Here is a 56536-nt window from a genome sequence, read left to right as displayed (position 1 = left end):
GAAATCGCCCAGTTTTTCAATTGGCGCAGCAAAAATATTATCGCGAATGGCCATCTGAACCTGCCTTGAGGGTAACAACAGCATGTACTTAATGCCCTGACATGCCATTTAAAAATCATCTTATGCGCGGAATTCCGTCCCGCACCGAGAGGGCGCGTATTGTAGAGAATTTTACCTGAGTTGTCTCTATACGAGGTGTTTTCGTCTTATCACTTCTTATTTTCTCTAGGTAATGGATCTTGTCTTGTATTCACAGGACACGCTGTTTCCTCTCATTTTTCAATTGTTTGATCCAAATTTGATACACGCTTCTATACTTTAATTCATGCATGTAAGGCCATTTTTTGTCGATTTCGCGTTAGCGAATTTTAAGTTGGCGGACGTTTATTGGAGAGGGATCTAATGGGGAAGTTGAGGGAGGCAGCATATGCCTTTTTTGTTCGAACTGGCATTGCCAGAGCGCTTTCATATTTCCATCGCGATAAGTTGATCATCCTCTGTTTTCATTCGATGTCGATGAAGGATGAACATCAATTCTGGCCCGGTGTTTTCATCTCAAAAGAGAAGCTCATTGAGTTGCTGGACTATCTTCAACACTCTCACTTCAATGTCATCAGTCTCGACGATGCAGAGCGTCATTTGAATGGTGATGCACAATTCACATACCCCGTTGTTATTACCGTAGATGATGGTTGGCGTTCCAGTATTACCGAACTTTTGCCCACATTTCAGGCGTATCAATTTCCTTCGACCGTCTATGTAACGACCTATTACTGTGACCATCAGATCCCTGTGGTTAATGTCTTGCTTCAATATTGGCTATGGCACAAACCGACAGAAACGTTTGAGGTGGCATTTCAAGGTCAACACTACGGGTTCACAGGTAATGTGTCTGACATGGTTAAAGCGGTAGAAGCCGCAATGGTGTCTTTTGACGATGACCAAAAAACAGCGTTTTTGTCGGCGACCGCGAGTGCGTTAGGTGTGAGTGATGATGCGATACAAACAAAGCGTTTCCACAATGCCAATTACAAAGAGTTGAATGCAGCGATGGCTTCACCGCTCACCAACATTCAACTGCACACACATACCCACAAACTACCGACAGATAGCGACGCTATTCATCACGAAATACAAACCAATCGAGAAGTATTAACCGCGCAGATTGCTTCGCCAAAAGCGCTGACGCATTTTTGCTATCCGAGTGGGATTTGGTCACCAGAGCATCTACCGGATTTGAATGCACTTGGTATCAGAACGGCGACAACCTTGGATGAAGGGTTGAACGCAAGAACAGAACACCCGTTGAAGTTGAAGCGTAATTTGGTGATGGACAGTCGTTCGTTGAACCAGTTTATCGTGACCCTTTCAGGTGTGGCGGACACCTTGCGTTGGGTGATGGGAAAAACACGCTCTTAAACGAGGGGCAAGCATTGGTGATTGGGGACAGACATGACTGAAACGACGAACATAAAAATCGCTTACCCCTTGGATGTGGCATTGCTGCAACGTCGTCAAAAGAAGCTCCGTAGAACGTTGAAAGCTTCGCTGACTGCGCCGCCTTTGCGTGTTGCGATCTTGGGCGGGTCCACGACCAGCGAAGTGGCTAACTACATTGAGCTATTTTTGCTGGATAGCGGGGTGAACGTAGAAATCTATCAGTCTGATTACAACCAATTCTATCAAGAAGCCTTATTTGATAACGACGCGCTTGACGCTTTTAATCCTCAAGTTATTTATCTCCATACCAGCAGCGTGAACCTAACAAGATGGCCTGTGCCGACAGACCTTGACGCCGACGTTAGCGTGAAAATCGCGGATACTTTTGATGACTTTCATTCCGTTTGGCAGGCGTTACACGTTAAGTATCAAGCCACCATTATTCAGAACAATTTCGAACTACCCTTTTCCCGTCCGCTCGGAAACATTGATGCGTCTGCCGTGACGGGGAAAACACGTTTCACGAATGCATTGAATGCAAGCTTTGCCGAATACGCCGAGCAAGATGGCCATTTTATTCTGCATGACCTCAACTATCTTTCTTCATGGTTTGGCTTAGAACGTTGGTTTAATAAAACGCAGTGGTTTGCCTATAAATATGCAATGAGCAGCGATGCGTTTCCTGAATTGGGGCACAGTGTGGCTAATCAAATTCTCGCGGTGGTGGGATTGAGCAAGAAAGCCATCGTCTGTGATTTAGATAATACGCTGTGGGGCGGTGTGATTGGTGATGATGGCTTAAAAGGCATTCAAATCGGCCATGAAAGTGCAGAGGCCGAAGCCTACACCGAATTACAACAGTACTTGAAGGCGCTACATCAGCGCGGTGTACTTTTGACGGTATGCAGCAAAAATGACATTGAGAACGCGAAACAAGGGTTCTCGCATCCCGATTCAATACTCACGCTCTCTGACTTCAGCGAATTCAAAGCTAATTGGGAAAACAAAGACCAAAATATTGAGCAGATTGCGGAGTCACTTAATATCGGTTTGGATTCCCTTGTTTTCCTTGATGATAACGCCAGTGAGCGGGCGCTCGTGGCGAGTAATCTTTCATCGGTTGCTGTGCCCAACATTGGGCAAGATGTCACGCAATACATCACGGCTTTGGACAAGGCGGGTTGGTTTGAACTGGTATCCCTTAATCCAGAAGATGTTACGCGAGCGGCCATGTATGCGCATAATCAAGAGCGTCAGCAGTTGCAGCGTGAGTTTGAAAACTATGACGACTACCTGCGCTCGTTAGACATGCACGCAATGATCGCGCCCTTTGATGAGGTGGCATTGCCTCGCATCACTCAACTCACGAATAAAACCAACCAGTTTAACCTCACGACTCAACGGTATAGCGCGCAGGAAATGACGTCTGTCATGCACTCTCCGCGACACCTCTCATTGTATGGCCGATTGCGTGACAAGTTTGGCGATAACGGCATTGTTTCTGTGATTGTCGGCGCTGAACAAGAAAGCACGCTCACGATTGATTTATGGCTGATGAGCTGTCGTGTGTTCAAACGCAAGATGGAACAGGCAATGTTTGCTGAACTCGTTCGTCATGCGAAAGCGCGCAATCTGCAAAGATTGGTCGGGAGGTATGTACCGACCAAAAAAAATGGCTTAGTGAGTGATCACTATGCATCGCTGGGTTTCCAGCGCTTGTCGGAGAGTGAAGAGGGCAGCAGTCAATGGGAATATGTCATCGACGAGCATCAGGCAGAGCCTGATCTCCCGCTGGTGATAATGCGTGAATGATTGCGTACCAACGAATGCTAAATAAAGAGCAAATACTCAACCTTGAAATAGGTTCACTGCGCGGCACGATAAAGGAGCTTGTATGGATATATTAAATGCGATTTCTCAGATTATTTTTGATGTGCTGGATGAAGATGATTTAGTGGTGACACGAGATACGACGGCAGACGATGCGGAAGATTGGGATTCGCTGGCACAAATACAAATCATCGATGCCATTGAGAAAGAGCTGGCGATTAAATTTAGCTTGTCGGAAATCGAACAGCTGAATCAGGCGGGTAATGTGGGTGATACGGTCGATTTAATCACTCGAAAACTTCAAGCAGCATGATCGGGATAAGATGAATGAAGCAATACCGTATTGATGACATTGACGTGGGGTTAAAACACCAATTCTCTGCAGATATTACCGAAGAGAAGCTGAATGCCTTCACTCTGGTGAGCGGTGATGTCAATCCGCTTCATACCAATGCGGAGCATGCCAAACGACGAGGGCACCCTGATGTTGTGGTGTACGGCATGATGACGGCATCGTTATATTCCACATTAGTCGGGGTATATCTACCGGGTGAAAATGCACTGTTGCAGGATATACAAACCCGTTTCAGTCGCCCCGTTTTTGTTGGCGATGTGCTGACGGTTGAAGGGGAGGTGGTCGACGTTCACCCCCTTCTTAAACGTATCGAAATCAAAGCAGTTATCCGAAATCAACACGGACAAGTGGTATCGAAAGCGCGGATCCATTCAGGGATTGATGAAAGTGAGTCATCGGCATGAGTAAAACCAGTTTAATCGTGGGAGCGAGCTCGGACATTGGCAAAGCGGTAATGTCGATGCTCGATAGCGAAGGCAATCGTATTATCGCGCATGGGTGTAACAATCTTGCTGCACTTGAAAGTATGCAATCAAACATGCAAAGCGAGCTTCATGCACTGCGGGCTGATTTAAGTGACCCTGACAGTTGCGAGGCGTTTATTTCGGACGCAACGGCACTGTGTGCAGATCCCGATCATCTTATTTTTGCGCAAGCCCCGAGACTGAAACTGACGCGTTTTAAAAAGCTATCGCGCCATCAAGTCATGGAACAGCTCGAAGTGCAAATGATGAGCAGCATAATGATTGCGAAAGCTTTCTTACCGGCAATGGTAAAACGTGGTGATGGACGAATCGTTTTTATTCTAAGTAGCGTCACGTTAGGCATGCCGCCGGCGGCGATGGCCGATTACAACATTGCCAAATACGCACAGTTGGGCTTGATGCGTTCACTGGCAGCGGAGTTTGGTGGCAAAGGCATTCGTGTGAATGCAGTATCACCCTCGATGGTCGATACACCATTTTTGCAGGATATCCCCGATAATATGGTGATTCAGAACGCGGCATCTCACCCGATGAAGCGCAATGCAACATCAGTGGAAGTCGCGTCATCTGTGATCTTCTTGCTCTCTGAAGGTGCGGAATACATTAATGGTGTCAACCTTTCGGTCACTGGCGGAGAGTGTGTATGACGTTGCAAACGAAGCTGGATGACCTGCGCGAGATGATTGAAAGCAGGCTCGATAAGCAAGTCGATACGTTATCGACGGTTCGCGAACAATATCTGTCTTTTGTACAAGATGAAATGCCCGGCCGCGCATATTCACATTTCCCTGATGAAATGAATCGTTGGCTTGAGCAGCTATCGAACACACATAGCAAAGACGTAGAGGCAGATATTCATCAACTCGCGCTAGTGGCTTTAATGCAGCGGAGTCTGCGCTCATTGGATTCAAGCCGTCATGCCGACCAAGGTGGTGATAACGTCACGCTGCCGACGATGGTGATTGATTCTATCAAAGAGTGGTTTGAGTATTTGGCAGATGACATTGCGACGGGCTGCTATGAGCCGAATGTTAAGAGCGATTTGTTTAGGAAAGACCTTGCTATCAGCGCGTTGAATATGTGGCCAAGTCGCTCTATTTGTCATTATGAACCCAGACCATTACCGCGTCGATTTCTTACTGCGAATGGCATCGCACAATTTGTTAGTGCAGCGGATATGTTGCTGAGAAAACTGAACAACAGACAAAACATGTACGAACTGCATATGGAAGATCGAAGAACCAATCCTGACTTCCTTGAACCAGGATGGCGAGCGTTTTATCTGGAAATTGCACAGCGCCTTGAATCAGAACCACACGTTTCGGGCATATTTGCACAAAGCTGGTTCTGGGACCCTACCGTGATACAAGCATCGTCGAAAATGGCCTATTTACGTACGCTCCCAGAGTCTGGTGGCGCGTCGTTTTATCTGCTCGAATCGTGTGATGATGTGGGGCATGTTGCTTTGCAGAACAAAAAGCGTCGACGGTTGTTTGATGAAGGGAAGTACACACCTAAAAGCTATCTGATGATTTGGCCGCGTGATGACATCGTTCGTTGGGCCCAAGCACAATAACCTATCAAAACTAGACTCAGCGATTGTAATGAGTCCATCTGTTCAAAGTACGGCAGATGGCTTGATGACATTACTGAGTAATCCGGTTGAACACTCGTTTGTGGGTCCTGATTTTCGACAAAAAACACAATGAGCCATAAGTTCTTTGCTGAATCAAAGGCGCTGTTTTGTAGCGAGCGCTAAGCGAGTGACTTCTATTTACGTGGATATTCAATGGAATGACTACGAGAGTGGTTGATGTGATCGCATTAAAAAGTGAGGACAAGCTGCCAATCTATTTCTTATTTGTGCTATAAAAGTAAGGATCTTTTAAGGGTATTCACAATGTTAGAGCAAGCAGTATCAAATTTAATCAGTGATGACGCGACGTTGAGCCGTAAACAATTGGCAATGCGTGATCGCGAGAGTGAGTTGTTGCTAATAGCATGTAGCATTGTGGAAAGGGAAGGATTTGCACAACTCAACATGGATAAGCTTGCTGCCGCCAGCTCGTATTCCAAAGGTACAATTTACAATCACTTCAACAGTAAGGAAGATTTGTTTGCTGCGCTTGCAATCCAAGCGCTGAGTAAAAAAATTCCCCTGTTCAAAAGCGCACTCGACTTTGAAGGTTCCAGCCGTGAAAAGTTGATTGCCATGCATGCGGGTATGCACCTTTTCTCAAAACTCTCGCCCATTCTCGCGATGTGTGCACTGGTTAGCCGTACGCCTGCGGTCACTGAAAAAAGTGCCCCTGAACGCCTGGAAAAACTGAGCACGTTGGAAGACCTCGTGGTGTCATTTGGTGATAAGTTCATCGAGCTAGGTCAGAGCTCTGGAGACATCACTCTCGCACCCGGCATCACGAGCGATAGCATTGTGTTTGCAAATTGGGCGATGGCATTTGGTACCAGTTCATTGGTAAACAATGCGACGCAAAGTAGCTGTGTATCTCGCCAACATGACACCAATATCGTGCTCCAGAACCTCAACTTCCTCCTAGATGGGATGCGCTGGATGCCTTTGTCTTGCGATTTCGACTACCAAAAAACATGGGATCGTGCCGAAAAAGACCTGTTTGGCGAAGAAGTCGCCCTCATAGAAAATCAATCTTAATTGCGACAAGTGACTTGTTTTTGACGATTCGTCAAAATGAGCTTTAATTTGTTACTTTATTGTACTATATTGACGTTTCGTCATTAATTGACGAAGCGTCAATTTGTATCTGGCAATGATTTGAATTTCTAACTATGTGAACGCGTAATTTCAATTTGCTTGAATGGGGTGAGTGAGATAACCCTATGTTCAGGAAGTATTAAGCCATATTAATTGGCTTTTTAAAGCAGGGAATTTGACGAATCGTCACAAATGGAGTGTGTGGTGAAAACAGAATTATATCGAATGCCTACGGCACGACCTTGGTTATTTGTAATCCTCAGTGTTTTGTTTGCCGTTGTTGCGGCGATGGGTAGTCAAAACTTGTATTTCCGAGGTGATTACCAAATTTTCTTTGATAAAGGGAACCCGCAGCTACAGTCGTTCAAAGAGCTTGAAGCAACCTTCAATAAAACGGACACGCTTGCCATTGTGGTAGCACCTCATAACAAGAACGTGTTTACCAAAGATAACCTGTCATTAATTCAGCAACTCACAGATGAAGCATGGCTTACACCATATGCGAGTCGAGTGGATTCCGTCACGAATTATCAACATACCTCCGCGGAAGAAGATGACCTGCTTGTTGAAGATCTCGCGCCAGATTATTACGAACTTGATGATGCGCGGATCGACTACATTCGGGAAGTCGCCCTCAATGAACCTCGTTTAGTTAACGCTATTGTGGGTCAAACCGCGCAAGCCGCCATTGTGAATATCACTTTTCAATTGCCGGATGGTGACCAAACGGCGCAAGTGCAGGAAGTGGCGAATTTCACGAAAGATGTTCTGGCCAAAGCGCACGAAACCTATCCTGACGTAGATTTCCATCTGGCGGGCATTATCGCCATGAATAAAGCTTTTGCTGACGCTGCGCAAGCAGACAGCCAAACGCTGGTGCCAATGATGTTTCTTGTTGTACTAGTGTTCCTCGGCATTATGTTGCGGTCTTGGAAGTTTGTTATGGCGACGCTGATCGTGATTGTGCTAACGATTGCCGCCACGATGGGGATGCTGGGTTGGGTAGGCCACTACCTGAATAACGGTACAGTGACAGTCCCGACGCTGGTTATGACACTCGCCGTGGCGGATTGTGTCCACCTGATCACGTCCTATGTGCATGCTCTTCGTGAAGGTAAAGACAAAACTGAGGCCATTAATTATGCGCTTAAGCTTAATTTCCTCGCGCTATTGATCACGTCAGTCACGACGTCGATTGGCTTCTTAATGATGAATGCGTCGGACTCTCCGGTATTGAGAGACATGGGGAATCTCGCTGCATTGGGCGTGATGATCGCGTTTGTCTTGTCTGTCACGCTATTACCTGCACTGCTTCAATTGATGCCGTTCAAGGTGAAGCCTGCCCGGAAAAACAGTAACAAAGTGATGGGATGGGTAGCCGATACCGTGATTGCGAATCATAAGAAGATTCTGCCAGTCAGTGTCATTGTCGTGGCATTGAGCGCGGTGTTGTTGATGCAAAACCATGCCAATGACAATGCCGTTGAATACTTCGATTCTAGCAACGACTTCCGCCAAGCGGCTGATTATATGGAAGAAGCTGTCAGCGGAACGACGGCATTCAGTATTTCCATTAAATCGGGTGCGCCACAAGGGATCACTCAGCCTGAATTTTTGACGACGGTTGAAGACTTCACTGAATGGCTACGCACGCAACCAGAAACAGACCATGTCGCGTCAATCTCTGACACGTTCAAACGTTTGAACATGAACATGCACGGTGATGATAAAACGTTTTACACCTTACCTCAGAACCCTGAACTCGCGGCGCAATACTTGCTGTTGTACGAAATGTCATTGCCGTATGGATTAGATTTGAATAATGAAGTCAACATTGATAAGTCTGCGGTCAAGTTGGTACTGACCACTGACAACCTCGGCAGTGTTGATTTGATTGCGCTAGAAAAACGCATGGATGCATGGTTCAAGGCTAATGCCCCTCAGTACGAGATGGCATCGTCTGGCCCGAATCTGATGTTCGCTCATATTGGCGAAACCAATATTGCCAGCATGTTGAAAACCTTACCGATTGCGTTGGTGTTGATTTCTGGGTTGTTGGTATTCGCATTACGTTCATGGCGTCTTGGTGTGATTAGCCTAGTGCCAAATTTGGTGCCAGCCATTTTGGGCTTTGGCTTGTGGGCTGTTGTGTCAGGTGAAATCAACCTGGGGCTTTCAGTTGTTATCACCCTGACCTTGGGTGTGGTGGTGGATGACACCGTACATTTCCTGACGAAATATCGCCATGCGCGTGTGCAGGGACGCAATATTGAAGACGGCATCCGCTACGCATTTGACTCAGTGGGTCGTGCGTTATGGATCACCACCGTTGTACTTGTTGCGGGTTTCAGCGTGTTGGCAACATCCGGTTTCCGGCTAAACAGTGACATGGGGCTACTCAGTGCCATTGTCATATTCATTGCTCTCATCGTGGACTTTGTTCTATTACCTGCCGTGCTCTTGGTAGCAGACAAGAAAGCCTATGCCAATGAATCTAAAGATTTTAGTAAAGAAGCAACGCAGTAACGAATTCAAGGAGAGAAAAATGAAAACAATAAAAACATTATCAAAAGCCGTTGTGATTGCGTTTAGCATGATGGCGATAGCAGTGCCTGTGGTTGCCGATGAAGTGAAAGGATTAGAAATCGCCCACGAGCGTAAAGTGCGAGATCAAGGCTGGGGTGACAGCGTTGCTGAAATGACCATGCTGCTTGAAAACGCGAATGGTGATACCAGTGACCGTAAACTGCGCATTAAAACACTCGAAGTCGAGAGTGATGGCGATAAAGGGTTAACCATTTTTGATGAACCTCGTGATGTGCGTGGTACTGTTTTTCTTAACTACTCGCACATTACTGGCCCTGACGATCAGTGGCTTTACCTTCCTGCGTTAAAGCGCGTGAAACGTATAGCCTCACGCAACAAATCAGGCCCGTTCATGGGCAGTGAATTTGCGTACGAAGATTTAAGCTCGTTCGAATTGGAGAAGTACACGTTTAACTTGGTGGGTGAAGAAGCGCTTGATGGACAAAATACGTTTGTGATTGTGCAAACGCCAACCGATAAGTATTCAGGTTATACCAGCCAAAAAGTGTGGGTTGATCAAGAGCATTATCGACCACTGAAAACTGAGTTCTACGATCGCCGCAAGTCATTGCTGAAAACACTGACGTTCAGTGACTATAAACAGTACCTTAACCAATACTGGCGCGCTCACACCATGATGATGGTGAACCACCAGACGGGTAAATCGACCAAATTGACCACGACAGATCTCGCGTTCAACACGGGTTTGGATGAAGGTGATTTTTCTAAATCTAGCTTGAAGCGCGCGCGCTAGGAGTGAGAATGAAACCATGGACTTCATTGGCGGCGCTGCTTGCGTTGCCTCTTTTCCTCTCACCCGCTTACGCCTTTGAATTCGAAGGTGAGCTGACCTTTCAACAGCGTCAGTTTGGACAGACAGGAGCACAAGGTCAGGACAAAAGCCAAACGTCTATCGCCATTGAGCCAGAGCTTTATTGGGAAAGCGAAGAAGGGAACACAAGTTTCACCTTCTCGCCATTTTTCCGCTGGGACTCAATGGATGATGAGCGCACACATGGCGATGTTCGCGAAGCTCTGTTGATGCACTACAACGATAACTACGAACTGCGCTTTGGCTTGGGTATCGTCTTTTGGGGCGTGACTGAGTCACAACATCTTGTGGATGTTATTAACCAAACCGATGCGGTTGAAGCCGTCGATGGCGAAGTGAAACTCGGTCAACCCATGGTGAGCCTGGGACTAGAACTCGAATCTGGCTTGCTTGATTTATACTTACTTCCCTATTTTCGCGAACGTAGCTATGCAAGCTACGATGGTCGTTTAGCGGTGCCTGGTGCTGGCGATGCAGATGCACAGTACGAATCTCGTCATGAAGAGTTTTACCCTGATGTTGCTGCGCGTTATGGCACCATGATTGACGAATGGGACGTAGGTTTGAGTGTGTTTCATGGGACTAACCGAGACCCATATTTCTTCAACACCTTATCGCCATACTATGCGCTCATGACGCAAGTCGGCCTCGATGTTCAAGCGATCTATGGTGACTGGCTTTGGAAAGCTGAGGCCATTCGTCGTTACAGCTTAGAATCAAACACGGCGTTTACGGGTGGTTTTGAATATACCTATGTGGGTGTAAACGAAGGCATCACCGATCTGGGCTTTCTGATGGAATATCTTTATGACAGTCGCGATGAAGATGCCCCCGTTGCTGGCCAAAATGACCTGTTTGCAGGACTGCGCTGGGTGCTCAATGATCACGATGGCACTGAGTTCTTGGTCGGGGGTACGGTCGATTTAGACGATACAGATTCGATGACGGTGCGCTTAGAGTCGAGCGGTCGTTTCTCGAATGATTGGAGCTGGACGGTGACAGGTTGGATGTTCAACTCGGACAACGTCACCGATCCTATTTACTTCTTAAAACGCGATGACTTTGTCGAAGCGGAAGTCAGTTGGTATTTTTAGGTGTTTGGAAAGAAAGGCCCTAGGAAGAGAAGGTCCTAGGGCTGAGGAAAAGCCCTCGCAGAGGTGACGTCACTGGCTATTGCTTTCCACGAACTGCCACTACCCAGAACCCGTTCTAAAGCAAACTCATTTGACTAGAAATATCTTCCGGAAATAAAGGTGCCAGAGGCGGTAGCGCGATTTGCTGAGTGAGTAAATCATAAAAATGCGCGGCTAATTCTGGCGCTTTATCGTTGTTGGCGGTGTGTATCATCAAATATGGCGTCTTGCCTTCCTCAATCCATTGCGGGATCTTTTTCTGCCAATTCGCAAAAAACACATCGTTTCGCTCAAGTGTCGGGTCGCCTATGAATCGCACCATCGGTGTATTGCTTGTTGATATGGCATGCACAGGAACACAGGGCTTTTTCTGCTGCGCATCGAGTAGGGCATCAGTGTCTGCCGGTACGGCAAAAACGGGGCGACTGTCCATGATGATACGATTCGCACCGTGCTCTATCAGCAAGCTGTTCAACGCGCGTTCTTCATCACCCTTGGCAAAAAAAGCAGGATGGCGTACTTCAACACCGACGTTATAAGACGTTGGCATTGCGGTTAAAAAGCGTTTGAGATCCGGCAATGATTGCGGACCAAACGCCGCCGGCAATTGAATTTTCCAAAGCCCAATGCGTTCGTGTAGTGGCTGCATCAGTGTGATGAATTCGGACACCATGGCATCCGAGTGTCGCAACATCATTTGATGAGTGATGGGCTGAGGGAATTTAAAGGTAAACCGGAATGCATCGCTGGTGGCGGCTTTCCAATTCGCGACCGTGGCATGGGAAGGGCTTGCATAGAAAGTCGTGTTACCTTCCACCGTATTAAAAACTTGCGCGTAGCGTGCCAAGCGTTCGCCGCTTTTGGTGCCAGCAGGGTAAAACTTACGTTGCCATGTATTGTGTGACCATTGGGTCATGCCCAGCCGAAGTGGCGGCGTGGTGAGGTCGGAAAGCAGAGCAAGTTTGGAAATCGATGATGGCAACGGATAATCCCTCATGTCGTCGAACGCCTATTGTGGGTGTGTCGTGCTATCAGCGTCAATCCTTGCTGCTTTTTTGCGCGATTGCGACGATTTCTTTCGATCGATGGGTTACGAATTCCCGCTCCGCAAAATTTTCCTTTATAATGCTGCGTCATTTTGAGGTATTTTGGCTTTGGCTTAGTTTCTAACTTCGATTTTAACTTCAGTTTTCTATCGTTGATTTCTAACTTAGGCGGGAGCTTGCAGAATTGTCTGCACAACCATATTTGTAGCTTTGCGCTTTTTAGTGCAATAGGACAGTCAGTAATAGATCGGGAAATTCATATGCGCACCCAATATTGTGGTCACCTGAACAAAGCCCTTGTAGGGCAAACTGTAGAACTTTGCGGCTGGGTAAATCGCCGTCGTGATTTAGGCGGTCTTATCTTCATTGATATGCGTGACCGTGAAGGCGTGGTTCAGGTGGTGGTTGATCCGGATATGAAAGAAGTATTCGAGATTGCTAACAAACTGCGTAACGAATTCTGTATCAAGTTCACTGGTGAAGTGCGTGCTCGTCCAGAAAGCCAAGTGAACAAAGGCATGGCAACCGGTGAAGTAGAAGTGCTCGCGACAGGCTTGGAAATCATCAACCGTGCTGAGCCACTGCCACTGGATTTCAATCAAAACAACTCTGAAGAGCAGCGTTTGAAGTTCCGTTACCTGGATCTGCGTCGCCCTGAAATGAGTGATCGCATTAAACTTCGCGCTAAAGCATCAAGCTTTGTACGTCGTTTCTTGGATGACAACGGCTTCTTGGACATTGAAACCCCAGTATTGACCAAAGCGACCCCAGAAGGCGCGCGTGACTACTTGGTACCAAGCCGCGTTCACAAAGGCAGCTTCTATGCATTGCCACAGTCACCACAACTGTTCAAACAGTTATTGATGATGTCTGGCTTCGATCGATACTACCAAATCGTTAAGTGCTTCCGTGATGAAGACTTGCGTGCAGACCGTCAGCCAGAATTCACCCAAATCGATATCGAAACTTCGTTCATGAGCGCTGATCAAGTTCGTGCAATGACCGAGAATATGGTTCGCGGCATGTGGCAAGAACTGCTGAACGTGGAACTGGGTGAGTTCCCAATCATGACGTTTGAAGAAGCGGCACGTCGCTTCGGTTCAGACAAACCTGACTTGCGTAACCCGCTAGAAATGGTTGATGTTGCTGACCTACTAAAAGATGTGGATTTCAAAGTATTCTCTGGCCCAGCAAACGATCCTAAAGGCCGCGTTGCGGTTATTCGTGTGCCGGGTGGCGCTGCGCTTTCTCGTAAACAAATCGACGACTACACCAAGTTCGTGGGTATTTACGGCGCGAAAGGTCTGGCATGGATGAAGGTTAACGACCGTGCTGCTGGCCTAGAAGGCGTTCAGTCTCCAGTGGCTAAGTTCCTAAACGAAGGAGTGGTTAACGGTATTCTTGAGCGCACTGGCGCAGAATCTGGCGACATCATCTTGTTCGGTGCTGATAGCAAGAAAGTGGTTACCGAAGCAATGGGCGCACTGCGTCTGAAGCTGGGTACTGACATGGGTCTGACTGACACCAACAAGTGGGCACCACTGTGGGTGGTTGATTTCCCAATGTTTGAAGAAGATGACGAGGGTAACCTGCACGCGATGCACCACCCGTTCACGTCTCCTTTGAACATGACGGCGGAAGAGCTGAAAGCAAACCCAGCATCTGCTATCTCAAACGCATACGACATGGTTCTTAACGGCTACGAAGTGGGCGGTGGTTCTGTGCGTATTCATAACTCAGACATGCAAACCGTCGTGTTTGATATTCTGGGTATTGAATCAGGCGAGCAGAAAGAAAAATTTGGCTTCCTGCTTGAAGCGCTGAAGTATGGCACACCACCACATGCAGGTTTGGCATTCGGTCTTGACCGCTTAGTGATGCTGCTTTGTGGTACTGATAACATCCGTGATGTTATCGCGTTCCCGAAAACCACGGCTGCCGCGTGTTTGCTGACTGACGCTCCAAGCCTTGCAAACCCTGCATCGTTGGCTGAACTGGCGATTGCCGTTACAGCTGCAGCGAAGAAAAATGAAGAAAACGACGCATAAGTCGACCACCTCTTCTAACAACAAGGCCAGATTTTCTGGCCTTGTTTGTTTTTGTGCTTTGTATATTTAGCTTTCGTTGAAGTTAATCAAACAGATAAGCGCTTGCTCTCAAACAAACCTTGTCTGTTTTGCTATAAATCCAAGATGATAAGTAACATCAGTGGTGATTCAGCCGCTGACAAAGGAGTGAGACATGGCAGGTCATAGTAAATTCGCCAACATCAAACACCGCAAAGCTGCGCAAGACTCGAAACGTGGCAAGATTTTCACCAAACTTATTCGTGAAATTACCGTTGCTGCGAAAGAAGGCGGCGCAGAGCCTGAAAACAACCCACGCCTCCGCGCGGCGATTGATAAAGCGCTATCGAACAACATGACTCGCGATACTGTAAATCGTGCTGTGACGCGTGGTGCAGGCGGTGAAGGTGACGAAGGCATGGAAATCGTCATCTATGAAGGTTATGGCCCCGCAGGTACGGCCGTGATGGTTGAGTGTATGACAGATAACCGTAATCGCACGGTATCGGGAGTACGCCACGCGTTTTCAAAATCAGGCGGTAATTTGGGTACTGATGGCAGCGTCAATTACTTGTTCGATAAAAAAGGCGTGATTTCCTATGCGTCGGGTTTAGATGAAGATGAAGTCATGGAAGCGGCGCTGGAAGGCGGTGCTGACGATATTGAAACCCACGAAGATGGCTCGATTGACGTATTCACGACACCTGTCGATTTTGGCTCGGTTAAAGATGCTTTGGATGGCGCGGGCTTTGAGGCACAAAACGCAGAAGTGACACTGGTTCCTTCGACGAAGGCGGAACTAGATGAAACGACGGCTCCCAAACTGCTTCGTCTTATCGATGCGCTAGAAGATTTGGACGATGTTCAAGAGGTTTACCACAACGGTGAAATTTCTGACGAAGTCGCAGCAACATTGGAATAAGTATACGTGGCTATTATTCTCGGGATTGACCCGGGCTCGCGGATCACAGGCTACGGCGTGATCCGCCAACAAGGACGCAACCTTGAATATCTTGGTAGTGGTTGTATCCGAACAGAATCTGAAGACTTGGCCGGACGTTTAGGCCAGATTTACGCGGGTGTAAGCGAAGTGATCACTCAGTTTCAGCCTGATACCTTTGCTATCGAGCAAGTATTTATGGCGCGAAATGCAGATTCCGCTTTAAAACTCGGTCAAGCACGAGGCAGTGCGATTGTCGCGGCAGTAAACGGTGGATTACCTGTCAGTGAATATGCAGCACGCTTGATTAAGCAATCTGTGGTTGGCAATGGCGGCGCTGACAAGAAGCAAGTGCAACACATGGTGGTTCACATGCTGAAATTGTCCTCAACGCCTCAAGCTGATGCCGCCGATGCCTTGGCGGTTGCCATTTGTCATGCTCACACCAACCACACGCTGGTGGCAATGGCAGGCAAAGCCAAAAGCGCAAGGCGAGGGCGTTATCGCTAAGTTCTAGTTCTAGTTCAAGAAAAGAGAAGGCGGCCATTTGGCTGTCTTCTTTGCCTCATATGTCCTGTCTTGATGAACCCTGCTTTACTCAGGTATAAAAACCAATCCTTTGCTATTAAATTGATTTCTCAGGCACTAGAGTATTGCGTGTTTGATGAGAATCCTCTTTCAATGACTGGCACATTGCTGTTTCTTTTCTATCGTTAGGTTAACCGTTTCAACGTTTTATCAGGTTTACGATATGAAAATATTCAAGTGGGTGCTGTGCATTTTCATCGCATTTGTCTTTGTGCAATCGCTGTTCTTTAAGTTTACGGGCTCGCCGGAAACGACCTTTATCTTTGGCACATTGGGCGAATGGTCCGGATTGGCTTGGTTTGGAAAATACGGTGCGTACATGGTAGGTATTGCGGAACTTATCGCATCTATTTTACTTTTCACTCGCCTGCATGCATTAGGCGCGTTGATGGCTGTAGGTACCATGACGGGCGCGATTTTCTTTCACCTGTTCACGCCAATTGGTGTTGCTCAACCCGCGTTTAATGCTGCGGGAGACGTGGTCGGCAACGACGGCGGGACCTTGTTTGTCATGGCGTGCTTGGTTTGGGTTTCTGCCGCCTTTTTGCTTTATCAAACAAGAAAAGGTGACCGCGAACAAGTCGACTAACACTTTGCTTGGTCTGGGCGCTTCTATTCGCGCCTAGACCCATGATCTGATAACGTTGGACTAGGCATTACTGAGTAAGGATCACCTGTGTCGTCCAACATTGTCTCTCCCGCACGTACCCGCGATGTTCTCCAATGGATTGGAACGTTTCTTGTTCCTTATCGTCGTCAGGTTATCGCCGCTATTTTCTTTCTTTTTGTTGGCTCTCTAAGTTGGCTTGCTTTAGGCCAGGGCGTCAAACTGGTCGTTGATGACGGATTCTTATCCGGTAACGCCACACAACTGAATAACGCCGTGTTGATCATTTTGGGTATCACCTTGGTCAGTGGCGTTGCGGTATTTGGCCGTTTTTACCTGATGAGCTGGCTGGGTGAGCGTGTCAGCGCCGATATCCGAATCAGGGTTTACAACCAGCTGCTTAATCTGTCCCCCTCTTTTTATGCTAAATCACGTACTGGTGAAGTCATAAGCCGCTTTACGGCGGACACCACCTTGCTGCAGACCGTTGTTGGTTCAAGCCTGTCCATGGCGCTACGTTCTGTGGTGTCAGTGATCGGTGGTTTGGTGATGATGGTCATCACCAGTTTCACGTTGACGGGCATGGTTTTGCTGGCTGTACCTGTGGTGCTCGTGCCAATTGGCGTGTTGGGCCGCAAGGTACGTCGTTTAGCGCGTGTTAGCCAAGATAGGGTTGCCGACCTTGGCTCGCATGTTGATGAGACTTTGCATGAAATTCGCACGGTTCAGTCATACAACCATGAAGACGCAGACTCAGAGCATTTTGCCTTTCGTGTCGAATCAGTGATGGGGGCAGCGAAAGAGCGTATTCGTTATCGCGCCATGCTCATGTCTTCTGTTGTGTTACTCAGTACTGTTGCGATTATTTTGGTGACGTGGGTTGGGGCACTAAATGTGCTCGATGGCTCGCTGTCAGCAGGTGATCTGTCTGCCTTTATGTTCTACGCGCTTTTAGTCGCAGGCGGCGTTGCGACGGTGAGCGAAGTGATTGGCGACATTCAACGTGCTGCGGGTGCGACTGAGCGTTTGATTGAGTTGTCTGTAATGAAAGCTGATATTGACGACCCTGTGAATCCAGCAGATTTCCCCGCCCATGCGACGGGCAATATCACGATTGATGGTGTTGATTTCGCGTATCCCGGCGATAACAACTTGCCTGTTTTTTCGTCCCTTTCTTTCGATGTTAAAGCGGGAGAACGTGTGGCGCTTGTTGGCCCGAGTGGCGCAGGTAAAAGCTCGGTATTTGCGTTATTGCAGCGTTTCTTCGATGTGCAATCTGGTGAGATAGCGCTGGATGGTGCGCCAATTAACACCTTGTCGCTAGATGCATTGAGAAAGCAATTTGCGCTGGTGCCACAGGAATCCGTTATTTTTGCAACGTCGGTGTTAGAGAACGTGCGATACGGAGCGCCAGAGGCGACCGAGCAAGTGGTGATTGATGCCTGTAAAGCGGCTCGTGCGCATGAGTTCATCACAGAGTTGCCTGAAGGCTATGCGACAGATCTGGGTGAACGTGGCGTCAGGTTATCCGGCGGACAAAAGCAGCGAATTTCTATTGCGCGCGCCATTCTCGCGGACAGACCTATTTTGCTATTGGATGAGGCAACCAGCGCACTGGATGCAGTGAGTGAGCACAAAGTGAAAGCAGCGTTGGATACTTTGATGAAAGGCAAAACGTCGCTAGTGATTGCGCACCGCTTGGCGACGGTGGTGAATGCCGATCGTATTTTGGTGCTAGACAAAGGCGAGTTGGTCGCCAGTGGTTCGCATCAAGAGCTTATGGAGAGCTCGCCGTTATACCGAGAGTTTGCCGCATTGCAGTTAGTTTCTACTCAGGATGACATCTCAGCTCGTATTGTAGGCGTATGATAAAGATCAGGCGGCGATCCCGCCTGATCGCTTTCCCATTTCCACGGCCAAAATCCCTTTAAGACTGGATATCTATCCAGTTGTTCATTATCCTTATCGCAATTGTCATTATTTGAGTCGAGATAGCATTGTGATTGGCCGATTGCGCGGAACCTTGCTTGAAAAGCAACCTCCTGAAGTTCTTCTTGAAATCAATGGTGTGGGCTACGAAGTTAGCATGCCAATGAGTTGTTTCTATGAGTTGCCCGATGTCGGCGAAGAAGCGATTATTTATACCCATTTTGTTGTGCGTGAAGATGCGCAATTGCTTTACGGCTTTAATACCACGGTTGAGCGTGCCTTGTTCCGTGAAGTGATCAAAGCTAACGGCGTTGGTCCGAAACTTGGCTTGGCCATTTTGTCCGGCATGACGGCGACGCAATTTGTGGATAGCGTGGAGCGCGAAGATGTGTCGACCTTGGTGAAAATTCCGGGTGTGGGTAAGAAAACCGCAGAACGTTTGGTTATTGAGATGCGTGACCGCCTCAAGAACTGGCATGCGTTCGACTTATTAACGCCGCATGCTGATGCTGCTTCGCGTCGTACAAATAGCACAGATTCTGGCATGGCTGGTTCGAACAACCCTAAAGAGGAAGCCATGAGCGCGCTGATTGCCTTGGGTTACAAAGCAGCTCAAGCAGAGAAAGTGGTTAAACAGGTTGCGCAAGATGGCATGAAAAGCGAGGCGATTATTCGTGATGCGCTGCGCTCAATGGTCTAATGGAGCTTTGTTGAATGATTGAAGCAGACCGCTTAACTGGCGTTGTCCCTCCGATGCGAGAAGACGACGTTATTGACCGAGCTATTCGCCCAAAAATGCTGGCGGACTACAAAGGTCAGGATCATGTTCGTAGCCAAATGGAGATCTTTATTCATGCAGCAAGAAAGCGTGAAGAAGCCCTCGATCATCTGTTGATTTTTGGTCCACCGGGACTCGGAAAAACCACATTAGCCAACATCGTGGCGAATGAAATGGATGTGAGTATTCGCACCACATCAGGCCCTGTGTTAGAAAAAGCCGGGGATTTGGCAGCACTGCTGACCAATCTTGAGCCTCATGACGTGTTGTTTATTGATGAAATTCACCGTCTAAGCCCCGTGGTGGAAGAAATACTGTACCCCGCGATGGAAGACTACCAATTGGATATCATGATTGGTGAGGGCCCCGCTGCTCGCTCCATCAAAATTGATTTACCGCCTTTCACCTTGGTAGGTGCGACGACACGAGCAGGCTCGCTCACGTCGCCTTTACGTGATCGCTTTGGTATTACCCAGCGTCTTGAGTATTACAATGTTGCCGATCTCAAAGGTATTGTGCTGCGCAGTGCAAATTGTCTGAATCTTGTGATTGATGAAGAGGGCGCGTTAGAAATTGCTAAACGTGCACGAGGAACACCGCGTATTGCTAACCGCTTGCTAAGGCGTGTTCGTGATTATGCGGAAGTAAAAGCTGACGGGGAAATCAATGCTGATGTGGCGTCGAAGGCGCTCGATATGTTGGATGTCGATAACCAAGGTTTTGATTACATGGACCGCAAGTTACTCAAAGCCATTATTGAGAAGTTTGATGGTGGCCCAGTTGGTCTTGATAACCTTGCCGCTGCGATTGGTGAAGTGAAAGACACCATTGAAGACGTGCTTGAACCTTATTTGATTCAGCAGGGGTATCTTCAACGCACTCCGCGTGGACGGATTGCTAGCCAACGTGCCTATCTGCACTTTGGTTTTGATATGCCTGAATAAGCTAAAAAACAGTGAAATATCACTCTGAGGCCAGCATTGATGCTGGCCTTTTCCATTTCTGAATAACTGATGCATACTCATACTGGCGCGTAAATATCGTGCTAGAAGTGATTGGTAATAGCGCGAAATGAAGACCGAAAATGATCAAGATCTAACTATTGGTAAATTTTGAGGTCAATAATTGATTACTTTGACAGCAGTCAAAGTGTTAGAGGCCCAAATACTTTGAAGCTGCCTCCCATAATGATTAGTATTAGCCATCACTATATTAGGAATTGCTTAACAATATCCTAACCAGTGTGGAACATACATGCAACAAAAAATAGGCGAGTCGTTCACGCGGCTCCCGTAAGTAAGCTCGGTTAAGTACGCCCAGCAAGGCGTGCATGTGTTTTAGCATTTACTTATCGATACGAAAGTATCGCGCGTCAGTCAGCCTGACGAGGAAGGAGTTACCATGTTAACTGATATTGTGGATCTGTCGCGGTTCCAGTTTGCCCTTACCGCGATGTATCACTTTTTATTCGTACCACTGACTTTGGGTATGGCGTTTTTGCTTGCCATCATGGAGTCGTTGTATGTCATGACTAACAAGCAAATCTACAAGGACATGACCAAGTTCTGGGGTAAGCTTTTTGGTATTAACTTCGCGTTGGGTGTCGCCACTGGCCTGACCATGGAGTTCCAATTTGGTACCAACTGGGCGTACTACTCTCATTATGTTGGGGATATCTTCGGGGCTCCGTTAGCGATCGAAGCACTGATGGCGTTCTTCCTAGAATCCACTCTTGTCGGCATGTTCTTCTTCGGCTGGGATCGCCTCACAAAGCGCCAACACCTTGCAGTTACTTGGTTAATGGCTATTGGTTCTAACTTCTCTGCGCTTTGGATTCTGGTTGCAAATGGCTGGATGCAAAACCCAGTGGGTGCTGAATTCAATTTTGAAAGCATGCGTATGGAAATGGTCAGCTTTGCGGAAGTCGTACTTAACCCTGTTGCTCAGGTTAAGTTCGTTCACACCGTCGCGGCTGGCTACACCACGGGTGCAATGTTTGTTCTTGGTATCAGTGCGTACTATCTGCTTAAAGGCCGTGACATTGCGTTTGCACGTCGTTCGTTTGCTATCGCAGCGTCGTTTGGTATCGCCGGTATTCTGTCTACTATCGTTCTGGGCGATGAATCTGGCTATGAGCTAGGTGATGTTCAGAAAGTGAAACTTGCGGCGATTGAAGCCGAATGGCACACAGAGCCGGCACCTGCTGCGTTCACCGTGTTTGGTTTCCCGAACCAAGAGACGATGGAAACGGATTACGCCATCAAGATCCCATACGTCATGGGTATCATTGCGACGCGATCTTTAGACAAGCAAGTGACAGGTCTTCATGACATCGTTGATGAGCATGAAGCACGTATTCGTAACGGTATGATTGCATACGGCTTGTTGGAAAAATTGCGTGCGGGTGAAAAAACACCTGAGAACATTGCAGCGTTCGACGACGTGAAGAAAGACCTTGGTTTTGGCCTTCTGTTGAAAGAACACACTGACAATGTTGTGGATGCGACTGAAGCGCAAATCAAACTGGCAGCGAAAGAGTCGATTCCTCAGGTTGCTCCTTTGTTCTGGAGTTTCCGTATCATGGTGGCATGTGGCTTTATCATGTTGTTCGTGTTCGGTATGGCATTCATTCAAACCTGTCGTCAGAAGATTGACCAGAAACCTTGGGTATTGAAAGCGGCACTCTTCTCTATTCCTTTGCCGTGGATTGCGTCAGAAGCCGGTTGGTTCGTTGCTGAATATGGCCGTCAGCCATGGGCAGTGGGTGAAATCCTTCCTGTTCATATGGCGGCATCAAATCTACCAGCGTCAGAAATCATTACCTCGTTGGTTGCGATTGTGCTGCTTTACACGGCATTCCTGATCGCTGAAGTTTACTTGATGGTTAAGTTTGCTCGACTGGGACCAAGTAGCCTGAAAACGGGTCGATATCACTTTGAACAGCAAAAGTCGCCGGAAACGGATCTTGCGCGTCAACTTGAAGCATAAGGAGAGATTGAGCGATGTTTGAATACGAAATTTTACGTTTAATCTGGTGGTTGTTGATCGGTGTTCTTCTGATCGGCTTCGCGGTGACTGATGGCTTCGACATGGGTGTGGGTGCCTTGTTGCCTGTTATTGGTAAAACGGATACTCAACGTCGAGTGATGATTAACTCGATTGCGCCACACTGGGATGGCAACCAAGTTTGGTTGGTTACCGCGGGTGGTGCGTTGTTTGCAGCATGGCCTCTGGTTTATGCCGTGTCGTTCTCTGGCTTTTATCTTGCCATGATGCTGACATTGGCGGCACTGTGGTTCCGTCCTATTGGTTTCGATTACCGCTCTAAAATCGAAGACCCACGCTGGCGTAATACGTGGGACTGGGGCATTTTCATTGGTAGCTTCGTTCCGCCGATTATCTTCGGTGTTGCATTCGGTAACCTGCTTCAAGGTGTGCCGTTTGAACTGAGCGAGTTCTTGATCCCAACCTACAGAGGCGGTTTCTTCGGTCTGTTGAACCCGTTCGCAATTCTGTGTGGCTTAGTTAGCTTGTTCATGATCGTCACCCAAGGTGCGACATACTTGCAGATGAAAACCACCGATGTGTTGCACACTCGTTCACGAAACGTGGCGCAAATCTCAGCGGTGCTTACCGCAGCGTGTTTTGCTCTGGCTGGCGTGTGGGCGCAAAGCATTGATGGCTTCGTCATCACCAGTGAAATCGTCACGAATGCGACGTCTAATCCTCTTAACAAAGAGGTGGTGACAATGGCCGGTGCGTTGTTCAATAACTTTGATGCTTACCCAGGACTTTGGGCTGCGCCTGCGCTGGGTGTGTTCATGCCGTTGTTGGTTGCATTGTGTTCTCGTCTTGAGCGCGGTGGTTATGCCTTCTTGTTCTCAAGTCTGGCGATTGCAGGCGTGATCCTGACGGCTGGCTTTGCGATGTTCCCATTCGTGATGCCATCAAGCCTCGTGCCTTCGCACAGCTTGACCATGTGGGATGCAACCTCGAGTGAACTGACGCTGAATATCATGACAGGCGTTGCCTTTGTGATGGTGCCAATCATTCTTGCTTACACCATTTGGTGTTATTACAAAATGTTTGGTCGTCTGGATGAAAAGTTCATCGAAGACAACAAAACCTCACTGTATTAAGAGAAGGAGTCAACCATGTGGTATTTCGCTTGGATTCTAGGTGTATTGCTGGCGTGCTCGTTCGGTATTATCAATGCGCTTTGGTTAGAACAAACTGAAGCCATGGACCACGACAGTGAAGACTAAATTCACGACTATGTTAGACGGTATTTATGACCGTCTTCATAAGCGTGTCTTGATGTTGTTTTCGTTGGTGCTTGCGCTAACGTGTGCGGGACTGGTGATCTGGGACCCGCAATCCTTTGCTGACAAAATTGGTGGTTTTCACGCTGCCAACGCACCGGCTCTGATTTGGGCAACGTGTACTGGATTCATTCATGGTATGGGATTCAAACCACGTTTTTGGCTATGGCAGATCTTTTTCTTCCCAGCTTTGGCGTGGTTAGTGATGGTCGTGATGCTGACAAGTGCCTTTTTCTAATTGAAAACAACTCAATCCCCAAACAGCCCGGTTGCAATAGCGCCGGGCTGTTTTGTATCCAATCAATCTAAAATACCGTGATGAGCCGCGGTGAAAGCGACATATTGTGGTTGCTTGGGTATATTTACGCCATTCGTGACCTGCTTCGTTGCATCGTGCTTTCAATACCTTGAGCAAGTCAGTTATAGTATTTCGCTAAACCTAATTATGGATTTCAGGTAATTATCAGGATGAGCAATCACACTCCATTCTGCTGGCCAATTCGGGTGTATTACGAGGACACTGATACGGGTGGACTGGTTTATCATGCGAATTATATCAAATACTTCGAGCGTGCCAGAACCGAACTATTGCGCAGTATTGGTGTCAACCAACTGACGCTGTTTGAAGAACGCACGGCATTTGTTGTTCGCCACCTAGATATGGACTTTTTCAAAGGCGCAACACTTGATGAAGCGCTTACCGTTCAAACAACGGTGTCAGAGCTACGTCGAGTCAGCATGACATTCTGTCAGGATTTAGTTAATTCAAATGGCGACGTGTTGTGTCGGGCCACCGTTAAGGTAGCCTGTATCGACCCTGAGAAAATGAAACCAAAATCCATCCCTATATCGATTCAATCGGAGATTTTAAGTGAGCGCTGAACTGTCAATTCTTGATCTGTTCTTACAGGCCAGCCTGCTGGTAAAAGCAGTGATGTTGGTTCTGCTAGGCATGTCTATTATGTCTTGGGCAATGATCATCAAACGTTCTCAAGTGCTTTCCCAAGCCGAAACCAAAGCCGAGCGCTTTGAAGACCGCTTTTGGTCGGGCATGGATTTATCACAACTCTTTCAAGAGGTTCAAGCACGTAAGGATTCGTTGACCGGTAGTGAGCAAGTTTTCTACTCAGGTTTTAAAGAGTTTGCGCGTTTGCACCGCAGTAATGGCAAAGTGCCTGATGCGGTCATGGAAGGGACGTCTCGTGCGATGCGTGTTTCTTTGTCAAAAGAAGTGGAATCGCTAGAAACCAATCTACCCTTTTTGGCCACAGTGGGCTCAATAAGCCCTTACATCGGTTTGTTTGGTACGGTTTGGGGCATCATGCATGCATTTATCGCGCTGGGTGCAGTGAAACAAGCGACCTTGGCGATGGTTGCCCCTGGCATTGCAGAAGCATTGGTAGCAACAGCGATGGGCTTGTTTGCGGCCATTCCTGCGGTAATGGCATATAACCGATTGACAACGAAAGTCGGCAAGCTTGAGAACAACTACGTGAATTTCATGGAAGAGTTTTCTAGCATTTTGCACCGCCAAGCGTTTGCGGCACCCAAGGAGTAAGCCATGGCTTATCAACCTAAGCGTAGGAAGCTGACCGCTGAAATCAACGTGGTGCCTTACATCGATGTTATGTTGGTGTTGCTCATTATCTTTATGGTGACAGCGCCATTCGTGACACAGGGCGTGGACGTTGAATTGCCGCAGACTTCAACGGCTAAAACCGCCGCTGATCTTGCAGAAGATGCTGACAGCGGTGCTTTCATCATTGTAGAAGTCGATCAGAACGGTGGTCTTGGCTTGAGTGTGAACAATGGCGATATGGAACACGGCCTTTCACTACAAGATTTGTTGGTGCGCGTAAAAGCTGAACTGGAAATCAATCCTAAATCTCCTGTGCTTGTAGGAGGGGACGGACGCGTACCTTATTCAGAAATCATTCTAACACTGGATGCGTTGAATCAGGCGGGAGTCTCATCTGTGGGGCTTATGACCGAACCGCTTGATTCGTAAAATGAGAAACTGAATGAAGAATAACGAAAATAAAGGATATGCGGGCTCGACGGTCATATCCGTGCTGCTACACGCAGCGCTTTTAGGTGGTTTGTTATGGGGCGCTGATCTGACTACGGTGTCTCACCAATCGCCAGGACAAAACATTGAAGCTGTGGTGATCGACCCGAGTGTTGTGAGTGAACAAGCCCGTAAGATCCGCCAACAACGAGATGAAGCAAAACGTCAGGAAGATGACCGTTTACGCCGCCTTGAGCAGCAAACGGATTTGCTTGAAAAACAACGCGAGCAGGAAGAGAAAAGCCTTCGCGAACTCAGAGCTGAAAAACTGATCGCTGAGAAAGCAACGCGTGAAGCAGAAACTGAGCGTAAACGCATTGTAGAGGCGCGCAAAAAAGAAGCGGAAGAGCAGCGTCAGGCGGCAGAAGCGACACGTATAGCGAAAGAAAAATCCGCGGCAGCTGAAGCAGAGCGTAAGCGTCAGGTTACTGAGCAACGTAAAGCGGAAGAAGCAGCCAAAAAAGCAGAAGCTGATCGTCAGCGCGCAGTGCAAGAGCGTCAGCAAGCTGAAGCGGAACGTGAACGCAAGCTCGCAGAGAAAAAACAGGCGGAAGAAGAGGCTCGTAAGGCCGAAGAAGCCCGAAAACAGAAACTAGCGGAACAGAAAAAAGCCGAAGAAGCCGCGCGTAAAGCAGAAGCTGCGCGTGTCGAAGCCGAACGAAAAGCCGCCGAAGCTAAGCGCAAACAAGCAGAGCAGGAGGCTGCGCTTAACGAGCTTTTTAGCGGTCTCGAGTCTGAATCAGAAAGTCGTGGTTCGGCTCGAGGGCAGTTTCTCAGCGATGAAGTCGCTAGGTATGGTGCAATCTATACCCAAATGATTAAACAGAATCTGTTGGTCGATGACAGTTTGCTAGGGCAGGAATGCGTGGTGAAAATGCGTATTTCTGGTACAGGCTTGTTGCTAGATGTGACCGAAGCGGGTGGAAATCGCTCTCTTTGTCGTGCAACTAAAACCGCAGTGTTGAAAGTATCATCCTTCCCAATGCCGGAAGATAAAGATGTCGCGGCTCAGGTTCAGAGTATTGAGCTGACCGTGAAACCAGAGTAAGAGGGATTCTTCATGTTGAAACGCGTATTCTTTGGTGCGATTACGCTACTGCTTGCGGCTATTCAACCCGCGCAAGCCGAGCTTAAACTTGTTATCACTGAAGGGGTAAATTCAGCACGTCCTATCGCCATTGTCCCATTCAAATGGGAAGGCGAAGGAAAGCTGCCAACTAACGTGTCGTCTGTTATTGCATCGGATTTGCAGCGCAGCGGAAAATTCAGCCCCGTTCCGATCGATAAGATGCCTCAAACCCCTTACAGTGAAGCAAGCGTGGATTTTAACGATTGGACTGCAATGGGGGTGGATGCGCTTGTGACGGGTAAAATTAGCCCAACACCAGATGGTAAGTATCTGATCGAATATCAGCTTATTGATGTGGTTCGTGGTCAATTGACTGGCGGTCAGAGCAAGGGGCTTTCGACCAGTGGCGAATTGGTTCTCACCAAAGATCACCTTCTTCTCAATAATCGCAAGACCGTTGCAGGCAGTCAGCTTCGCCAATATGCACACCGTATTTCGGATCTGGTTTACGAAAAACTGACGGGTGAGAAAGGCGCGTTTCTTTCTCAAATAGCTTATGTCGTCATTGATGATAGCTCTGAGTTTCCCTATCAGTTACGTTTGTCTGACTATGATGGATACAACGAAAAGCGGGTTCTGAGTTCAAAGCAACCACTGATGTCGCCTGCATGGTCACCTGATGGCAAGCAGCTGGCGTATGTGAGTTTTGAAAATGGTCAGGCGCAGATTTTCTTGATGAACATCTACACCGGTGAGATTGAGATGATTTCATCATTCCCACGCCACAATGGGTCGCCTCGCTTCTCTCCTGATGGCAGCAAACTCGCGTTGGTTCTGTCAAAAACCGGAAGTCTGCAACTTTATGTGATGGACCTGAAAACCCGTAAATTGGAACAAATTACCAAAGGGCGAGCGAACAACACCGAACCATTCTGGGATCCAGATGGGAAGTCTTTGATCTTTACGTCAGACCGGGGTGGTAAACCACAGATTTATCGAGTAAATTTAGCCGATGGTTCTACTAATCGAGTGACTTGGCAAGGCAGCCAAAATCTCGGTGGTCAACTTACTCCGGATGGTAGATACCTCGTCATGGTTCACCGATCGGACTCTGGCTACAACATTGCAAAACAAGATTTGCAAACGGGAGCGGTAGAGATTCTGACGAAAACAATGTTGGATGAATCACCGAGCCTTGCACCAAACGGCAGCATGGTAATTTACAGCTCAGTTTATGGGCGTAATAACGTACTTTCACTGGTTTCCATTGATGGACGATTTAAAGCACGTTTACCTGCTACTAACGGTAGGGTGAGAGCCCCAGCATGGTCCCCGTACCAATAATATTTGCGCTTATTTGATATAAAGGATAACAAGATGCAACTTAACAAAGTACTTAAGGGTTTGGCTGTTGCGCTGCCTATGTTCACACTGGCAGCATGTAGTTCTAGCGATAGCTCTACTGATAGCACTGGTTCTGAAACCAACAAGGGCTCAGAAACGACTATCGTAACACCAGTAGATGGCGGTCAAGGTAGCCTGACTGAACAAGAGATCCGTAACAACGAACTGCGTCAGTCGCAAACTGTTTACTTCGGTTTTGATGACTATTCAGTACTTCCACAGTTTGAAGACATGCTTGATGCACACGCAGAATTCCTGCGCGCAAACGCAGAAATCAAAGTGGTTGTTGAAGGTCACGCAGATGAGCGCGGTACACCTGAGTACAACATCGCACTGGGCGAGCGTCGTGCAAATGCAGTGGCTAAGTACCTGCAAGCACTAGGTGTTCCAGCATCACAAATTTCACTCGTAAGCTACGGTGAAGAAAAACCTTTGGTTCTTGGCCAAGGTGAAGAAGCTTACGCGAAGAACCGTCGTGCGGTTCTGGTTTACTAATTAAAGGTAAATCTTATGAACAGTAACACTTTGCGTGCTCTTTCGCTGGCGTTACTGGTGAGTGCAGCAGCCCCTGTGGCCGCTGCACCTGCTCCGGTGACCGAGTTAGGAAGTGGTAGCTCTGTAGAGCGCTTGGAGCGAATGCTGGCTGCTCGCAATCAGATGCAATTAGATATGCAGCGTCAGTTAGACCAAATGGCCGGCGAACTCGATCAGTTGCGTGGCACAGTAGAAAGAAACAGTTACGAATTAAATCAGATGTTGGAGCGCCAGCGCGATCTCTACCGAGAGATTGATACGCTGAGAAGTGCGAAACCAGCCGCTGTGGTGTCAACCAAACCTGAAGAGTCTGGGTCAAAAGAATCTTACTCTTCTAATCAGTCTGAGAATGCACAATACGATGCGGCGGTTAATCTCATTCTGAAAGAGAAAAACTACGCAGGCGCCACCGAAGCGTTTAATGCGTTTTTGACTAAGTACCCAGAATCGATTTATAAGCCCAATGCACATTACTGGTTAGGGCAACTCTATTTTTCTAAGAATGATCTTGCGGCAGCAAAACAACATTTCACTGCTGTCAGTCAGGCTAAAAAGTCGAGTAAGCGTGCTGACGCCATGTTAAAGCTTGGCATGATTGCTGAAAAAGCAGGCGATACAGCGACAGCGAAAAGTTTGTTCAACTCTGTTGTCAGTGAATATCCTGGCACCACAACGGCAAAGCAAGCCCAGAAGCAGTTGAACTAAATCGTCTTTGTTTATGTATTTGAAGAGCCGACTTATTAAGTCGGCTTTTTTGTATAAATAGCCTATAGCACGTTCAATATTGGCGTCATAAAGCGTGAAAACTCGGCGTTAAGCTGGGTATAATGTCCTAATTGCAAGCAAATCTGAGTAAGTCGATGAGCCAGATTATTAATACCGCCGAGACGGTATATCCTTTCCCTCCGAAACCGGAAGTCCTGTCTGCGTTGCAAAAGACAGACTACATCACGAGCATCAAACAACTGCTGAAAGAAAAAGATGCCGTTATGATTGCCCACTATTATACCGATCCTGAAATTCAAGCTTTGGCTGAAGAAACAGGTGGATTTGTTGGTGATTCGCTGGAAATGGCGAAGTTCGGCAACAAGCATCCAGCTAAAACATTGTTGGTGGCTGGTGTGCGCTTCATGGGTGAGAGCGCGAAAATTCTGACCCCAGAAAAAAATGTGATCATGCCAACACTGAAAGCAGAGTGTTCACTGGATCTCGGTTGTCCTGAAGACCGCTTCAGTGCGTTCTGTGACGCGCACCCTGACCACACTGTTGTGGTATATGCAAATACATCAGCGGCAGTAAAAGCGCGTGCTGACTGGGTGGTAACATCGTCTATTGCGCTGGAAATTGTTGAGCACTTAGATGAACAGGGCAAAAAAATCATCTGGGGGCCTGATCGTCATTTAGGTTCCTACATCGCCGACAAAACTGGCGCTGACATGTTGTTATGGCAGGGCGAGTGCGTTGTTCATGATGAGTTTTCAGCGAAAGCTTTACGTGATATGAAGGCGATTTATCCTGATGCGGCGATCCTTGTGCATCCGGAATCTCCGGCAAGCGTTGTCCAATTGGCCGATGCTGTGGGTTCAACAAGCCAACTGATCAAAGCGGCGAAAGAGCTTCCGCAACAGCAAATGATCGTGGCAACGGATAAGGGCATCTTCTTTAAGATGCAGCAAGTTGTGCCTGACAAAGAGTTGATTGAAGCGCCGACTGCAGGTGCCGGTGCAACATGTCGAAGCTGTGCACACTGTCCTTGGATGGCGATGAATGGCCTCAAAGCCATTGAAACCGCATTGCGCGATGGCGGCGACGAACATGAGATCTTTGTTGATGAAGCCATTCGTGTGAAATCACTGATCCCGCTAAACCGTATGCTTGATTTTGCTGCTGAGTTGCAACTACAAGTCAAAGGTAACGCGTAACACAACGTGAGATTTTAAGTACAAAGGCGAGCGAACTGTTCGCCTTTTTTGATCCGAATTTTCCAATTTGTACGTTTCTATTAAGGCGGGGTCATGAGCCAAACAATGTTAACTATTGGTCTTCCGATTGCGCTCGCTTGGATGATGTTTTGCGTTGGTCTGACATTGTCCCTTGCCGATTTTAAGCGCGTCTTGCAATTTCCCGGCAAGATATCAGCAGGCTTAGCAGCCCAACTGATTGGGTTACCGCTTATCGCTTATGGCTTGATCCAACTACTGAATTTGCCACCCGTTGTCGCTGTTGGACTTTGGATTTTAGCACTGGCTCCCGGTGGCGCGTCATCAAACGCAATTAGCCATTTGGCGGGTGGAGATTCGGCGCTGTCGATAACGATGACGGCGATCAGCAGTCTGATTATCCCTTTTAGTTTGCCTTTGTTACTGCCAATCGTCTTGCCTGACGTTGCAGCAACGCTTCCTGTGAAAACGGCCATTCTTCAATTGGTGGCGGTGACTTTGATGCCGGTTGTTTTGGGGATGTTGCTTAAGCGATTTATCATAGCGACGTGGTTTGATAAATTCACCCATGCAGCAGGGCGAACGGCGCTGTGGGCACTATTTTTCACTGTAGCTATCACGCTAGCGGCGAACACTAAGGTGTTTTATCAGCTGTTTTCTGTTGCGTCGCTAGCTGTATTGCTGCTCTGTCTGCTTGGTATGGGATTGGGAGCGTTAGTGGCAAAAGGTTTTGGCGATGACGCTAAGTTAACCAAAACCTTTTCGATCGAAGTCGGTATTCAAAATGCAGGCACGGCGATTTTTGTTGCTGTGGTGCAGCTTCAGCAACCGGAACTGGCGCTTACTCCACTACTATACGGGATTTTGATGAATATCCCTGTGGTGCTGCTAATTGCGCGTTATCGCAGGGCATTTTCCCATGCCAACTAAGTGATACAAGAGAGACATTCAGCTTTCTGGTGTGTGTGAACATCACAAACAAAAATGCCGCTCAGTTCACAATGAGCGGCATTTTTATTGGTCGACAGACTACGTGAATTAACGTAATTGCCAAACGCGGTAAGTACGGCCTTTGATTTTCCCTGATGACAGCTTGTCTAAAGCGCGTTTTGCAACATCGCGTTTAACGGCCACATAAGAGCGGTAATCGGTAACTTTTATTTTGCCAACTTCGCTGCCTTCAATACCATTTTCGCCAGTCAATGCGCCAACAATATCGCCTGGGCGGACTTTGTTTTTCTTGCCTGCTTCAATGTGCAGTGTCGTCATGATAGGTGTGCGTGGCATATTGGTCATCGCCGAATCATCTGGCAGCGCTTCACCCTTAATATCATGCTTTAAGTAGTCTTCCAGTAGCGCAATCTTGTAACCATCTTCGTGATTGAAGAAGGTGTAGGCTGCGCCTTCGCTTCCCGCACGACCAGTACGGCCAATACGGTGAATGTGTATTTCGGTGTCAAAAGCCATGTCGTAGTTGATGACGGCATCAAGTGCTTCAATGTCCAAACCACGAGCTGCAACATCGGTCGCCACCATGACGGTGACACTCTTGTTGGCAAACTTAAGTAGCATTTGGTCACGGTCACGTTGTTCTAAGTCACCGTGAAGGGCAACGACAGAGAAGCCTTCGTTATCAAGCACTGCGGCAACGTCTTTTACTTCACGTTTAGTGTTGCAGAATACAACAGCACTTTCTGGCTGGTGTTTTAACAGCAACAATTGCAATGCATGCATGCGATCTTTGTTGCTGTTGCACTGGTAAAAGTGCTGTGAAATGCTGCTGCTGTCGTGGTTTGATTCCACTTTCACCATCACAGGTGCGTTCATGATCTGGCGGCTGATGCTCTGGATCTGTGTCGGGAATGTGGCACTGAACAACAAGGTTTGACGGTTTGATGGCACGTCTTGGAAAATGGCATCCAGCGCGGGTTGGAAGCCCATTTCGAGCATTCTGTCAGCTTCATCCAACACCAAGGTGTTCACTTCTTCAAGTGACAAGCGGCCTTTGTCTAGGTGATCAAGAATTCGACCTGGTGTACCCACAATAATGTGCGCGCCATGTTCTAGAGAGCCGATTTGCGGTCCCATTGGAACGCCGCCACAAAGGGTCAGGATTTTGATGTTGTGAATGCCACGCGCCAATTTGCGTAATTCAATTGCGACTTGGTCCGCGAGCTCGCGTGTTGGACACAGAACCAACGATTGAACGCGGAAGCGTTTTACATTCAGGCGATTAAGCAAACCAAGGCCGAAAGCAGCCGTTTTACCAGAACCTGTTTTACCCTGACCAATCACATCTTTTCCTTCAAGAATGGCCGGAAGGCTCTGTGCTTGGATCGGCGTCATTTCCGTATAGCCAATATCAGTAAGTGTGGAAAGCAACTCAGCTTTCAACGGCAGGTTAGAGAATGATTGTGTGGTCACAGGAAAATTCCAGTATTTAGAAGCCAGGGTATTGGCGGATGAAAACAGGGGCAGGACTATATCAGGAATGTTGACAAACTGCGCGAAAAATAAAGCGGCACACGGCCGCTTTATGATTGCTATTCACCCGATACTGCTAGCCAGTATGTCAGGGTCGATTGAGCGAGATTATTGTTGCTCAACCATTTGGTTTGCGCGCATCGTCAAGCCGCACAGCATCACGGGCATACCGTTGAAGATTTCTTCAAACTGTGCGAGTTCCGCAGCGCCTAGTTCATCCATGGTCGCCAATGCAGACTCTGGGTCGAACAGAAGACTAATAGAAAGCAATACACCGCCAAGAAGTGCGTTTTCTTGAGAGTCCTCAGGCATGAGTGTTTCCCAGTCATCGCGTGCTAGCGTCCAGCCTTGCAACATACCTTCACAATATTCACGCGTCGCTTGGTTAACGATTTCAGCGTCGCTCAGCGCACACACGTCAGGCCATTGCCATTCATTGGAAAGGAGCGCATCACGTTGTTGATTCCACATATCGATAATGATAGTGGCGTACGCTTCAAGTTGTTCATGGTTGTTGAACGGTGCTTCTTCTTCGCCGCCCCACATAAAAGCAAGCCACTCGCTTGGATCGATCAGATTAGGCGCTGCAGCCATTGCGGTGATAAACCCTTCGGTTTGTGTCGCAGACAATACAAAAGGCTCTAATCCATTTTCCGTGATAAATTGCGCTAGCGAGATAGTCATGAGTAATTCTCTGGTCCTGTTTAGGCCAATATTCTATCAGCCCGAGTGATAATTCGAGAATAAAAAGCGTAACTCAGCGTGAAATCCGCACCAAGCCGATGGAAACTTAAACAGTCGCACCGTATTTTGTTATTTATCGTTGACCTGACTGACCTGCTTCCCTATAGTAGCGCCCCGTTGAGACGATAAGTCCAACCAAAACGGTGAGTTGTCCGAGTGGCTGAAGGAGCACGCCTGGAAAGTGTGTATACGGCAACGTATCGAGAGTTCGAATCTCTCACTCACCGCCACATTCGAAACCCGAGCAGAAATGCTCGGGTTTTCTCGTTTAGAAAAGCCAAGATTTAATATCATGCTTGATTTTCGCTTTCAGTTAGGCGATGACAGAGCCGAGAGTAATGCCTAAACCAACGTTAAAACAGCGCTTTGTCTAAACCCTGAACATTTGAACGATTCGAAAAGCCCAAAGCATTGACGCTGTAAGGGTAAATATTTATAGTAGCGCTCCGTTGAGACGAATACGTCCAACCACAATTTGGTGAGTTGTCCGAGTGGCTGAAGGAGCACGCCTGGAAAGTGTGTATACGGCAACGTATCGAGAGTTCGAATCTCTCACTCACCGCCACATTCAAAACCCGAGCAGAAATGCTCGGGTTTTCTTGTTTCTGGGTGCTGGGAATCTGATGTATCGGAGAAAAGGAAGGGACGATCAAATATTCATTTCTGAAATTTGATATTGGATGTTCTGTACTCAACACATAAAAACAAAAACCCAAGCACAAGGCTTGGGTTTTGAATTCAGATATTCAATGCGATTGCGCTAAACGACTGAGCGCTTAGGCCAATAGTAATATAGCTACTGCGTCTTAGAATGCGCCGCTCCAGTACATTGCATTGAACATGGTAAATGCAATGGTTACGCTCATAAGAACGAAAAGTGGCGTGTACTTCGACAGTTTAGCGATGATCTTTTTTGACACAGTGTTATCCTATTGGTGAATATTTGCGCGGATTATGCATTTTTATGTGACATGGATCAATGGTGATTCTTTGAATGTTTAACTGAAAAGTGGAAAGAGAAATGCACAATAAAAAACATCGTTCAAAATTAGGGTGTTAAAAAAGGGCGATATTCGCCCTTTGATGTTTTATCTTAAAAAACTTAGATAAAGCTGTCTTGAAGTGGCGGAACGACTTGTTTCTTGCGGCTAAGAACACCTTCAAGCCATACACGGCCATTTTCGGTTTCAATGCTATATGCACGTTCGATAATGGTGATGTCGTCAGAAACAACCAGCAACTCAGAACCTTCTTTCATGATGTCCGTCAGAAGCAGCATCACAGAGTGGCGTTCGCCTTCTTCTTTCAGCGCCGCAATATCGGCTTCTAGCTCAGCTTTGATCTCATCAAATACTGCCAGATCGACCACTTCTAACTGGCCGATACCAACCAGATTACCGTTCATGTTGAAGTCTTTAAAATCACGCATAACAAGATCACGTGCAGGTGTGCCAGCAACGGCAGATTTCACGTTGAACATTTCCATGCCCAGCGCTTGAACATCTTCAATGCCAGCAATCTCAGCCAAATCTTCAACACAGCGAATATCTGCTGTGGTACAAGTTGGCGATTTGAAAATAACGGTGTCGCTCAAGATAGCGCAAAGCATGATGCCTGCGATATCTTTCGGGATAGCAACGCCGAAGAAATCGTACATCATTTTGATGACAGTGTTAGAACAACCGACAGGGCGGATCCAGCATTCCAGAGGCGTAGACGTCGTCAAGTCCCCCAGTTTGTGGTGGTCAACAATACCAACGATGGTTGCTTCAGCGATGTCATCTGGCGCTTGAGTCAACTCAGAGTGGTCGACGATGTAAACGTCTTCACCAGCGTAGCTAAGCTTTAGTTCAGGGGCTTCGAAGCCGAAACGCTCCAGAATGAACGCAGTCTCGGGAGACAGTTCACCAAGACGTGCTGCGATTGCTGGCTCATCGATTTGGTTTTTCAGGTACGCAAGTGCAATGGCACCGCAGATTGAATCTGAATCGGGGATCTTATGTCCCACTACATACATTGGCATAGTTGGCTCTCGTCATGCTTAACTTGAATTTTTGCGCATTTTACCAGAGTAACTCTAAATGTACATTGGCCCTTCGGTGTATGGATGTAACAAACAGACAATCAAAGTGGAAGAACGACGCCAACATTTATTTGTGGCGAGATACCACCAGAGAGATAAGTATCCTGATGCTTGAAATAACCCATTTCCAAGCCATATCTCACTTTTATTGGTAAGTTGTAATCAAACACCAGTGCTGCGGCAACACTTGGCCCATAAGCGCTTAAGTCTTCTCTATCACGACTATAGTAATCTCGACTTCCTGAATACTTGGCCACCCCAGCCTCGAGTTGAACGGAATACGCGCGGTACTTTTTCTCTTCATACTGCACGCCAACTCGGTAGTGTTTTATTGATTCTCTGTCTGAAAACCAATGGGACTCAGCGATGCCAAAACTACCATATATCGCCTCAAAGCCGAGCGTATCACTCATGCCAAGTTGCGCGCCCAACCCCCATTGCATACCTATTTTCAGATCAGGAGAGAAATGCACATCTGCGACCGCGAATGTGCTGGCAAGTAAACTTGCGGCAAAAAGAATCTTTTTCATCATGACTATCCCCAATAGGTATCAATAGGTGTTTGGTGTTATTTCTAATGCGCGGGATACACTAGAATCGATAGCCCATTGAAAATGAAAATTGGTCTGTATATACGTCATCAAAAGTTGGGAAGTCCATGCGTATATCGGTATATACGCCCATGCCCAGCGTGGTTCTAACGCCGACACCCAAATACAGTGAATTGTCGTTATATGATTGTGAGGTAGATCTATCGTCAAGGTGGATAGTGAGCTTTTCTCGGTTGCTTGCTAAACCGATTGCACCATACGGCTTGATGGAGAAGTCATTCAGTTGGAAGGCATAGCCGATATCGGTATCGATCTTATAGGTGTGGCTCTTCACCTCTGCGCCATAGCGTAATGAGCCATAGTTATGATAAACATCATCACTGGTGTTGGTATAAGAAGCGTTAATACCAATAACGCGATTGAAGTCATAGCCATACTCGAGCTTGAAACCCATTCCCCAATCGATTTGGTTTCCGGCGTAGTCTTCAACTTCTGTGGTCGCAAAACCCAGTCCAACGCGATGACCAGTATCGGCGTTTGTGATGGCAGAAAAAGGGAGACATAAAAGTGTGCAGCTAAAGATTATTTTTTTCATCATTGCTCTCATTGATTAATAAGAGCGTCCTTGCCGATCATTGTGAGCCAAGTCCGATATGGCATAGACAAAGTACGGCGATTCATGATGTCAGGCTAAGTAGCACGGCCTATTGTCGTCATAAGCAGTGCTTATTGGATGGCGCTTTCTAACTGGGCGGCGAGTATTGTATTTAACCACGCGGTAAGCGGGTCATTCTTGTTTCTTTGGTGGAAATAGCTGAACAGCGAGTATTGTTTCTGTATGTCAGTATCTTCCACATCGATTCGCCGGATATTGGGATAGTCGGCAAAAGGGAAAAGGTTACTGGTTGGATAGAACATATCTGTTTTTTGTATAACGTCTGCAATCGCCATTGGGAATGCGGAGCGAAACCCCACAGAGAAAGGCAGTGATCTCTCTTTCAGTTTCTTGGCGGCAAAGGGAAGATCTTCACTCCAGCCTGGAATGAATAGAGAGGCTATCTCGTATTGGGAAAATGACTCAGCCGATGCAGATAGACCTTTCAAAGGATGGCCTTTTCTTACAGCACAGCAGCCAGTGATTTTAGCAACTTCTATCTGCTTAATTTGTTTAGAAACATTGGGGTAATCATAACTTAGGCCCAATAGCAGGCTGCTATTTTCGATGTCTTCAAACGTGTTAGATGTCCATTGAACGAATTCAACATCGAGATGGGGTGCTTTTGTTTTTAATTCAAGAAAAAAGCAACCGGACATACTTATCAGCACTTGTGGTGCAAACGCGATTTGAATTTTGCGTTTGATTGTTGCTGGGTCGAAAACCTCTAGACTATTGAGCGCACCATATAGACCATCAAGATGAGGGATAATATTTGCCGCAATTCTTTCAGCTTCAGCCGTCACTTCAAGCCCAAACGGCGCTTTGATAAACAGGTCATCATTGAAGTGGTGGCGAAGTTTTTTCAAGCTTTGACTGATAGCGGGCTGAGTGACAAAGAGTCGATCTGCTGCTTTACGCATATTTCGTTCCTGAAACAATACAAGGAAAATGCGGAGCAGGTTTAAGTCGATAGCATTAAACAGGTTTTTTGTCATATAGGGGACGATCTCTTGGCGATGCTAAACAGCATTATGCGTTAGTAGCATTGGTTAGGCTACAGGGATATTCAAGACAAAAAAAACGCTGCATGAGCAGCGTGGAAAGGCATAGTTGCTACTAAAAAAAATTACAGGTCTCTCATCAGTATCTCGAGCTCTTCTGCCGCTTCTTCGATGAGGTGTTCTAGCTCTTTGGCATCATCATTCGCAAGAGGTAATTGCCAATGAATGGGTTTGCCATTTGACGTATGTTTGCCGACCAACTTTGTCACTCTACCACTTCGTTCAAAGCGCAGGTGCTCGAACTCCGCAGCGTGACGTTGGTGCTTTTCTACTATCTCCACTTCAATCGTCCCAGTTGGAATTACCTGAACATGTGCATGGAGCTGTTTGGTGTCTTTTAACAGATAATTTCTATGTCTTGCCAACATATGTTGTCCCTCAGCGCGTCATCCCCTAATTGCAATTTTATTGTAGACAACAGAGTGCATAAAAGTCAGGTGAAAAGCATGAGAAAAAGCCTGAAAGTCAGCAACGCTATGATGCATAAATAAAACTATTTTCACGTATAAAATGCGGTAATTAGTCACATATGATGGTGTCGAGTATGCGCTAATAAATGTATTGCGCTTACTCGGGTTTAGGATGAAAGGTAGGAGTTAATCCGTTTCTGATAAATCGCTGAATGGTGTTAATGCTCTGATAAATAATGTAAACAAGTGGATTTGAATAAAAAAGCCTGATTGGTAATCAGGCTTGAGGTATCTACATTGCGTTGGCGATTCTCTGCAATGACATCTGAATGGTGTACATCTCTTCTTGTGATAAGAGCGCGCTCATCAGTTCTTTGTTCATCTCTTCTGTTTGGTTTAACAGATCAGCCATGGATTGGCCTTTTTCTGTCAGGGTCAATACTTTCGACCGTCGGTCATGAATGTCATCCCGACGGTGAATGTAGCCATCCATAACAAGACTTTGAACGACGCGGCTCACTTTTGACTTTTCGCTCGCAAGATAGGGCATGCCCATCAAATCACCTTGGCGGAATTCGACTCCCTTCGAAATAGCCATGATGGTGATTGCTTGCTCAGAACTTAAAATAATGCCTTTGTTTTCCAGCCAGTCTTGTGCTCGCTTTTCGGACTTCAAAGCAACAAGTCGGCATAGAGAACTGAGTTCCGATTGAATATACACGATTATCACTGTTTTAATTATTTTGAAAGAGGCAGCATATTAACTCTGCCAATCAGAATAAGTCTAACCTGCTAGACACTCTCTCATTGAGAAGGTCCAGCTTGGGGCTTTAGGTTTATTTAAAAGTAATAGATTGAAATATAAGAACTTATACTTAAGAACAGTGAACGAGTGTCTTATTGTTGATACTGAGGTAAAGGGAGTTTGTCTACATTTCCGCCGATGGCGAACGAATGGCAAGCGAATGTAAACCATGAGACAAAGAATAGCGACGGCTGAAACTTTGTAAATAAATGTAAAAACATGATTAACTTATCATTTATAGGTGGCTAAGTTAGGTGAGGAGCACAATCAAATCTGAACGAAGATCAAGTTTTTGCTATAGCAAAGGGCTAAACATGTAGAAAAACTGCTCGATAGGACGATTGATAATAGAGCGCTTTGACCACTCCGCCAAACTGACACTGGTAGAGTCTTCAATGTAAGATTGCTGTAAAGCCAACATGTCTTCACAGAAGTCAGGGTCGTCAACACAGAGTGTTAATTCAAAATTCAGCCAAAGGCTGCGCATGTCTAGATTGACTGTACCCATCAGGCAGAAGTTGTCATCAACCATGACTGATTTTGTGTGCAGCAAACCGCCATTGAATCGATAGATATTAATTCCCGTACGAAGCAGGTCATTGAAGAAAGATCGGCTCGCCCAATCCACCATTAAGCTGTCATTCTTTGCCGGAATAATGATATTCACGGTAACGCCGCGTTGCGCCGTTGTTTGAAGTGCACTCAACAAGCTTTCGCTAGGGACAAGATAAGGCGTCGTAATTGTCAGGCTCTTTTTTGCCTGATGAATGGCCAGCATAAGCACTTGCTGAATGATACCATCCGGCATACCTGGACCAGACGGCGCAACCTGAACGGAATGGTTTGCATGCTGGTGCTGCTCAATGAGGCTACATTCTGGTAAATCAGGCAAGTAGCGCAGACCGGTTTCAAACTCCCAATCCCACGCAAAAATACTATTCAGGATCGGAACAGAAGGGTCATCGACCTTGACCATAATATCGACCCACTGACCAACACCTGCGTTTTGTTTGAAAAAACGAGGATCGACCAAGTTCATTGAGCCGGTATACCCAATCTTGTTATCGATGATAACCACTTTACGGTGCTGACGAATGTCTAAACGACGTAAGAACATACGCGCGGGACTGACCGCCAAGGCTTCGATCAATTCAACGCCAGCTTGACGCATCGCATCCGGCCAGTGGCTTCGGAAAAACGCTTTGCTGCCTGCTGAATCCAGCAATATTCGCACGGTAACGCCGCGTCTTGCCGCAGCACACACGGCATTTGCCACATCATCAGCATGCCCGCCAGGGTGCCAGATGTAGAAAACCATATTGATGGAAGACTCAGCTTTTTGAACGTCTAAGGCAATATTTCGCAGAATGTCAGCGGTTTCACTAAGCAAAGAGAGTTGGTTGCCAGCCAGCGCAGGGATGCCTGCCCGACGCAAACACAGATCGTGAACAGGCCGAGCGAGAAAACTATGATGATGCGGGCGATGTGCTTCGCATTCATTGAGGGTCTCAAGCCAGCTAAGGTAAGGGGTAAACATGGCTTTGGCTCGTTCAGCCCGCTTCCTGCCAAGGTTGAGTTCACCAAACAATAAATAGAGGATAACGCCGACGATAGGAATGATGTAGATGATCATCAGCCAGGCGATAGAAACACCCAGCGCTCTGCGTTTTAACACTACACGTATGGTGACACCGGCAATTAGCAGCCAATAAAGAAAAACACTTGCCCAAACAAGGATCTGATAAATCTGTTCCATATCAATCTAGTTAGCCCAACTCGACTTCCAATATAGAGTGAACGCACACAGTATGCACTGTATTTAGTGTCTCGTATTAGCAAACGCGAAGTATTGCGCACTGCTCGTCAACGAAAGATGGCGAGTTGATGATTTTTTGTATCCGAAGTGTGGTTATAAAGTAATCGAAATGAGGGGTAAATTGGAGATTTATGTCGGCTAAATGAAAAATATAACGCTATCGCTTCAAATTTTATTCCTAAACTGGTTTACTTGCCATGCCTGTATTGAAAACGGGTCAACTGTCTCCTGTAAAAATAAGTTTACAAGCCAGCAGGGGAGGTGCCATGGAATGGCAGAAGACGCTGGGTATGGATATCAACATCATCGTTTGTAGTGAGAGAGTGTGTATGGCAAGCAGTAATAGAGCCCAGTTTTCCTCCCGATTAGGATTCATTCTGGCAGCGGCAGGTTCTGCCGTAGGTCTCGGTAATATTTGGGGTTTCCCCACACAGGCAGCCAGTAATGGTGGCGCTGTTTTTTTAATCACATACTTGGTCATGGTCTTTATTTTGGCTTATCCACTGCTGGTGGCAGAGCTGACAATTGGCCGATTCGGTGCATCTAACCCTATACGCTCCCTTATTTCAGTTGCACCAAAACACAAACTGCTGGGTTCTGCCGTTGGTATTGCAGGCATGCTAGGTGTGAGTGGCATATTGAGTTTCTACGCCATTGTTGCCGGTTGGTTTTTTGGCTTCTTGATTGGCCCGTTACTCAGCGCCTTCGGTTTTGATAGCGCAGCGGCTTGGCTAGAAGGGTTTGGTATTGCACGTAACTTGGTATTGATGGGCGTGTTTATGCTGTTGACCGTTTTGGTCGTGCGTAACGGCGTTGCGGATGGTATTGAAAAGTGGTCAACCCGCCTAATGCCTGTGCTTTTCGTTTTGTTTATCGCCATGGTGGGCTACACCCTGCTTCAACCCGGTGCGATGGAAGGCCTGAGAATGTTCCTCGTCCCTGACATGTCGCATTTCTCACCAGATTTGATGGTGAGCGCAATGGGTCAGGCGTTCTTCTCTCTGTCCATCGGTGTGTGCACCATGATGGTCTATGGTTCGTACCTGCGTAAAGATGCGAACTTACCAAAAACGGCTGCACAGGTTGCGCTGTTGGATACGGGTGTTGCCTTCGTCGCGGGTCTATTGATTTTGCCAGCGATGTTCGTGGCGCAGAAAAACGGCGTGCAGATATACAGCGAAAGCGGTGCGTTGTTGGATGGTGATACCTTGGTATTCAGCGTACTTCCAGCCATGTTTGACACCATGGGCAGCGCAGGCTTGATTGTGGGCGTCGCATTCTTTGCTTTGATGGTGATCGCAGCGCTGACTTCTTCAATTTCAATGCTTGAAGTCCCCGTTGCCTGTATCTCAGAAGAGTTGGACAAAGATCGTAAAACCGTCGTGTGGTGGGTTGGCGGTGCAATTGCATTGTTCTCCTCCTTGATTATTTTCAACTTTGGCAGCATGTTTGGCACAGTCATCAGCGTGACTACCGAATACGTGCAACCAATCCTCGGTGTGATCATGGCGCTTATTGCAGGATGGATTTGGAAGCGAAACGAAGTGTTGGAAGAGTTAAGCCACGGCAATCCAGAACTGGCAAACAGCACGTTCTGGAAAGTATGGCCAACCTATGTACGTGTCGTTTGTCCTATCTTGATGGCGCTTGTGTTCTTCTGGCCGCTATTTAAATAAAGGTTACTCGAGCATAAAGCTAAAAAAATCCTCAGCCTTGCTGGGGATTTTGGCTTTATGCGATACGTGACTTCTCCCTCGCCGCCATTCCGTTTACACTCGGCGCTGTTTTTTTTGTTCGCAATGACTTTCGAACTCACAACTATAGGGTTAGGCATGTTTACTCTGGTCTTTCAGAATGAAGACTTTTTGGTCATCGATAAGCACCCAGGGATCAGTGTCCACAAAGATGACAATGAGCAACCCTTACTCGCTGAAGTGGCGAAGCATACGGGTGACAAGCAACTCTATTTGATTCATCGCCTCGACAAAATGACATCAGGTCTTTTACTGCTTGGTCGTCATCAAAAAGCAGCCGCTGAACTTTCGCTGATGTTTGCAGAAAAAACCGTGCGTAAATTCTATGTGGCGGTTTCAGCGAAAAAGCCAACGAAAAAGCAAGGGACCATTATTGGCGACATGATGAAAAGTCGTCGCTCAATGTGGAAACTGCTGACCAGTAAAAATAACCCTGCCGTCACCCAGTTTTTTTCGACTGCGGGTGGCGAAGGTCGCCGCTTGTTTCTTTGCAAGCCACACACTGGAAAAACCCATCAAATACGCGTGGCGTTAAAGAGTGTGGGTGCAACAATTTTAGGTGATGACACCTACGGTGGAGCCAGTGCCGACCGCGGCTATCTGCATGCCTATGCGTTGCAATTTAGTCATTCAGGTGAGGCGTTTGAATTTCTGTTACCGCCATCAATGGGTGAACAATGGCCAACGCTGCCTGAAGAATGGCAACAGCCATCATCGCTTTTGTGGCCTAAATTACCGAATCAAAAATAATCGAGTTGATCTGTCACTAGCAGGTCATTGATCTCCAAGGAAGGAGAGCGTTGGAGAGATGCATGCAGCACACCCGCAATAAAAATCGCAGTTTGAAACAGTCACGTCTTTGGGCGCTGGCCAACATTAGGCGTCAGCATAAGAAAAAGGTCGCACGCACACGCACGCGACGTAACTGTGAATTCTATAACCTTCAGATGAGCGGTGTTCCTGTTGAACTTTCCAACATCTCAACAGAAGAAATAAAGGAAACAAACCATGATGAAGCCTGATGCGCTAAAGATCTTTTTTGACGTGATCGCTGATCGTATTGCAGCGTGTGGCGATGAAGTTAGACGCGTGTTCCATGGTCGTGGGCGATGCTATGAAGGCTTAGAACAAATTACCGCGGATTGGCTTGGTAACGGTGTTCTGCAAATCGCTATCTTTAAAGAAGACGAACCTGAGTTTTATACCGCGCTTCGCGATGGCGTGAGCCAATTTTGCCAAAGTGATGTGTGGCGAAAAGTAGGTGGTAAAACAGTCGTTGTGCAACACCGAGACCGTGAAGGGTCCGAAACGGAAACCTTGATGGGTGAGATGCCGTTCCAAATCAATGTGGTTGAGAATGGCTTGAGCTACACGCTTGATCTGGGTAAGCGTCAGAACAACGGTTTATTCTTGGATATGCGTCTTGGCCGTCAGTGGGTGCAGGAAAATGCAGCGCATAAATGCGTGCTAAACCTTTTTGCTTATACCTGCGGGTTTTCCGTTGCTGCTGTTGACGGCGGCGCTGATAAAGTGGTGAATCTGGACATGGCGAGATCATCGCTTTCCCGAGGCCGAGAAAATCATCAATTGAATCAGCATAATCTGAACAAGGTGAGTTTTCTGGGTCATGAACTTTTCAAGTCGTGGGGTAAAGTGAAGAAGAATGGGCCTTATGATCTTGTGATTATTGACCCACCGTCGTTCCAGAAAGGCAGCTTTGTTCTTACCAAAGATTACGCCAAAATCTTACGTCGCCTGCCGGAGTTAGTGTCTGAAGGTGGTGATGTGTTGGCTTGCGTGAATGCACCAGATGTAAAACCAAGCTTCTTGGAAGAACAGATGGCAGAGTTTGCGCCACAGTTTGTGTTTGTCTCTCGGCTTGAGAATCCACCTGAATTTGAAGATATTGATACAGACAGCGCGCTAAAAGTGATGCATTTTAAACGTCAGGACTAAATGACGGAGCTGCATCATGGACGCATTTCAACGAATAGACGCATTGGATTCAGGTCATCATAAGGTGATTTATCATGATGAGCGATGGGGACTGACGGTAAAGCGTTACAGTAACGGTCATGCGGTGAAAGTGTTTGCGGAAGCGTTATCTGGTGGAGATTTTATCAGTGGAAATCTGTATCTGATTGATGATGTTTGGTCACTCAAACCTTGTGAAATGCCAAGAGAGAAGGTGATGTCTTTCATTTTGGGATTTACGTTGATAGATGAATAATACCAATCGGAATAAGTATTCAGGCATTCTTGCTGGTTAAAATCGGCAATAACTGCGTCAGAGATTTTGTAAGTAGAATAACGAGTTACTGCAATTTCCTCTTGGCTCTTGACGATTTCTCCTGCGTGAATTTATCACCGCTTACTTAATCCGATTGGTATAATTTTAGCCTCTAGGCGCAATAAAAAATCCCGCATTTTGCGGGATTTTTTGTATTCATCAGTGTGCTTATAATACCAGCATCATGACGACTTGGCGCAGTCGTTAAGCGTAATGGAGCGCTCTAATACTGGACGCCCACGTGCGTCACGAAACAAAAGGTTATAGCTCACACCCATTTCCAATAGTGAATAGATTTCATTATCGACACAGTAGGTTTTTAGCAATTTGTCGACCAATGCTTCGGGTGCAACATCGCCACTGCCTGAATAGAGCAAGGTCAGTTCAATCGCCGTGCTGTTTGATGTTGCGCGAACCAAATTGTAACCGTTCATTGTAACGGGCACGATTTTGCTCAAAACATCAGCTCTCTGCTCGGCGAATGTCTCAGCAATGTCTAGATCTGAAGTGCTAGAACAAGCCGTTAATATCAGAGCCATTGCGCCAGCTAGGGCCAATCGTCCTGTTGTAGAAAATTGTCGCATTACGGGATCCTGTGCGTTAGCTGTCAGAAAATCAGGCTGGCAGCACTTTCTTGAAAGGTTTAACGATAACGTCTTTATAAACGCCAGCTTCGATATATGGATCAGCGTCTGCCCAAGCTTTTGCATCATCAAGGCTATCGAACTTTGCGATGACGGTAGAGCCAGTAAAACCTGCTTCGCCTGGGTCTTCACTGTCGATAGCAGGGTTTGGACCTGCAACCAGCAAACGGTCTTGAGATTCAAGATCTCGCAGTCTTGCCAAGTGTTGCTCTCTAACTTGCAGGCGCAATGGCAAACTGTTTTCAACATCTTGTGAAAAAATGACGTACCACATCCTTGTTTCTCTCCCGTGTTAATTCGTCTTCACTTTTCTTCGGCTTATTGTATGCAAGGCTAAAGGATCATGCTGACGATGTTGTCTGATTTATGACTTATTTATCGCTCTTGGGCGGCCTTCACCGTCAATCGCCACATAATTAAACGTTGCTTCGCAGACTTTTCTGCGTTAGCGTCAACCCCGTCTGTTGCAACGGGTTTAACCCATACTTCTAGTCCAACACTCATCGAGGTACGCCCAATACGTGTGCATTCGCCGTAGCAACATACTACGTCACCGACGGAAACGGGTGTCTTGAACACGATCTCTTCTACAGAGACGGTGACGACACGCCCATGGGACACTTCTTTTGCCAAAATGGCGCCAGCCAAATCTAATTGAGACATGATCCAGCCACCAAAAATGTCACCATTGGCATTGGTGTCAGCAGGCATCGCCAACGTTCGCAGCAATAATTGGCCGCGTGGGCAATTGTTTGTTTCCGACATCTTACTACTTCCGAGATGAGGTGTTTATTCACTAAATAGGGCGTATAAGCACCGCCCAGATCAACTATTTTGAATCGGTAGAATCTGTTTCTTTTGGCATGTGTTTGTATATATATACGCCTGTCACCAACGTATAAATCAAAGTAATAGCCATCAAGCCAAACACTTTGAAGTTCACCCACACATCTAGTGGCATGGTGTAGGCGACATAGACATTGAGTACCGCCAGTACAGTGAAAAAGGCCACCCATGCACTGTTGATATTTCGCCAAACCACATCAGGTAAGGTGATTTCTTTACCCAGCATGCTTTTGATAAGTGGTTTCCCCATGATTTGAGAAACGAGCAGACCAGCGGCAAACAAGACATACACGATGGTGACCTTCCATTTGATGAAATTGTCATCTTGGAAAAATAGCGTCATACCACCAAAAACCGCGACCAGTGTTGCAGTGACGATCTGCATTTTCTCTACTTTCTTATAGAGCACCCACGTCAAGATTACTTGGATGATAGTCGCCACAATCAATGCGCCCGTTGCCGTGTAGATGTCGTACATCTTGTAGAGCGCAAAGAAGATAATTAATGGGATAAAGTCGAGGAGCTGTTTCATTTAGATACGTGTCCTTGTTTGCCTCCCAAAGCAAATCGCGAGGGGGCTTTCAATATGACCTTGAAGTTTACCCAAATCTTGCAGCAGATAAAACGTGAATGGTGTTGAGTAAGGCCTCTACATAGAAAAAAGCCAGCGTAACGCTGGCCTTGGGAGTAAACGTGGGTATTTGGTTTGGTTATTTAACGGTAGCGGCTTTCATGCTAACCACAAACTCGCCTAACTCTTTGAGCATATTGTTATGGTCATCAACGTTACGTTCGATAATTTTGACCACGGCTGAGCCTGAAATTGCGCCCGCTGCACCAGCAGAAATTGCTTCTTTAACTTGTGCAGGTTCGGAAATACCAAAGCCCAAAAGAGGGCGTGGTGCATTAAAAGCGGAAAGCTGCTCAATCAGGTGATCAATAGGTTTGCCTGCTTTGGTTTCTGCGCCCGTTACACCAGCACGAGAAAGTAGGTAGGTATAACCACCACCTAGCTCAGAAATGGTTTTCAGCGTTTCTTCGTTGGCGTTAGGCGGTGCGATGAAAATCGCGTGAACGCCATACTTGGCAGCAGACACACGAAACTCTTCAGATTCCCCCGCTGGCACATCAGCAATCAAGACTGAATCCACACCTGCATCGGCACATTTTGCATAGAAGTTGTCGATACCGTTTGCGAACACGAGGTTGGCATACATCAACAGACCCATCGGAATGTCTGGGTGGTTTGCACGAACTTGGCGAAGAATATCAAAACAGTTGTCAGGTGTTGTGCCTGACTCCAATGCGCGAATTGCTGCGCCTTGAATTGTTGGGCCATCAGCCAGTGGATCTGAGAATGGAATACCCAATTCAAGTGCGTCTGCGCCGTTTTCAACCAGTGTTTCAATCACCTTTAAAGATTGCTCAGGGGTTGGATCACCAATGGTCACGAAAGGAACGAAAGCGCCTTCACCCTTGGCATCTAATTTTTCAAACATCGCTTCATAGCGGTGAGACAAGGTGGCAGCCATTACATCACTCCTTTTTCTTTCAAAATGTCGTGCACGGTGAAGATGTCCTTGTCACCACGACCGGACAAGTTAACCACGAGCAGTTGTTCTTTTTCTGGGTTTTCGCGAGCCATTTTTAGCGCATAGGCTAAGGCGTGAGCGGATTCCAGCGCAGGAATTATCCCTTCGTGACGGGCCAATTCTTGGAATGCGTCCATTGCTTCGTCATCGGTGATGGCAACATAGTTAGCACGACCAATTGCGTTCAAATGGGCGTGCTGAGGGCCAACTGATGGAAAGTCGAGACCCGCAGAGATGGAATAAGACTCTTCAACCTGACCGTTTGGATCTTGCATCAACGGGGATTTCATTCCGAAGAAAATGCCCAACTTGCCGTGTTTGAGTGGAGCGCCATGTTGGTCTGTATCAAGCCCTAAACCTGCAGGTTCCACGCCAATCAGGCCGACATCTGTATCTTCGATAAAATCAGCGAACATGCCGATGGCATTTGAGCCGCCACCGACACAGGCGATCAAGTGGTCAGGCAGACGACCTTCTCTTTCTAGAATTTGCTGCTTGGTTTCTTCACCAATCATCTTCTGAAATTCACGCACGATAGTCGGAAAAGGGTGAGGTCCAGCTGCGGTGCCGAGCAGGTAGTGAGCGTCTTCATAACTTGCAGACCAATCACGCAATGCTTCGTTACAGGCATCTTTGAGTGTTGAAGAGCCAGAGTGTACTGGAATCACTTCCGCACCCATCAGCTTCATGCGAAACACGTTTGGACTTTGACGTTCAACGTCTTTTGCACCCATGTATACACGGCATTTTAAATCAAGCAGAGCACATGCAAGTGCTGTTGCCACACCGTGCTGACCTGCGCCTGTTTCAGCGATGATTTCTTTCTTACCCATGCGCTTTGCAAGCAAGGCCTGACCAAGCACCTGATTGGTTTTGTGCGCACCACCGTGAAGAAGGTCTTCACGCTTGAGGTAAAGCTTGGTTTTGGTGCCTTTGGTCAAGTTACGCGTTAGGGTTAGCGCTGTAGGGCGACCTGCATACTCTTCCAAAAGACCGATAAATTCTTCCTGAAATTCAGGGTCGCTTTGTGCGTCGATAAACGCTTGTTCTAGCTGGTCCAGCGCGGGTACCAGGATCTGTGGTACATACTGACCACCAAATTCGCCGAAGTAGGCATTCAACTTAGTCATAACAGTCCTTTAGTAATCTCTAAGCGCTGAAAATGCAGCGTCCAATTTTTGTTGATCTTTAACACCCGGCGTACTTTCTACACCTGAGTTGAAGTCGAGTCCTGCGCAGCCTAGTGCTGCGGCTTCTTTGGCGTTGTCACCTGACAGACCGCCAGCGATCATCAGAGTCTCACGTTGATCTTGTGGGATCAGCGACCAATCAAACTGCTTACCGGTGCCGCCGCTTTGTGTGCCAATACGGCTGTCCAACAGATTGCGGTCAGCACCTGCTTCTAGCGTCGGCGCTTTGTCGCTGACGCCATGGGCTTTCCAAATTTGTGTTTCTTGCGGCAATTTCTCGCGCAGCTTGTCGATGTAGTCGCTGTTTTCTTCACCATGAAGCTGCACAGCGGCTAACTTCAACGCTTTCGCTGTGTCTGCCACGTGGTCAACGTCGTGATTTTGGAAAACACCAACGTAATTTAACGGTGCGCCTTCTATGACTTTGCGTGCTGCGTCAAGGTCAACGTAACGCGGAGATTTCTCGACGAATATCAGGCCGCCATAATTGGCGAACGAGTCATAAGCCGCTTTGGCATCTTCTGGTCGAGTCAGGCCGCAGACTTTGTTGTCGCCATACAGTACGCGTCGAGCTGCTTGTTCAACATCGTCTTCACTCATCAGCGAACTGCCAATCAAAAAGCCGTTTGCAAACGGTGCCAATTCACGTACTTGTTGGTGGGTGTAGATACCGGATTCAGAAATCACAATGCAATCTTCTGGCAGGCGAGGCGCCAGTTCTTTGGTACGGTTTAAATCGATGCTTAGATCGCGCAAGTTGCGATTGTTAATGCCAACCACTTTCGCTTTTAGCGCAATGGCACGTTCCAGTTCTTCTTCGTTGCTGACTTCCGTTAGCACACCCAGTTTAAGTTTATGAGCGAGTGCTGACAGTTCGCGGTATTCGTTGTCATTCAGCACAGACAGCATTAACAAAATGGCATCGGCTTGATGGAAGCGTGCAAGGTAAACTTGGTAAGTGTCCACCATGAAATCTTTACACAAAACGGGGCAAGGCACCTGACTGCGGACTTGTGGCAGAAAGTCGAAGTTACCTTGAAAGTACTTTTCGTCTGTCAGGACAGAAATCGCTGCGGCATGATTGCCGTATACGCTGGCGATGTAATCCAAGTCGAAATCATCGCGGATCAGGCCTTTTGACGGCGAGGCTTTTTTGCACTCCAAGATGAACTTTGCTGGTTTTCCTGACAGTGCATCATAAAAGCTGCGATCACTGGGAACCACATCATTGATGAAGCTCTCAAGCGGCTGTACCGCCTTGCGCGCCTCAATCCAAATACGTTTATCCGCAACAATTTTTGCTAGTACCGTTTCCATTAGCTGCTCCGTGACGCAAGTTGCTGAACAAGTTCGAAAGGTTTTCCGCTGCGCATCACATCCAGTGCTTTTTGCGTGTTGGCTTTTAGATCTTCATGTCCGAAGAGGCGCAGTAACATTGCCACGTTAACGGCAACAGCACTTTGTTGTGCTTCGGTACCTTTGCCTTGAAGGATCTGTGTGATGATTTCTCGGTTTTCTTCTGGCGTACCCCCTTCAATGGATTTGAGAGGGTGAGTGTTAACGCCAAAATCTTCCGGTGTCAGTGTGTATTCGGTGATAACGCCATCTTTAATTTCTGCCACGGTGGTTTCACCGTGAATCGCGACTTCATCAAGCCCGCTGCCATGAACAACGGCTGCGCGTTTCAGGCCAAGGGTTTTGATGGTTTCTGCAATCGGCCTTACGAGGGCTTTGTCATACACACCCATTAACTCCAGCGTTGGTTTTGCAGGGTTAATCAATGGGCCTAACAAATTAAAGATGGTGCGTGTTTTCATGGTTTGACGAACAGGCATCGCGTGACGAACACCGCTATGGTATTGCGGAGCGAACAAGAAGCACACGCCCAAGTCGTCTAACGCGCCACGTGCCGTCTCGGGGCTCATGGCCAAATCAATGCCAAAAGCTGCAAGCAAGTCAGAAGAACCTGATTTACTGGATACGCCGCGGTTACCGTGCTTGGCCACTTTCACCCCACAGGCTGCAGCAACAAAGGCGGCTGTGGTGGAAATATTGATGGAGTTCGAGCCGTCACCACCCGTGCCAACGATGTCAGCGAAATCATATTCTGGCGATGGGAATGGGTTTGCATTTTCGGTTAGTGCAGAAGCCGCGCCCGCGATTTCGTCGGGCGTTTCACCTTTGATTTTTAGTGACGTTAATGTTGCAGCCAACAGGATAGGGTCCATTTCACCTTTGATGATGGTGTCGAACAGCTGATGGCTTTCTTCACGAGACAGAGATGCTTGTTCGTAAAGCTTATTAATAATTGCGTCCATGTTTACTCTCCTTGTCCTGTCGTCCATCAGCGTGGCTTTGTCGCCCAGTTGATTGTATTTGTCAGAAGGTCTGCGCCTTTTGTTGTCAAAATTGATTCTGGGTGGAATTGAAAACCCACCACGCGATCAGCGTCGTTCACAACCGCCATGACTAAGCCTTCCACATCCGCGATAACATCGAGCGAATCAGGCACCTTGGTCGCGACCAGTGAGTGGTACCGCGCAATGGTCAATGGGCTCTCAATGTTACCAAACACGGCATGTGCGTTATGTGTCATCTGGGATGCTTTACCGTGAACAATGTCACCTGCGCCAGCAACTACGCCGCCATAGGCTTCAGTGATAGCTTGCTGTCCTAGGCATATGCCTATCATTGGCACACGGCCTTTGAGCTTCAAAATAAGAGCGGGCATACAACCTGCTTCTGATGGTGCGCCTGGGCCGGGTGACAACACAACAACCGGATTCTCTAGCTCTGACAGAGCTTGTTCTATCTGATCAGCCGACAGGCTATTGCGGTAAATAGTGACTGGGTAACCGAGTGAGCGGAATTGATCCACCAAGTTGTAAGTGAAAGAGTCGAAATTATCGACCAGCACGATGTGTGCGTTAACGTGCTGACTCATGCCTGCTCTCCTTGGTGGGCGACTTGAATCGCAGTGAGTACCGCTTGCGCTTTACCTCGGGTTTCATCGGCTTCTGCTTGAGGAATGGAGTCAAATACCACGCCTGCGCCTGCTTGAACCTGTGCGATGCCATCTTCAACATAGGCTGAGCGGATCACGATGCAGGTATCCATGTCACCATGACCGGTAAGATAGCCGACTGCGCCACCGTAACTGCCGCGACGGCTTTTCTCGAACTGGCGAATTAATTGCATCGCGCGAATTTTCGGAGCGCCTGTTAGCGTGCCCATATTCATGCAGGCTTGATAGGCATGCAGGGCATCCAAATCGTTACGCAGTTGTCCCACAACACGTGAGACCAGATGCATCACATGGCTGTAGCGGTCGACTTTTAGCAGGTCTGCCACATAGCGGGTTCCTGGCTCGCTGATACGTGCAACGTCATTTCGTGCCAAATCAACCAACATCATGTGCTCGGCGTTTTCTTTGATGTCGTTACGAAGCTCAAGCTCTATACGGCCATCAAGATCAAGATTGATTGAGCCATCAGTATTTTTGCCACGAGGGCGAGTCCCTGCAATCGGGTAGATCTCGACTTGGTTCGTGTCTTTGCTGTATTTCAGTGCACTCTCAGGCGAAGCGCCAAACAAGGTGAAGTCGGTGTCATGCATGTAGAACATGTAAGGACTTGGGTTACCTTGTTTGAGTTTCAAATATGCATTGAGTGGGGAAGGGCAAGGCAGGGTGAAACGACGGCTTGGCACCACCTGAAACACGTCACCTTTGATCACATATTGTTTTAGTTCATCAACCGCAGCGCAGAAATCTTTATCACTGACGGATACGGTGAGGTTTGAGGTTTCTAATACCTCGGCTTTTGGCATCGGTGATGGATTGATGCAGCTTTCTTTGATGGCTTGAAGTCGTCGGCTTAAATCGTAATAGGTTTCGGCGTTTTCACTGCCACCAAACTGCGTGCCTTGAAGTGTGGCATGACGTCGCTGGTGGTCAATAACCAATAAGGTTTCTGCTACATAAAACAGATAGTCAGGGCAGTTGTTTCCGCGTTCTACCTTAGGCAGTGGCTCGAACTGAGCAACGAGATCGTAGGCAAACAGACCGCCAATCATTAATGCTTGGTCTGGATGTCCATCAAGATTAAAGGCGTGTTGTACGATACGCAGTGCATCAAACGGTGAAGGCTGGCGCAAACGTGCGTCTTCATCTAACGTGCGGTTCTCTTGCGCGAAGTGAAGCAAGAGTAAATCATCAGTACGTGACGATTCAATGTCGAGACCTTGCTTGGAAAGCTCAGCCTCAACGGCGCTCAGTACATTTCTGCCATTTTTGGTTTTAGCTTCTAACTCAACCGTTCGTCCACGGCAGACAATGCGCACCGCGGCATCGATCAGCATAAGGCTTTTCAGGTCTTGCTTGGAATCAACCTCGGCGGATTCGAGTAATAGGCTATAAGGACGATCTTGGCAGACTGTCGCATACAATTCAGTTGGAGCGGCGACGTATGGCACATCCAGGCTCAATACATCGAGTTCGCCTTGTTTTAAAGCGTGATTTTTCACAGCGTTCTCCCTGCTGCTTCTACAAAAGGTTTTAGTTCCTGCATAAGTTGCGCAAACATGCTTTCGGTGAGCGCTTGATGTCCGTCTGACAGCGCTTCCGCTGAGTTGAGGTGACGACAATGCTGGATATCAGCGATTGTATTGATATCAACGATGTTGCGGGTTGTCGTTTCAAACGTTCGAATGCCGCGCCCATGCAAAATAATGTTTGTGTTACCAGTGTCATAGATATAATTAGTGGCTTGCATCAATCCCTCGATAGTGGCGGAAAGTCAACGTATTAACAAGGCTGGGTTGCCATTTTTACTCACTGCTTTTTACCATCAGTGCGACGCTCAGCATGAAAGGCGTCTTTAGGTTACTTTGTTCATTCTTACCGAGCGCCGTTTTTGGTTCTGGCTCAGTGGCTTGGGGTTGCAATACGATGATCATGCTAAAAGTCCTTTCTGTGCTGCCACCTTCGGTAAGGTGCTCAATTGATGCTGGGTGGTCAAAAACAGGGACAAAAAAACCCGCGTTAGGCGGGTTTGGTGACGTCTTTCTTTTGGTTATCACTCATCACACCGCCCGTTAATAGGAGTGCCACCACCAGTTAATCAGTGCTGTTTGTTGAATGAGGTTATGCTGTACCATGAAGACGTAATCCATTTGAATAAGTAATCGTGTACTAGTTAACTAGTGTATGACGATAAAGTCAAGCAACGAATTGAAGAAAAGTCATGCTATTTGATCTACACAGCCACACCACTGCGTCCGACGGACGCTTCAGCCCTGAAGATCTCGTGAAACGCGCTGTTGATTTTCGTGTCAATGTGCTCGCAATAACTGATCACGATACCACTGCGGGTTTGGCTCCTGCGAAAGCTGCCGTGGCAAAGCATGGGCTCCCTTTGCATATCGTCAATGGCATCGAGATATCGACCGTTTGGGAAAACAAAGATATCCATGTTGTGGGCTTAAATATCGACCCTGAAGCGCCAGAATTGGTTGCTTTGATTAATGCTCAAGCCATTCGTCGTGAAGCGCGCGCGGAATTAATCGCGGATCGTCTCGACAAGCAAGGTATGCCCGGTGCACTGGCAGGTTCGAAAGCGTTAGCGGGTGATGTATCACTGACTCGTGCTCATTTTGCACGCTGGATGGTTGAGCAAGGACACGTAAAAACCATGCAGGCTGTATTCAAGAAGTATCTTACGCGTGGTAACCCCGGTTATGTGCCACCGAACTGGTGCACGATAGACGAAGCGGTTGACGTTATTCACAAAGCGGGTGGTCAGGCCGTGATTGCGCATCCAGGTCGGTATAAACTCTCGGCCAAATGGTTGAAACGTCTACTTCAAACCTTTGCTGATGCTGGCGGAGATGGAATGGAAATCGCTCAACCGCAACAATCACCGAATGAACGTCGCCTTTTGGGTGATTATGCCATTCAATTTGGGCTTGCTGGCTCCCAAGGTTCTGATTTCCATTACCCTTCTCCATGGCTAGAATTAGGGCGTAACTTATACTTACCGAAAGGTTGTTCGGAAATCTGGGAATCTTGGACGTTGCCGACGTTAGAAGTGCCCGTAAAGGAGGAAGTATGAGCCAATTTTTTTATGTGCATCCTGAAAATCCACAAGCGCGCTTGATCACTCAAGCCGTCGCTATTGTTCGCAATGGCGGTGTCATTGTTTATCCGACCGATTCTGGTTATGCATTGGGCTGTCAGTTGGAAAACAAGATGGCGTTGGAGCGTATTTGCCGAATTCGTCGTTTGGATGATAAACACAACTTCACCTTGCTGTGTCGGGATCTGTCAGAACTTTCGCTCTATGCGCGTGTTGATAACACTGCATATCGATTGATTCGTAATAATACGCCTGGTCGTTATACCTTCATTTTGAAGGCGACCAAGGAAGTGCCGCGCCGTTTAATGAATCCGAAACGTAAAACTATCGGTATTCGCGTGCCGGATAACCAAATTGCGTTGGATCTGTTGGAAGCCATGGGTGAACCGATTATGTCCACCTCGCTTATTCTGCCGGGCAATGATTTTACGGAGTCAGATCCTGAAGCTATTCGCGATCAGCTTGAGCATGCGGTTGATTGCATCTTGAACGGCGGATTTATGGGTGAGCAACCGACTACGGTGATTGATTTCAGTGATGATAAGCCTGAAATTCTCCGTCGTGGTACAGGTGATACCAGTCCATTCGAATAAGCTTGTATCTCTACTTCTAAGCGGTGGAGGTCAATCGGTCACACTGCAACGCAATATTTCCAGTGATGGCGGAGAGTAGTAACGAAATCCCGTGGTGTATTTGTGCCTATTTTGGCATAATACGCCGTTGCCTCTTTTTTGAGGCGTTTCTTTCCGACATCGACGCCTGTGAAGGCGACAGTAAGGTAAACGTAAATG

Annotated in this window: 58 protein-coding genes, 2 tRNA genes, 2 pseudogenes and 1 other annotated feature (2 of these 63 only partly in view); of the genes and pseudogenes, 39 read left to right on the top strand and 23 right to left on the bottom strand. The window is 47.3% G+C overall.

Annotated features, from left to right (window positions below; translation table 11 throughout):
- Positions 1–54: the start of a carboxy-S-adenosyl-L-methionine synthase CmoA gene (gene cmoA / locus AC3CIC_RS10345; RefSeq protein WP_488514536.1), read on the bottom strand. Its footprint begins 675 nt before the window's first position; only the first 54 of its 729 coding nucleotides appear in the window; its start codon is at positions 52–54; its stop codon lies beyond the left edge, outside the window.
- 348 nt (positions 55–402) lie between these two features.
- On the opposite strand from cmoA, the gene AC3CIC_RS10340 reads away from it, so the two are divergent.
- The 10 genes from AC3CIC_RS10340 (at position 403) to AC3CIC_RS10295 (ending at position 11353) form a co-directional block, all read left to right on the top strand.
- Positions 403–1419 carry a polysaccharide deacetylase family protein gene (locus tag AC3CIC_RS10340; protein WP_488514535.1) on the top strand — a complete coding sequence of 339 codons (1017 nt, stop codon included), beginning with the start codon at positions 403–405 and terminating at the stop codon, positions 1417–1419.
- 33 nt (positions 1420–1452) lie between these two features.
- On the top strand, positions 1453–3252 hold the full coding sequence (locus tag AC3CIC_RS10335; RefSeq protein WP_488514534.1) for an HAD-IIIC family phosphatase: 1800 nt from the start codon (positions 1453–1455) through the stop codon (positions 3250–3252).
- 82 nt (positions 3253–3334) lie between these two features.
- The gene (locus tag AC3CIC_RS10330) at positions 3335–3583 is read left to right on the top strand and encodes an acyl carrier protein (protein WP_016961262.1); all 249 of its coding nucleotides are present in this window, start codon (positions 3335–3337) and stop codon (positions 3581–3583) included.
- 14 nt (positions 3584–3597) lie between these two features.
- Positions 3598–4029: a MaoC family dehydratase gene (locus AC3CIC_RS10325; RefSeq protein ID WP_488514533.1), complete on the top strand. Its 432-nt coding sequence runs from the start codon at positions 3598–3600 to the stop codon at positions 4027–4029.
- The gene (locus AC3CIC_RS10320; RefSeq protein WP_488514532.1) at positions 4026–4757 is read left to right on the top strand and encodes an SDR family NAD(P)-dependent oxidoreductase; all 732 of its coding nucleotides are present in this window, start codon (positions 4026–4028) and stop codon (positions 4755–4757) included. The genes AC3CIC_RS10325 and AC3CIC_RS10320 overlap by 4 nt, the downstream gene beginning before the upstream one ends.
- Positions 4754–5686: a hypothetical protein gene (locus AC3CIC_RS10315; RefSeq protein WP_488514531.1), complete on the top strand. Its 933-nt coding sequence runs from the start codon at positions 4754–4756 to the stop codon at positions 5684–5686. Before AC3CIC_RS10320 ends, AC3CIC_RS10315 begins: the two co-directional genes overlap by 4 nt.
- Positions 5687–6010: 324 nt before the next feature.
- On the top strand, positions 6011–6781 hold the full coding sequence (locus AC3CIC_RS10310) for a TetR/AcrR family transcriptional regulator (RefSeq protein WP_488514530.1): 771 nt from the start codon (positions 6011–6013) through the stop codon (positions 6779–6781).
- A gap of 252 nt (positions 6782–7033) precedes the next feature.
- The gene (locus AC3CIC_RS10305; RefSeq protein WP_488514529.1) at positions 7034–9367 is read left to right on the top strand and encodes an efflux RND transporter permease subunit; all 2334 of its coding nucleotides are present in this window, start codon (positions 7034–7036) and stop codon (positions 9365–9367) included.
- A 19-nt stretch (positions 9368–9386) separates the two neighbouring features.
- Entirely contained in the window at positions 9387–10181 is a 795-nt protein-coding gene (locus tag AC3CIC_RS10300) for an outer membrane lipoprotein-sorting protein (RefSeq protein WP_488514528.1), read from the top strand.
- A gap of 8 nt (positions 10182–10189) precedes the next feature.
- Positions 10190–11353 carry a hypothetical protein gene (locus tag AC3CIC_RS10295; protein WP_488514527.1) on the top strand — a complete coding sequence of 388 codons (1164 nt, stop codon included), beginning with the start codon at positions 10190–10192 and terminating at the stop codon, positions 11351–11353.
- 115 nt (positions 11354–11468) lie between these two features.
- Here the strand turns inward: AC3CIC_RS10295 and AC3CIC_RS10290 are convergent, their stop codons facing one another.
- The gene (locus AC3CIC_RS10290) at positions 11469–12389 is read right to left on the bottom strand and encodes a DUF72 domain-containing protein (protein ID WP_488514526.1); all 921 of its coding nucleotides are present in this window, start codon (positions 12387–12389) and stop codon (positions 11469–11471) included.
- 309 nt (positions 12390–12698) lie between these two features.
- Here AC3CIC_RS10290 and aspS point away from each other — a divergent pair, with 309 nt between their 5' ends.
- The 20 genes from aspS to AC3CIC_RS10190 all read left to right on the top strand — a co-directional run bounded on the left by aspS (position 12699) and on the right by AC3CIC_RS10190 (position 31613).
- A complete protein-coding gene (aspS, locus tag AC3CIC_RS10285; protein ID WP_488514525.1) occupies positions 12699–14486 on the top strand; it encodes an aspartate--tRNA ligase in 1788 nt (595 codons plus the stop codon).
- Positions 14487–14679: 193 nt separating this feature from the next.
- The gene (locus tag AC3CIC_RS10280) at positions 14680–15426 is read left to right on the top strand and encodes a YebC/PmpR family DNA-binding transcriptional regulator (RefSeq protein WP_488514524.1); all 747 of its coding nucleotides are present in this window, start codon (positions 14680–14682) and stop codon (positions 15424–15426) included.
- Between the two features lie 6 nt (positions 15427–15432).
- Entirely contained in the window at positions 15433–15954 is a 522-nt protein-coding gene (gene ruvC, locus AC3CIC_RS10275; protein WP_016961273.1) for a crossover junction endodeoxyribonuclease RuvC, read from the top strand.
- Positions 15955–16195: 241 nt separating this feature from the next.
- Positions 16196–16621 carry a hypothetical protein gene (locus AC3CIC_RS10270; RefSeq protein ID WP_488514523.1) on the top strand — a complete coding sequence of 142 codons (426 nt, stop codon included), beginning with the start codon at positions 16196–16198 and terminating at the stop codon, positions 16619–16621.
- A gap of 87 nt (positions 16622–16708) precedes the next feature.
- Positions 16709–18508, top strand: coding sequence for an ABC transporter transmembrane domain-containing protein (locus tag AC3CIC_RS10265; RefSeq protein WP_488514522.1), 1800 nt, complete (start codon positions 16709–16711; stop codon positions 18506–18508).
- Positions 18509–18638: 130 nt separating this feature from the next.
- A complete protein-coding gene (gene ruvA / locus AC3CIC_RS10260; RefSeq protein WP_394210376.1) occupies positions 18639–19268 on the top strand; it encodes a Holliday junction branch migration protein RuvA in 630 nt (209 codons plus the stop codon).
- A 14-nt stretch (positions 19269–19282) separates the two neighbouring features.
- Entirely contained in the window at positions 19283–20290 is a 1008-nt protein-coding gene (ruvB, locus tag AC3CIC_RS10255) for a Holliday junction branch migration DNA helicase RuvB (protein WP_016961282.1), read from the top strand.
- 457 nt (positions 20291–20747) lie between these two features.
- Positions 20748–22334, top strand: coding sequence for a cytochrome ubiquinol oxidase subunit I (locus tag AC3CIC_RS10250; RefSeq protein ID WP_016961283.1), 1587 nt, complete (start codon positions 20748–20750; stop codon positions 22332–22334).
- 14 nt (positions 22335–22348) lie between these two features.
- Positions 22349–23485: a cytochrome d ubiquinol oxidase subunit II gene (cydB, locus tag AC3CIC_RS10245; protein ID WP_488514521.1), complete on the top strand. Its 1137-nt coding sequence runs from the start codon at positions 22349–22351 to the stop codon at positions 23483–23485.
- A gap of 15 nt (positions 23486–23500) precedes the next feature.
- A complete protein-coding gene (cydX, locus tag AC3CIC_RS10240; protein WP_016961285.1) occupies positions 23501–23611 on the top strand; it encodes a cytochrome bd-I oxidase subunit CydX in 111 nt (36 codons plus the stop codon).
- Between the two features lie 10 nt (positions 23612–23621).
- Positions 23622–23906, top strand: coding sequence for a cyd operon protein YbgE (gene ybgE / locus AC3CIC_RS10235; protein ID WP_016961286.1), 285 nt, complete (start codon positions 23622–23624; stop codon positions 23904–23906).
- A gap of 230 nt (positions 23907–24136) precedes the next feature.
- Positions 24137–24550: a tol-pal system-associated acyl-CoA thioesterase gene (gene ybgC / locus AC3CIC_RS10230; protein WP_016961287.1), complete on the top strand. Its 414-nt coding sequence runs from the start codon at positions 24137–24139 to the stop codon at positions 24548–24550.
- Positions 24540–25226 carry a protein TolQ gene (tolQ, locus tag AC3CIC_RS10225; RefSeq protein ID WP_016961288.1) on the top strand — a complete coding sequence of 229 codons (687 nt, stop codon included), beginning with the start codon at positions 24540–24542 and terminating at the stop codon, positions 25224–25226. Before ybgC ends, tolQ begins: the two co-directional genes overlap by 11 nt.
- A gap of 3 nt (positions 25227–25229) precedes the next feature.
- On the top strand, positions 25230–25676 hold the full coding sequence (gene tolR / locus AC3CIC_RS10220) for a protein TolR (protein WP_016961289.1): 447 nt from the start codon (positions 25230–25232) through the stop codon (positions 25674–25676).
- A gap of 13 nt (positions 25677–25689) precedes the next feature.
- A complete protein-coding gene (gene tolA, locus AC3CIC_RS10215; RefSeq protein WP_488514520.1) occupies positions 25690–26784 on the top strand; it encodes a cell envelope integrity protein TolA in 1095 nt (364 codons plus the stop codon).
- Between the two features lie 12 nt (positions 26785–26796).
- Positions 26797–28149 carry a Tol-Pal system beta propeller repeat protein TolB gene (tolB, locus tag AC3CIC_RS10210; RefSeq protein WP_488514519.1) on the top strand — a complete coding sequence of 451 codons (1353 nt, stop codon included), beginning with the start codon at positions 26797–26799 and terminating at the stop codon, positions 28147–28149.
- A gap of 33 nt (positions 28150–28182) precedes the next feature.
- Complete coding sequence (gene pal / locus AC3CIC_RS10205) at positions 28183–28704, top strand: peptidoglycan-associated lipoprotein Pal (protein WP_016961292.1); 522 nt, start codon at positions 28183–28185, stop codon at positions 28702–28704.
- Between the two features lie 15 nt (positions 28705–28719).
- Positions 28720–29448, top strand: coding sequence for a tol-pal system protein YbgF (gene ybgF / locus AC3CIC_RS10200; protein WP_394209934.1), 729 nt, complete (start codon positions 28720–28722; stop codon positions 29446–29448).
- A 155-nt stretch (positions 29449–29603) separates the two neighbouring features.
- Positions 29604–30665 carry a quinolinate synthase NadA gene (gene nadA / locus AC3CIC_RS10195; protein ID WP_488514518.1) on the top strand — a complete coding sequence of 354 codons (1062 nt, stop codon included), beginning with the start codon at positions 29604–29606 and terminating at the stop codon, positions 30663–30665.
- 93 nt (positions 30666–30758) lie between these two features.
- On the top strand, positions 30759–31613 hold the full coding sequence (locus tag AC3CIC_RS10190) for a bile acid:sodium symporter family protein (RefSeq protein WP_016961295.1): 855 nt from the start codon (positions 30759–30761) through the stop codon (positions 31611–31613).
- A gap of 108 nt (positions 31614–31721) precedes the next feature.
- Here the strand turns inward: AC3CIC_RS10190 and dbpA are convergent, their stop codons facing one another.
- Together dbpA and AC3CIC_RS10180 are read right to left on the bottom strand one after the other, a co-directional pair.
- Positions 31722–33107: an ATP-dependent RNA helicase DbpA gene (dbpA, locus tag AC3CIC_RS10185; RefSeq protein WP_016961296.1), complete on the bottom strand. Its 1386-nt coding sequence runs from the start codon at positions 33105–33107 to the stop codon at positions 31722–31724.
- Between the two features lie 168 nt (positions 33108–33275).
- Positions 33276–33851, bottom strand: a complete 576-nt coding sequence (locus AC3CIC_RS10180; protein ID WP_016961297.1) for a UPF0149 family protein — start codon at positions 33849–33851, stop codon at positions 33276–33278.
- 202 nt (positions 33852–34053) lie between these two features.
- On the opposite strand from AC3CIC_RS10180, the gene AC3CIC_RS10175 reads away from it, so the two are divergent.
- Positions 34054–34141: transfer RNA gene (locus tag AC3CIC_RS10175), tRNA-Ser, on the top strand.
- A gap of 247 nt (positions 34142–34388) precedes the next feature.
- Positions 34389–34476: transfer RNA gene (locus AC3CIC_RS10170), tRNA-Ser, on the top strand.
- A 537-nt stretch (positions 34477–35013) separates the two neighbouring features.
- Here the strand turns inward: AC3CIC_RS10170 and AC3CIC_RS10165 are convergent.
- The 7 genes from AC3CIC_RS10165 to cls all read right to left on the bottom strand — a co-directional run bounded on the left by AC3CIC_RS10165 (position 35014) and on the right by cls (position 41235).
- Positions 35014–35934, bottom strand: a complete 921-nt coding sequence (locus AC3CIC_RS10165) for a manganese-dependent inorganic pyrophosphatase (protein ID WP_016961298.1) — start codon at positions 35932–35934, stop codon at positions 35014–35016.
- 101 nt (positions 35935–36035) lie between these two features.
- Positions 36036–36527 (bottom strand): hypothetical protein, encoded by a 492-nt coding sequence (locus AC3CIC_RS10160; RefSeq protein WP_488514517.1) that lies wholly within the window; start codon positions 36525–36527, stop codon positions 36036–36038.
- A gap of 58 nt (positions 36528–36585) precedes the next feature.
- Positions 36586–37143: a porin family protein gene (locus AC3CIC_RS10155; RefSeq protein ID WP_394209943.1), complete on the bottom strand. Its 558-nt coding sequence runs from the start codon at positions 37141–37143 to the stop codon at positions 36586–36588.
- A 128-nt stretch (positions 37144–37271) separates the two neighbouring features.
- Positions 37272–38198 (bottom strand): LysR family transcriptional regulator, encoded by a 927-nt coding sequence (locus AC3CIC_RS10150; RefSeq protein WP_488514516.1) that lies wholly within the window; start codon positions 38196–38198, stop codon positions 37272–37274.
- Between the two features lie 131 nt (positions 38199–38329).
- Positions 38330–38632, bottom strand: coding sequence for a hypothetical protein (locus AC3CIC_RS10145; protein ID WP_016961299.1), 303 nt, complete (start codon positions 38630–38632; stop codon positions 38330–38332).
- A gap of 334 nt (positions 38633–38966) precedes the next feature.
- Positions 38967–39395: a MarR family winged helix-turn-helix transcriptional regulator gene (locus AC3CIC_RS10140; RefSeq protein WP_017004149.1), complete on the bottom strand. Its 429-nt coding sequence runs from the start codon at positions 39393–39395 to the stop codon at positions 38967–38969.
- Positions 39396–39774: 379 nt separating this feature from the next.
- A complete protein-coding gene (gene cls, locus AC3CIC_RS10135) occupies positions 39775–41235 on the bottom strand; it encodes a cardiolipin synthase (RefSeq protein ID WP_488514515.1) in 1461 nt (486 codons plus the stop codon).
- 389 nt (positions 41236–41624) lie between these two features.
- Between cls and AC3CIC_RS10130 the strand changes: the two genes are divergently transcribed.
- The 4 genes from AC3CIC_RS10130 to AC3CIC_RS10115 all read left to right on the top strand — a co-directional run bounded on the left by AC3CIC_RS10130 (position 41625) and on the right by AC3CIC_RS10115 (position 45279).
- Positions 41625–42971: a sodium-dependent transporter gene (locus AC3CIC_RS10130; protein ID WP_488515900.1), complete on the top strand. Its 1347-nt coding sequence runs from the start codon at positions 41625–41627 to the stop codon at positions 42969–42971.
- 156 nt (positions 42972–43127) lie between these two features.
- Positions 43128–43799 (top strand): TIGR01621 family pseudouridine synthase, encoded by a 672-nt coding sequence (locus tag AC3CIC_RS10125; RefSeq protein ID WP_017007377.1) that lies wholly within the window; start codon positions 43128–43130, stop codon positions 43797–43799.
- 261 nt (positions 43800–44060) lie between these two features.
- Positions 44061–45005, top strand: a complete 945-nt coding sequence (locus AC3CIC_RS10120) for a class I SAM-dependent methyltransferase (protein ID WP_488515899.1) — start codon at positions 44061–44063, stop codon at positions 45003–45005.
- Between the two features lie 16 nt (positions 45006–45021).
- The gene (locus AC3CIC_RS10115; RefSeq protein WP_016961306.1) at positions 45022–45279 is read left to right on the top strand and encodes a hypothetical protein; all 258 of its coding nucleotides are present in this window, start codon (positions 45022–45024) and stop codon (positions 45277–45279) included.
- A 242-nt stretch (positions 45280–45521) separates the two neighbouring features.
- Here the strand turns inward: AC3CIC_RS10115 and gspS2 are convergent, their stop codons facing one another.
- From gspS2 to AC3CIC_RS10055, 12 genes and pseudogenes are all read right to left on the bottom strand, one after another.
- The gene (gspS2, locus tag AC3CIC_RS10110) at positions 45522–45923 is read right to left on the bottom strand and encodes a type II secretion system pilot lipoprotein GspS-beta (RefSeq protein WP_394209950.1); all 402 of its coding nucleotides are present in this window, start codon (positions 45921–45923) and stop codon (positions 45522–45524) included.
- A gap of 31 nt (positions 45924–45954) precedes the next feature.
- Positions 45955–46257: a YciI family protein gene (locus tag AC3CIC_RS10105; protein WP_016961308.1), complete on the bottom strand. Its 303-nt coding sequence runs from the start codon at positions 46255–46257 to the stop codon at positions 45955–45957.
- A 90-nt stretch (positions 46258–46347) separates the two neighbouring features.
- A pseudogene (gene yciA, locus AC3CIC_RS10100) lies at positions 46348–46748 on the bottom strand (acyl-CoA thioester hydrolase YciA).
- Positions 46749–46812: 64 nt separating this feature from the next.
- Positions 46813–47361 carry a septation protein A gene (locus AC3CIC_RS10095; protein ID WP_488514514.1) on the bottom strand — a complete coding sequence of 183 codons (549 nt, stop codon included), beginning with the start codon at positions 47359–47361 and terminating at the stop codon, positions 46813–46815.
- A 178-nt stretch (positions 47362–47539) separates the two neighbouring features.
- On the bottom strand, positions 47540–48361 hold the full coding sequence (gene trpA / locus AC3CIC_RS10090) for a tryptophan synthase subunit alpha (RefSeq protein WP_488514513.1): 822 nt from the start codon (positions 48359–48361) through the stop codon (positions 47540–47542).
- On the bottom strand, positions 48361–49551 hold the full coding sequence (gene trpB, locus AC3CIC_RS10085; protein WP_016961312.1) for a tryptophan synthase subunit beta: 1191 nt from the start codon (positions 49549–49551) through the stop codon (positions 48361–48363). Before trpB ends, trpA begins: the two co-directional genes overlap by 1 nt.
- 9 nt (positions 49552–49560) lie before the next feature.
- The gene (gene trpCF / locus AC3CIC_RS10080) at positions 49561–50928 is read right to left on the bottom strand and encodes a bifunctional indole-3-glycerol-phosphate synthase TrpC/phosphoribosylanthranilate isomerase TrpF (protein WP_488514512.1); all 1368 of its coding nucleotides are present in this window, start codon (positions 50926–50928) and stop codon (positions 49561–49563) included.
- On the bottom strand, positions 50928–51929 hold the full coding sequence (gene trpD, locus AC3CIC_RS10075; protein ID WP_488514511.1) for an anthranilate phosphoribosyltransferase: 1002 nt from the start codon (positions 51927–51929) through the stop codon (positions 50928–50930). Before trpD ends, trpCF begins: the two co-directional genes overlap by 1 nt.
- Before the next feature lie 26 nt (positions 51930–51955).
- Entirely contained in the window at positions 51956–52555 is a 600-nt protein-coding gene (locus tag AC3CIC_RS10070; RefSeq protein WP_488514510.1) for an aminodeoxychorismate/anthranilate synthase component II, read from the bottom strand.
- A complete protein-coding gene (locus AC3CIC_RS10065; RefSeq protein ID WP_016961316.1) occupies positions 52552–54135 on the bottom strand; it encodes an anthranilate synthase component 1 in 1584 nt (527 codons plus the stop codon). Before AC3CIC_RS10065 ends, AC3CIC_RS10070 begins: the two co-directional genes overlap by 4 nt.
- Positions 54132–54407: pseudogene (locus AC3CIC_RS10060) on the bottom strand (3-deoxy-7-phosphoheptulonate synthase); the annotation flags it as partial. The pseudogene AC3CIC_RS10060 and the gene AC3CIC_RS10065, both read right to left, overlap by 4 nt.
- 31 nt (positions 54408–54438) lie before the next feature.
- On the bottom strand, positions 54439–54567 hold the full coding sequence (locus tag AC3CIC_RS10055; protein ID WP_488514509.1) for a hypothetical protein: 129 nt from the start codon (positions 54565–54567) through the stop codon (positions 54439–54441).
- Positions 54568–54637: 70 nt separating this feature from the next.
- Positions 54638–54732 (bottom strand) — a sequence feature (Trp leader region).
- Between the two features lie 122 nt (positions 54733–54854).
- Between AC3CIC_RS10055 and rnm the strand changes: the two genes are divergently transcribed.
- The 3 genes from rnm to rluB all read left to right on the top strand — a co-directional run.
- Positions 54855–55721, top strand: coding sequence for an RNase RNM (rnm, locus tag AC3CIC_RS10050; RefSeq protein WP_016961319.1), 867 nt, complete (start codon positions 54855–54857; stop codon positions 55719–55721).
- Positions 55718–56338, top strand: coding sequence for an L-threonylcarbamoyladenylate synthase (locus tag AC3CIC_RS10045; RefSeq protein ID WP_017004142.1), 621 nt, complete (start codon positions 55718–55720; stop codon positions 56336–56338). Before rnm ends, AC3CIC_RS10045 begins: the two co-directional genes overlap by 4 nt.
- A 195-nt stretch (positions 56339–56533) precedes the next feature.
- Positions 56534–56536, top strand: partial view of a 23S rRNA pseudouridine(2605) synthase RluB gene (gene rluB / locus AC3CIC_RS10040; RefSeq protein WP_016961321.1) — the 5' end (the start) only. The gene runs 1095 nt beyond the window's last position; only the first 3 of its 1098 coding nucleotides appear in the window; its start codon is at positions 56534–56536; the stop codon falls past the right edge of the window.

The sequence above is a fragment of the Enterovibrio sp. QJM3NY_24 genome (assembly GCF_057786035.1).
The sequence above is the reverse complement of the archived record's forward strand: the minus strand, read 5'-3'. Positions and strand labels throughout refer to the sequence as shown.

Excerpts from the sequence above, each read along its gene's own strand:
- AC3CIC_RS10340 (WP_488514535.1), top strand. The coding sequence starts at position 403 with ATGGGGAAGTTGAGGGAGGCAGCATATGCCTTTTTTGTTCGAACTGGC.
- AC3CIC_RS10335 (WP_488514534.1), top strand. The coding sequence starts at position 1,453 with ATGACTGAAACGACGAACATAAAAATCGCTTACCCCTTGGATGTGGCA.
- AC3CIC_RS10330 (WP_016961262.1), top strand. The coding sequence starts at position 3,335 with ATGGATATATTAAATGCGATTTCTCAGATTATTTTTGATGTGCTGGAT.
- AC3CIC_RS10325 (WP_488514533.1), top strand. The coding sequence starts at position 3,598 with ATGAAGCAATACCGTATTGATGACATTGACGTGGGGTTAAAACACCAA.
- AC3CIC_RS10320 (WP_488514532.1), top strand. The coding sequence starts at position 4,026 with ATGAGTAAAACCAGTTTAATCGTGGGAGCGAGCTCGGACATTGGCAAA.
- AC3CIC_RS10315 (WP_488514531.1), top strand. The coding sequence starts at position 4,754 with ATGACGTTGCAAACGAAGCTGGATGACCTGCGCGAGATGATTGAAAGC.
- AC3CIC_RS10310 (WP_488514530.1), top strand. The coding sequence starts at position 6,011 with ATGTTAGAGCAAGCAGTATCAAATTTAATCAGTGATGACGCGACGTTG.
- AC3CIC_RS10305 (WP_488514529.1), top strand. The coding sequence starts at position 7,034 with ATGGAGTGTGTGGTGAAAACAGAATTATATCGAATGCCTACGGCACGA.
- AC3CIC_RS10300 (WP_488514528.1), top strand. The coding sequence starts at position 9,387 with ATGAAAACAATAAAAACATTATCAAAAGCCGTTGTGATTGCGTTTAGC.
- AC3CIC_RS10295 (WP_488514527.1), top strand. The coding sequence starts at position 10,190 with ATGAAACCATGGACTTCATTGGCGGCGCTGCTTGCGTTGCCTCTTTTC.
- AC3CIC_RS10290 (WP_488514526.1), bottom strand. The coding sequence starts at position 12,389 with ATGAGGGATTATCCGTTGCCATCATCGATTTCCAAACTTGCTCTGCTT.
- aspS (WP_488514525.1), top strand. The coding sequence starts at position 12,699 with ATGCGCACCCAATATTGTGGTCACCTGAACAAAGCCCTTGTAGGGCAA.
- AC3CIC_RS10280 (WP_488514524.1), top strand. The coding sequence starts at position 14,680 with ATGGCAGGTCATAGTAAATTCGCCAACATCAAACACCGCAAAGCTGCG.
- AC3CIC_RS10270 (WP_488514523.1), top strand. The coding sequence starts at position 16,196 with ATGAAAATATTCAAGTGGGTGCTGTGCATTTTCATCGCATTTGTCTTT.
- ruvB (WP_016961282.1), top strand. The coding sequence starts at position 19,283 with ATGATTGAAGCAGACCGCTTAACTGGCGTTGTCCCTCCGATGCGAGAA.
- AC3CIC_RS10250 (WP_016961283.1), top strand. The coding sequence starts at position 20,748 with ATGTTAACTGATATTGTGGATCTGTCGCGGTTCCAGTTTGCCCTTACC.
- cydB (WP_488514521.1), top strand. The coding sequence starts at position 22,349 with ATGTTTGAATACGAAATTTTACGTTTAATCTGGTGGTTGTTGATCGGT.
- cydX (WP_016961285.1), top strand. The coding sequence starts at position 23,501 with ATGTGGTATTTCGCTTGGATTCTAGGTGTATTGCTGGCGTGCTCGTTC.
- ybgE (WP_016961286.1), top strand. The coding sequence starts at position 23,622 with ATGTTAGACGGTATTTATGACCGTCTTCATAAGCGTGTCTTGATGTTG.
- ybgC (WP_016961287.1), top strand. The coding sequence starts at position 24,137 with ATGAGCAATCACACTCCATTCTGCTGGCCAATTCGGGTGTATTACGAG.
- tolR (WP_016961289.1), top strand. The coding sequence starts at position 25,230 with ATGGCTTATCAACCTAAGCGTAGGAAGCTGACCGCTGAAATCAACGTG.
- tolA (WP_488514520.1), top strand. The coding sequence starts at position 25,690 with ATGAAGAATAACGAAAATAAAGGATATGCGGGCTCGACGGTCATATCC.
- tolB (WP_488514519.1), top strand. The coding sequence starts at position 26,797 with ATGTTGAAACGCGTATTCTTTGGTGCGATTACGCTACTGCTTGCGGCT.
- pal (WP_016961292.1), top strand. The coding sequence starts at position 28,183 with ATGCAACTTAACAAAGTACTTAAGGGTTTGGCTGTTGCGCTGCCTATG.
- ybgF (WP_394209934.1), top strand. The coding sequence starts at position 28,720 with ATGAACAGTAACACTTTGCGTGCTCTTTCGCTGGCGTTACTGGTGAGT.
- nadA (WP_488514518.1), top strand. The coding sequence starts at position 29,604 with ATGAGCCAGATTATTAATACCGCCGAGACGGTATATCCTTTCCCTCCG.
- AC3CIC_RS10190 (WP_016961295.1), top strand. The coding sequence starts at position 30,759 with ATGAGCCAAACAATGTTAACTATTGGTCTTCCGATTGCGCTCGCTTGG.
- AC3CIC_RS10180 (WP_016961297.1), bottom strand. The coding sequence starts at position 33,851 with ATGACTATCTCGCTAGCGCAATTTATCACGGAAAATGGATTAGAGCCT.
- AC3CIC_RS10165 (WP_016961298.1), bottom strand. The coding sequence starts at position 35,934 with ATGCCAATGTATGTAGTGGGACATAAGATCCCCGATTCAGATTCAATC.
- AC3CIC_RS10160 (WP_488514517.1), bottom strand. The coding sequence starts at position 36,527 with ATGATGAAAAAGATTCTTTTTGCCGCAAGTTTACTTGCCAGCACATTC.
- AC3CIC_RS10155 (WP_394209943.1), bottom strand. The coding sequence starts at position 37,143 with ATGATGAAAAAAATAATCTTTAGCTGCACACTTTTATGTCTCCCTTTT.
- AC3CIC_RS10150 (WP_488514516.1), bottom strand. The coding sequence starts at position 38,198 with ATGACAAAAAACCTGTTTAATGCTATCGACTTAAACCTGCTCCGCATT.
- AC3CIC_RS10145 (WP_016961299.1), bottom strand. The coding sequence starts at position 38,632 with ATGTTGGCAAGACATAGAAATTATCTGTTAAAAGACACCAAACAGCTC.
- cls (WP_488514515.1), bottom strand. The coding sequence starts at position 41,235 with ATGGAACAGATTTATCAGATCCTTGTTTGGGCAAGTGTTTTTCTTTAT.
- AC3CIC_RS10130 (WP_488515900.1), top strand. The coding sequence starts at position 41,625 with ATGGCAAGCAGTAATAGAGCCCAGTTTTCCTCCCGATTAGGATTCATT.
- AC3CIC_RS10125 (WP_017007377.1), top strand. The coding sequence starts at position 43,128 with ATGTTTACTCTGGTCTTTCAGAATGAAGACTTTTTGGTCATCGATAAG.
- AC3CIC_RS10120 (WP_488515899.1), top strand. The coding sequence starts at position 44,061 with ATGAAGCCTGATGCGCTAAAGATCTTTTTTGACGTGATCGCTGATCGT.
- AC3CIC_RS10115 (WP_016961306.1), top strand. The coding sequence starts at position 45,022 with ATGGACGCATTTCAACGAATAGACGCATTGGATTCAGGTCATCATAAG.
- gspS2 (WP_394209950.1), bottom strand. The coding sequence starts at position 45,923 with ATGCGACAATTTTCTACAACAGGACGATTGGCCCTAGCTGGCGCAATG.
- AC3CIC_RS10105 (WP_016961308.1), bottom strand. The coding sequence starts at position 46,257 with ATGTGGTACGTCATTTTTTCACAAGATGTTGAAAACAGTTTGCCATTG.
- AC3CIC_RS10095 (WP_488514514.1), bottom strand. The coding sequence starts at position 47,361 with ATGAAACAGCTCCTCGACTTTATCCCATTAATTATCTTCTTTGCGCTC.
- trpA (WP_488514513.1), bottom strand. The coding sequence starts at position 48,361 with ATGGCTGCCACCTTGTCTCACCGCTATGAAGCGATGTTTGAAAAATTA.
- trpB (WP_016961312.1), bottom strand. The coding sequence starts at position 49,551 with ATGACTAAGTTGAATGCCTACTTCGGCGAATTTGGTGGTCAGTATGTA.
- trpCF (WP_488514512.1), bottom strand. The coding sequence starts at position 50,928 with ATGGAAACGGTACTAGCAAAAATTGTTGCGGATAAACGTATTTGGATT.
- trpD (WP_488514511.1), bottom strand. The coding sequence starts at position 51,929 with ATGGACGCAATTATTAATAAGCTTTACGAACAAGCATCTCTGTCTCGT.
- AC3CIC_RS10070 (WP_488514510.1), bottom strand. The coding sequence starts at position 52,555 with ATGAGTCAGCACGTTAACGCACACATCGTGCTGGTCGATAATTTCGAC.
- AC3CIC_RS10055 (WP_488514509.1), bottom strand. The coding sequence starts at position 54,567 with ATGATCATCGTATTGCAACCCCAAGCCACTGAGCCAGAACCAAAAACG.
- rnm (WP_016961319.1), top strand. The coding sequence starts at position 54,855 with ATGCTATTTGATCTACACAGCCACACCACTGCGTCCGACGGACGCTTC.
- AC3CIC_RS10045 (WP_017004142.1), top strand. The coding sequence starts at position 55,718 with ATGAGCCAATTTTTTTATGTGCATCCTGAAAATCCACAAGCGCGCTTG.